General features: G+C 68.8%; 55 protein-coding genes (2 of these 55 only partly in view). 37 read left to right on the top strand and 18 right to left on the bottom strand.

Annotation, left to right across the window (positions count from 1 at the left end):
• Positions 1-780, bottom strand: partial view of a lipase family protein gene (locus GC106_RS10570; protein ID WP_217280294.1) — the beginning only. The gene continues 1,521 nt to the left of window position 1, outside the view; the window shows 780 of its 2,301 coding nt (coding positions 1-780); it begins with the start codon at positions 778-780; the stop codon falls past the left edge of the window.
• A gap of 86 nt (positions 781-866) precedes the next feature.
• On the opposite strand from GC106_RS10570, the gene ahcY reads away from it, so the two are divergent.
• Complete coding sequence (gene ahcY, locus GC106_RS10575) at positions 867-2,357, top strand: adenosylhomocysteinase (RefSeq protein ID WP_173127605.1); 1,491 nt, start codon at positions 867-869, stop codon at positions 2,355-2,357.
• Between the two features lie 53 nt (positions 2,358-2,410).
• Here ahcY and GC106_RS10580 read toward each other — a convergent pair whose 3' ends face one another.
• The gene (locus GC106_RS10580; RefSeq protein WP_312872585.1) at positions 2,411-3,349 is read right to left on the bottom strand and encodes a helix-turn-helix domain-containing protein; all 939 of its coding nucleotides are present in this window, start codon (positions 3,347-3,349) and stop codon (positions 2,411-2,413) included.
• Between the two features lie 239 nt (positions 3,350-3,588).
• Between GC106_RS10580 and GC106_RS10585 the strand changes: the two genes are divergently transcribed.
• From GC106_RS10585 to GC106_RS10625, 9 genes are all read left to right on the top strand, one after another.
• The gene (locus GC106_RS10585; protein ID WP_173127612.1) at positions 3,589-3,837 is read left to right on the top strand and encodes a hypothetical protein; all 249 of its coding nucleotides are present in this window, start codon (positions 3,589-3,591) and stop codon (positions 3,835-3,837) included.
• A 223-nt stretch (positions 3,838-4,060) separates the two neighbouring features.
• The gene (locus tag GC106_RS10590) at positions 4,061-4,693 is read left to right on the top strand and encodes a dTMP kinase (protein WP_312872586.1); all 633 of its coding nucleotides are present in this window, start codon (positions 4,061-4,063) and stop codon (positions 4,691-4,693) included.
• Between the two features lie 145 nt (positions 4,694-4,838).
• Entirely contained in the window at positions 4,839-5,516 is a 678-nt protein-coding gene (mtrA, locus tag GC106_RS10595; protein ID WP_033392556.1) for an MtrAB system response regulator MtrA, read from the top strand.
• Between the two features lie 10 nt (positions 5,517-5,526).
• Positions 5,527-7,176, top strand: a complete 1,650-nt coding sequence (mtrB, locus tag GC106_RS10600; RefSeq protein ID WP_173127618.1) for an MtrAB system histidine kinase MtrB — start codon at positions 5,527-5,529, stop codon at positions 7,174-7,176.
• Positions 7,173-8,912, top strand: coding sequence for an LpqB family beta-propeller domain-containing protein (locus tag GC106_RS10605; protein WP_173127621.1), 1,740 nt, complete (start codon positions 7,173-7,175; stop codon positions 8,910-8,912). The genes mtrB and GC106_RS10605 overlap by 4 nt, the downstream gene beginning before the upstream one ends.
• Before the next feature lie 204 nt (positions 8,913-9,116).
• Complete coding sequence (locus tag GC106_RS10610; protein WP_246365316.1) at positions 9,117-9,611, top strand: ComF family protein; 495 nt, start codon at positions 9,117-9,119, stop codon at positions 9,609-9,611.
• 483 nt (positions 9,612-10,094) lie between these two features.
• Positions 10,095-10,775 carry a ribosome hibernation-promoting factor, HPF/YfiA family gene (gene hpf, locus GC106_RS10615; protein ID WP_173127624.1) on the top strand — a complete coding sequence of 227 codons (681 nt, stop codon included), beginning with the start codon at positions 10,095-10,097 and terminating at the stop codon, positions 10,773-10,775.
• A 232-nt stretch (positions 10,776-11,007) separates the two neighbouring features.
• A complete protein-coding gene (secA, locus tag GC106_RS10620; RefSeq protein ID WP_173127627.1) occupies positions 11,008-14,358 on the top strand; it encodes a preprotein translocase subunit SecA in 3,351 nt (1,116 codons plus the stop codon).
• A gap of 732 nt (positions 14,359-15,090) precedes the next feature.
• Positions 15,091-15,534 (top strand): Rv3235 family protein, encoded by a 444-nt coding sequence (locus GC106_RS10625; RefSeq protein WP_173127630.1) that lies wholly within the window; start codon positions 15,091-15,093, stop codon positions 15,532-15,534.
• Here the strand turns inward: GC106_RS10625 and GC106_RS10630 are convergent, their stop codons facing one another.
• Positions 15,535-16,290, bottom strand: coding sequence for a TrmH family RNA methyltransferase (locus GC106_RS10630; RefSeq protein ID WP_173127633.1), 756 nt, complete (start codon positions 16,288-16,290; stop codon positions 15,535-15,537). It abuts the gene before it with no gap.
• Between the two features lie 93 nt (positions 16,291-16,383).
• Between GC106_RS10630 and GC106_RS10635 the strand changes: the two genes are divergently transcribed.
• Genes GC106_RS10635 through pruA form a run of 3 tightly spaced genes read left to right on the top strand, consistent with a single transcriptional unit; the run spans position 16,384 to position 19,929 of the window.
• On the top strand, positions 16,384-17,793 hold the full coding sequence (locus GC106_RS10635) for a WS/DGAT/MGAT family O-acyltransferase (protein WP_173127636.1): 1,410 nt from the start codon (positions 16,384-16,386) through the stop codon (positions 17,791-17,793).
• Positions 17,794-17,797: 4 nt separating this feature from the next.
• Entirely contained in the window at positions 17,798-18,289 is a 492-nt protein-coding gene (locus GC106_RS10640) for a DUF6912 family protein (RefSeq protein ID WP_173127639.1), read from the top strand.
• An 11-nt stretch (positions 18,290-18,300) separates the two neighbouring features.
• A complete protein-coding gene (pruA, locus tag GC106_RS10645) occupies positions 18,301-19,929 on the top strand; it encodes an L-glutamate gamma-semialdehyde dehydrogenase (protein ID WP_173127642.1) in 1,629 nt (542 codons plus the stop codon).
• Positions 19,930-19,991: 62 nt separating this feature from the next.
• Here pruA and GC106_RS10650 read toward each other — a convergent pair whose 3' ends face one another.
• From GC106_RS10650 to aroA, 3 genes are all read right to left on the bottom strand, one after another.
• Positions 19,992-20,834, bottom strand: coding sequence for an SCO4651 family lipoprotein (locus tag GC106_RS10650; protein ID WP_173127645.1), 843 nt, complete (start codon positions 20,832-20,834; stop codon positions 19,992-19,994).
• A gap of 102 nt (positions 20,835-20,936) precedes the next feature.
• Positions 20,937-21,977, bottom strand: a complete 1,041-nt coding sequence (gene rsgA, locus GC106_RS10655) for a ribosome small subunit-dependent GTPase A (protein ID WP_173127649.1) — start codon at positions 21,975-21,977, stop codon at positions 20,937-20,939.
• Between the two features lies 1 nt (position 21,978).
• Positions 21,979-23,244 (bottom strand): 3-phosphoshikimate 1-carboxyvinyltransferase, encoded by a 1,266-nt coding sequence (gene aroA / locus GC106_RS10660; protein ID WP_173127651.1) that lies wholly within the window; start codon positions 23,242-23,244, stop codon positions 21,979-21,981.
• A gap of 72 nt (positions 23,245-23,316) precedes the next feature.
• On the opposite strand from aroA, the gene GC106_RS10665 reads away from it, so the two are divergent.
• Together GC106_RS10665 and GC106_RS10670 are read left to right on the top strand one after the other, a co-directional pair.
• Positions 23,317-24,072 carry an SOS response-associated peptidase gene (locus tag GC106_RS10665; protein WP_173127654.1) on the top strand — a complete coding sequence of 252 codons (756 nt, stop codon included), beginning with the start codon at positions 23,317-23,319 and terminating at the stop codon, positions 24,070-24,072.
• On the top strand, positions 24,069-24,680 hold the full coding sequence (locus GC106_RS10670; RefSeq protein WP_173127657.1) for an alpha/beta hydrolase family protein: 612 nt from the start codon (positions 24,069-24,071) through the stop codon (positions 24,678-24,680). Before GC106_RS10665 ends, GC106_RS10670 begins: the two co-directional genes overlap by 4 nt.
• A 296-nt stretch (positions 24,681-24,976) precedes the next feature.
• Here GC106_RS10670 and ybaK read toward each other — a convergent pair whose 3' ends face one another.
• On the bottom strand, positions 24,977-25,456 hold the full coding sequence (gene ybaK / locus GC106_RS10675; protein ID WP_173127660.1) for a Cys-tRNA(Pro) deacylase: 480 nt from the start codon (positions 25,454-25,456) through the stop codon (positions 24,977-24,979).
• Between the two features lie 171 nt (positions 25,457-25,627).
• On the opposite strand from ybaK, the gene GC106_RS10680 reads away from it, so the two are divergent.
• Both GC106_RS10680 and rsrA read left to right on the top strand, forming a co-directional pair.
• Positions 25,628-26,245 (top strand): sigma-70 family RNA polymerase sigma factor, encoded by a 618-nt coding sequence (locus GC106_RS10680; protein ID WP_173127663.1) that lies wholly within the window; start codon positions 25,628-25,630, stop codon positions 26,243-26,245.
• Positions 26,242-26,553 carry a mycothiol system anti-sigma-R factor gene (gene rsrA / locus GC106_RS10685; RefSeq protein ID WP_173127666.1) on the top strand — a complete coding sequence of 104 codons (312 nt, stop codon included), beginning with the start codon at positions 26,242-26,244 and terminating at the stop codon, positions 26,551-26,553. Before GC106_RS10680 ends, rsrA begins: the two co-directional genes overlap by 4 nt.
• 44 nt (positions 26,554-26,597) lie before the next feature.
• Here rsrA and GC106_RS49695 read toward each other — a convergent pair whose 3' ends face one another.
• Positions 26,598-26,672: a 50S ribosomal protein bL37 gene (locus GC106_RS49695; RefSeq protein WP_370591786.1), complete on the bottom strand. Its 75-nt coding sequence runs from the start codon at positions 26,670-26,672 to the stop codon at positions 26,598-26,600.
• Positions 26,673-26,770: 98 nt separating this feature from the next.
• Between GC106_RS49695 and GC106_RS10690 the strand changes: the two genes are divergently transcribed.
• On the top strand, positions 26,771-28,282 hold the full coding sequence (locus GC106_RS10690; RefSeq protein WP_173127669.1) for a sensor histidine kinase: 1,512 nt from the start codon (positions 26,771-26,773) through the stop codon (positions 28,280-28,282).
• A 139-nt stretch (positions 28,283-28,421) separates the two neighbouring features.
• Here the strand turns inward: GC106_RS10690 and GC106_RS10695 are convergent, their stop codons facing one another.
• Positions 28,422-28,676 carry a WhiB family transcriptional regulator gene (locus GC106_RS10695; RefSeq protein ID WP_173127672.1) on the bottom strand — a complete coding sequence of 85 codons (255 nt, stop codon included), beginning with the start codon at positions 28,674-28,676 and terminating at the stop codon, positions 28,422-28,424.
• 212 nt (positions 28,677-28,888) lie between these two features.
• Complete coding sequence (locus tag GC106_RS10700) at positions 28,889-29,809, bottom strand: diacylglycerol/lipid kinase family protein (RefSeq protein ID WP_173127675.1); 921 nt, start codon at positions 29,807-29,809, stop codon at positions 28,889-28,891.
• 287 nt (positions 29,810-30,096) lie between these two features.
• On the opposite strand from GC106_RS10700, the gene GC106_RS10705 reads away from it, so the two are divergent.
• Entirely contained in the window at positions 30,097-30,501 is a 405-nt protein-coding gene (locus tag GC106_RS10705) for a hypothetical protein (protein ID WP_173127678.1), read from the top strand.
• Positions 30,502-30,625: 124 nt separating this feature from the next.
• Complete coding sequence (locus GC106_RS10710) at positions 30,626-31,351, top strand: S1 family peptidase (RefSeq protein WP_173127681.1); 726 nt, start codon at positions 30,626-30,628, stop codon at positions 31,349-31,351.
• A gap of 100 nt (positions 31,352-31,451) precedes the next feature.
• Here GC106_RS10710 and GC106_RS10715 read toward each other — a convergent pair whose 3' ends face one another.
• The gene (locus GC106_RS10715) at positions 31,452-31,865 is read right to left on the bottom strand and encodes a DUF4259 domain-containing protein (protein WP_173127684.1); all 414 of its coding nucleotides are present in this window, start codon (positions 31,863-31,865) and stop codon (positions 31,452-31,454) included.
• A 54-nt stretch (positions 31,866-31,919) separates the two neighbouring features.
• Entirely contained in the window at positions 31,920-32,528 is a 609-nt protein-coding gene (locus tag GC106_RS10720) for a histidine phosphatase family protein (RefSeq protein ID WP_173127687.1), read from the bottom strand.
• Positions 32,529-32,816: 288 nt separating this feature from the next.
• On the opposite strand from GC106_RS10720, the gene GC106_RS10725 reads away from it, so the two are divergent.
• Positions 32,817-33,866, top strand: coding sequence for a glycoside hydrolase family 19 protein (locus GC106_RS10725; protein ID WP_312872587.1), 1,050 nt, complete (start codon positions 32,817-32,819; stop codon positions 33,864-33,866).
• A 43-nt stretch (positions 33,867-33,909) separates the two neighbouring features.
• Here GC106_RS10725 and GC106_RS10730 read toward each other — a convergent pair whose 3' ends face one another.
• The gene (locus GC106_RS10730; RefSeq protein ID WP_173127690.1) at positions 33,910-34,140 is read right to left on the bottom strand and encodes a dof zinc finger protein; all 231 of its coding nucleotides are present in this window, start codon (positions 34,138-34,140) and stop codon (positions 33,910-33,912) included.
• 224 nt (positions 34,141-34,364) lie between these two features.
• Positions 34,365-34,778, bottom strand: coding sequence for a superoxide dismutase, Ni (gene sodN / locus GC106_RS10735; protein WP_173127693.1), 414 nt, complete (start codon positions 34,776-34,778; stop codon positions 34,365-34,367).
• Positions 34,779-34,888: 110 nt separating this feature from the next.
• Here sodN and GC106_RS10740 point away from each other — a divergent pair, with 110 nt between their 5' ends.
• A complete protein-coding gene (locus GC106_RS10740) occupies positions 34,889-35,176 on the top strand; it encodes a S26 family signal peptidase (protein WP_246365319.1) in 288 nt (95 codons plus the stop codon).
• Here GC106_RS10740 and rfbC read toward each other — a convergent pair.
• Entirely contained in the window at positions 35,161-35,754 is a 594-nt protein-coding gene (gene rfbC / locus GC106_RS10745) for a dTDP-4-dehydrorhamnose 3,5-epimerase (protein WP_173127696.1), read from the bottom strand. The two genes, GC106_RS10740 and rfbC, sit on opposite strands and share 16 nt — an antisense overlap.
• A 315-nt stretch (positions 35,755-36,069) precedes the next feature.
• Between rfbC and GC106_RS10750 the strand changes: the two genes are divergently transcribed.
• The 6 genes from GC106_RS10750 (at position 36,070) to GC106_RS10775 (ending at position 43,593) form a co-directional block, all read left to right on the top strand.
• Positions 36,070-37,242 (top strand): NAD(P)-dependent malic enzyme, encoded by a 1,173-nt coding sequence (locus tag GC106_RS10750; protein ID WP_173127866.1) that lies wholly within the window; start codon positions 36,070-36,072, stop codon positions 37,240-37,242.
• A gap of 117 nt (positions 37,243-37,359) precedes the next feature.
• On the top strand, positions 37,360-40,071 hold the full coding sequence (locus tag GC106_RS10755) for a bifunctional diguanylate cyclase/phosphodiesterase (RefSeq protein ID WP_173127699.1): 2,712 nt from the start codon (positions 37,360-37,362) through the stop codon (positions 40,069-40,071).
• A 124-nt stretch (positions 40,072-40,195) separates the two neighbouring features.
• Positions 40,196-41,290, top strand: coding sequence for an ABC transporter ATP-binding protein (locus tag GC106_RS10760; RefSeq protein WP_173127703.1), 1,095 nt, complete (start codon positions 40,196-40,198; stop codon positions 41,288-41,290).
• Positions 41,287-41,943, top strand: a complete 657-nt coding sequence (locus GC106_RS10765; protein WP_173127705.1) for an ABC transporter permease — start codon at positions 41,287-41,289, stop codon at positions 41,941-41,943. Before GC106_RS10760 ends, GC106_RS10765 begins: the two co-directional genes overlap by 4 nt.
• Positions 41,940-42,659 (top strand): ABC transporter permease, encoded by a 720-nt coding sequence (locus tag GC106_RS10770; protein ID WP_173127708.1) that lies wholly within the window; start codon positions 41,940-41,942, stop codon positions 42,657-42,659. Before GC106_RS10765 ends, GC106_RS10770 begins: the two co-directional genes overlap by 4 nt.
• Positions 42,660-42,675: 16 nt before the next feature.
• A complete protein-coding gene (locus tag GC106_RS10775; protein WP_173127711.1) occupies positions 42,676-43,593 on the top strand; it encodes an ABC transporter substrate-binding protein in 918 nt (305 codons plus the stop codon).
• A gap of 88 nt (positions 43,594-43,681) precedes the next feature.
• Here the strand turns inward: GC106_RS10775 and GC106_RS10780 are convergent, their stop codons facing one another.
• Both GC106_RS10780 and GC106_RS10785 read right to left on the bottom strand, forming a co-directional pair.
• The gene (locus tag GC106_RS10780; RefSeq protein ID WP_173127714.1) at positions 43,682-44,458 is read right to left on the bottom strand and encodes an NAD(P)H-binding protein; all 777 of its coding nucleotides are present in this window, start codon (positions 44,456-44,458) and stop codon (positions 43,682-43,684) included.
• A 33-nt stretch (positions 44,459-44,491) separates the two neighbouring features.
• Positions 44,492-45,268, bottom strand: a complete 777-nt coding sequence (locus GC106_RS10785) for an IclR family transcriptional regulator (protein ID WP_173127717.1) — start codon at positions 45,266-45,268, stop codon at positions 44,492-44,494.
• Between the two features lie 149 nt (positions 45,269-45,417).
• Between GC106_RS10785 and hutH the strand changes: the two genes are divergently transcribed.
• The 6 genes from hutH (at position 45,418) to GC106_RS10815 (ending at position 53,278) form a co-directional block, all read left to right on the top strand.
• Positions 45,418-46,923, top strand: coding sequence for a histidine ammonia-lyase (hutH, locus tag GC106_RS10790; protein ID WP_173127720.1), 1,506 nt, complete (start codon positions 45,418-45,420; stop codon positions 46,921-46,923).
• Positions 46,920-48,563, top strand: a complete 1,644-nt coding sequence (hutU, locus tag GC106_RS10795) for a urocanate hydratase (RefSeq protein WP_173127723.1) — start codon at positions 46,920-46,922, stop codon at positions 48,561-48,563. Before hutH ends, hutU begins: the two co-directional genes overlap by 4 nt.
• Positions 48,564-48,570: 7 nt before the next feature.
• Positions 48,571-49,788: an allantoate amidohydrolase gene (locus GC106_RS10800; protein WP_173127726.1), complete on the top strand. Its 1,218-nt coding sequence runs from the start codon at positions 48,571-48,573 to the stop codon at positions 49,786-49,788.
• Positions 49,785-51,065 (top strand): formimidoylglutamate deiminase, encoded by a 1,281-nt coding sequence (locus tag GC106_RS10805; protein WP_173127729.1) that lies wholly within the window; start codon positions 49,785-49,787, stop codon positions 51,063-51,065. Before GC106_RS10800 ends, GC106_RS10805 begins: the two co-directional genes overlap by 4 nt.
• Positions 51,062-52,210, top strand: a complete 1,149-nt coding sequence (hutI, locus tag GC106_RS10810) for an imidazolonepropionase (protein ID WP_173127732.1) — start codon at positions 51,062-51,064, stop codon at positions 52,208-52,210. Before GC106_RS10805 ends, hutI begins: the two co-directional genes overlap by 4 nt.
• Before the next feature lie 177 nt (positions 52,211-52,387).
• Positions 52,388-53,278: a DUF559 domain-containing protein gene (locus tag GC106_RS10815; RefSeq protein ID WP_173127734.1), complete on the top strand. Its 891-nt coding sequence runs from the start codon at positions 52,388-52,390 to the stop codon at positions 53,276-53,278.
• A 152-nt stretch (positions 53,279-53,430) separates the two neighbouring features.
• Here the strand turns inward: GC106_RS10815 and GC106_RS10820 are convergent, their stop codons facing one another.
• Positions 53,431-54,657, bottom strand: coding sequence for a chymotrypsin family serine protease (locus GC106_RS10820; protein ID WP_173127736.1), 1,227 nt, complete (start codon positions 54,655-54,657; stop codon positions 53,431-53,433).
• A 337-nt stretch (positions 54,658-54,994) separates the two neighbouring features.
• Between GC106_RS10820 and GC106_RS10825 the strand changes: the two genes are divergently transcribed.
• The 3 genes from GC106_RS10825 to GC106_RS10835 all read left to right on the top strand — a co-directional run.
• Positions 54,995-55,489 carry a hypothetical protein gene (locus GC106_RS10825; protein WP_173127739.1) on the top strand — a complete coding sequence of 165 codons (495 nt, stop codon included), beginning with the start codon at positions 54,995-54,997 and terminating at the stop codon, positions 55,487-55,489.
• A gap of 42 nt (positions 55,490-55,531) precedes the next feature.
• A complete protein-coding gene (locus tag GC106_RS10830) occupies positions 55,532-56,371 on the top strand; it encodes a DUF4097 family beta strand repeat-containing protein (RefSeq protein WP_173127741.1) in 840 nt (279 codons plus the stop codon).
• A gap of 181 nt (positions 56,372-56,552) precedes the next feature.
• On the top strand, positions 56,553-57,430 hold the 5' portion of the coding sequence (locus GC106_RS10835) for an ATP-binding cassette domain-containing protein (protein ID WP_173127743.1). 49 nt of this gene lie beyond the right edge of the window; the window shows 878 of its 927 coding nt (coding positions 1-878); its start codon is at positions 56,553-56,555; the stop codon falls past the right edge of the window.

Below are 57,430 nucleotides of genomic sequence, written 5' to 3' on the forward strand. Positions count from 1 at the left end.
CCATTGCGATGTCACGACGGGGGACGTGGTGAACGGGCCGCCAGACGGAAGCAACGCCAACACCGACAGCCCCGCCACGGTGTGCAGCGCGCGCAAGGTGGGGGTGTCCGGGTCGGCGACCAGGCTGGCCCCGGGCATCCGGCGCGGCCGGTTGCCCGGCACCGGACTCGGCAAGGGCGGCGCGTTCACCGTCCACGTCACCGTCGACACCCGGGCGAGCAACAGCACGACGAGCATCGCGGGCAGCAGCCCTACGATCGGACGGAATCCGCGCAGCTCACGCAGCCAGTCCGGGACGAGCCCGGCCATGCACGCGGCACCGGGAGCGAGGCATTGCGCCGCCACCAGGTCCAGGCTCACCACAGCTACCTGAGTGACGAAGAGCACAGTCAGCAGCAATGCCGCCAGACGCAGCAGTGACCGGCCGACCAGGCCCAACGCGGCCGCGACCGGGTTGTCGTGCGGGACCGGCGGCAGCATCCAGTGCGCCAGGTTGGTCAGCGTGAACGGGAACATCAGCGCCCAGGTGGACTTGCTCACGCCCCCGGACGTCATCCCACTCCAGAGGTAACCCTCGATGGTCCGCGGCACCGCACGGTCACTCGTTTGCAGCAACGGACCGGGACCTGGCCGGCGCAACCGGTCGGCCGGCCGCACGATCCGGCCGACGCCGTCGCCGGCCACGTCGACCGCCGCGACCGCTCCGACCAGGGATTCCGCCGTCGTGCCCATGATCCCGTGCACGCGCAGTTCGACGACGCGTGTGTCGGATCCAGGCATCAACAAGGTGACTCCGTTGAGTGTCGAGGCTCCGCCGAGGCCGCGGCGGTACTGTTCGGCTTGACGAGTTTGGAGGGAATAGGGCGATGACCGCTGAAGACACGCGGAACGTGACCGGAGCCCGGTACGCCGGAAAGATCGGCGACATCGACTTCGCGGTGGCCGATCTGTCGCTGGCCGAGTTCGGTCGTAAGGAGATCCGCCTGGCCGAGCACGAGATGCCGGGCCTGATGGCACTGCGTCGTGAGTACGCCGAGGTCTACCCGTTGCGCGGGGCCCGGATCTCCGGCTCGCTGCATATGACGGTGCAGACCGCTGTGCTGATCGAGACGCTGGTCGCGCTGGGTGCGGAGGTGCGGTGGGCGTCGTGCAACATCTTCTCCACCCAGGACCACGCCGCGGCGGCGGTGGTGGTCGGGCCGCACGGTACGCCGGAGGCGCCGAAGGGCGTGCCGGTGTACGCCTGGAAGGGCGAGACGCTGCCGGAGTACTGGTGGTGCACCGAGCAGATGCTGACCTGGCCCGAGGGCAAGTCGCCGAACATGCTGCTGGACGACGGCGGCGACGCGACGTTGCTGGTCCACAAGGGTAAGGCGTACGAGGCCGCGGGTGTGGTTCCCGCCGCCGAGGAGGACGACCCGGAGGAGTGGAAGGTCATCCTGGAGACGCTGCGCGCCTCCTTGTCGGCCGACCCGACCAAGTGGACCCAGATCGCGAACGAGATCAAGGGCGTGACCGAGGAGACCACCACCGGTGTGCTGCGGCTGTACCAGCTGGCGGCGGCGGGTGAGCTGTTGTTCCCGGCGATCAACGTCAACGACTCGGTGACCAAGTCGAAGTTCGACAACCGCTACGGCATCCGGCACTCGCTGATCGACGGGATCAACCGGGGCACGGACGTGCTGATCGGTGGCAAGGTCGCCGTGGTGTGCGGGTATGGCGACGTCGGTAAGGGCGCGGCGGAGTCGCTGCGGGGTCAGGGTGCGCGGGTGATCGTCACCGAGATCGACCCGATCTGCGCGTTGCAGGCCGCGATGGACGGGTACGCGGTGCGCCGGCTGGAGTCGGTGATCGGTGAGGCGGACATCGTGATCACCACCACGGGCAACAAGGACGTGGTGACCGCCGAGCACATGTCGCAGATGAAGCACCAGGCGATCCTGGGCAACATCGGGCACTTCGACAACGAGCTGGACATGGCGGGCCTGGCCAGGTACCCGGGTGTGCGGCGGATCACCATCAAGCCGCAGGTGGACGAGTGGGTGTTCCCGTCCGGCCGGTCGATCATCGTGCTGTCCGAGGGCCGGTTGCTCAACCTGGGCAACGCGACCGGGCACCCGTCGTTCGTGATGTCGAACTCGTTCTCCAACCAGGTGATCGCCCAGATCGAGCTGTTCACCAAGAACGAGGAGTACGACAAAGAGGTCTACCGGCTGCCCAAGAAGCTCGACGAGTACGTCGCGCGCATCCACGTCGAGGCCCTCGGTGGTGAGCTCACCAAGCTGACCAAGGAGCAGGCCGAGTACATCGACGTCGACGTCGAAGGCCCGTTCAAGCCCGATCACTACCGCTACTGACCTCGTCAGTGGTCCGTCCGGCGCCGGCCGGACGGACCACTCACGACGGTCGCTCAGGGCCACTCGATCAGGACTTCCGCGAGGCCGGCCGGGAGATTGGTGAAATAGCCGCTGGTCACCCTGCCGAGCCCGACCACGAGGCCCTCCGAGCCCACCGGTTCGGCGCCGACCCGAGCCCGGAACTGCCGGGTCACCCGTGCGGGCATCGCCTTGCGGTGGAAGGCGTGCTGTACGAGATACGTCCCGACGCCGCGGAGGAACGTGCGCTCAAGCCCGGGCGAGGGACCGCCCGAGCCGTCGGTGATCGTGAAGCAGAAGACGTGTGTCTCGCCTTCGGCCAGCCTGCGGTCGAACAGGAACTCCATCGCCATCACGCCGGACGCGGCCAGCCGGCGCACCCGGCCCAGCCGGCAGCCCTCCGCCGTGGTGATCTCGGCCCGTTCGATCAGACAGCCCTCGTCGCCGCCGTGCGTGGCGAAGTAGCGGTCCGGGCCGGAACGCGCGGCCGTCACCACGAACCGGGTCGTCTGGGAACGCTGCTCGCGGTGCGGTCCGAGTTGGACGTGGTCGTGCACCGCGTCGATCCGCAGGTCCGCATTGGTCCGTGTCTCCGGCGCCGCGTCGAACTCGGCCAGCAGCGCGGGCGCGTCCTGCCAGACCCGGCTCACCTCGGTGAACTTCGGGACGACCTCGTCGCCCTTGCCGGTGCGCTGGCGCGGTCCGATCAGGACGACCAACGAGTCCGACGGCAGCCGTAACACGGTTTCCAGCGCGCGGACCGTGTCGATGGATCTGGGCACCTCGGGGTGGCGCAGGCCGCGTTGCCAGTAGCTCAGCGTCGACTGGCCGATCTTCACGCCCAGCCGTTCCAGGTGGGCGGTGATCCGGGTCAGCGACAGCCCACGGCACTCGATCGCCTCCCGCAACGCACGGTGGAAAGGCCCGTAACGCAGTGCGTCACCGAGCCGCTCAGGCAATGGCCCGTTGTCCACCCTTTCTCCCATCCCCCCGTTCACGAGGTGTGAACGAACCGTGAACGTTCACAGTAGTTCCTCGTGGGAACGTGAGGTAGGTGCGAACGATCCCCTTGTGCGCCAGCAGGGGTTGCCCTCCGGGATCAGGTGATCGCACTGTGTTGGCACAACGCCGTGCCACCGTTCGTCCCGGCCTCCTCTGCGACCGGGCCGGGCACCGGCCCGGCACCTTGCGGGCGAGAAGGGAACCCAAGCCCATGCCGGCACTCAGGCTCACGCGGCGTCTGCCCGCGACCGCGATCCTCGGTGTCGGTCTCGCCCTGGGCACGGCCGAACCGGCCGTGGCCGAACCGGCGCCGGTGGCCAAGGTGATCGCCAGGGGTGAACGCGAGGCGAGCGCCGAGCCCACGCCTGCCGCGCGGGAACTGCTGCTGCTTCTGGTGGCAATGGGCGGGCTGGTCATCGGCGCCGGTGGCGTGCTGCTGGCACGCCGCCAGCCAGGCTGAGGCGTCGATTGCCGACAGGGCAACGGAAAGCGTGACAGCTCCGGCGTACACGAGCGCATGTCAGTGTGTCCGATTCGGACAACGCGCCTTCCTTCGGCTTCGCCTCTGACCCCAGGGGAACCAGCTGTCCTCAAAGGACTGGCCGGGGCAGGCGCGGCCGTATGCCGTAGACGCGCAACGCCCAGGTGCCGTGCCGTGTGCTGCCCGCGGCTAGGGTTACTCCGTGGGTCGACTTGTGGTCATCGAAGGTCTGGACGGGTCAGGGAAGCGCACCCTGGGCGCCGCGCTCACCGAGGCGTTCCAACGCCGTGGCGCCAAAGTCGCGCAGCACGCGTTCCCGCGCTACGGCGAGAGCGTGCACGCGGACCTCGTCAGCGACGCCTTGCACGGTCGTCTCGGCGACGTCGCCGACTCCGTCCACGGCATGGCCGTTCTCTTCGCACTGGACCGTCACGGCGCACGTGACGCGCTGCTGCGTGACCTCGACGACTTCGACGTCGTGCTGGTCGACCGCTACATCGCCTCGAACGCGGCCTACCAGGCGGCACGGCTGCACCAGGACGAGCACGGCGAGATCGTCGAGTGGATCCGCCAGCTGGAGGTGGAGCGCTTCAGACTGCCCGTCCCGGACCGTCAGCTGCTGCTGCGCGTCCCCGTCGACCTCGCGGCGACCCGTGCCGAGACCCGTGACCGCGCGCGGGACACGTACGAAAAGGACGGCGGGCTACAGGCTCGGTGCGCCGCCGTCTACGACGGACTGGCCCGAATCGGCTGGCTGGCGCCGTGGCAGGTGCTCGACGGCAGCACCGACCAGGATTTCGACCGGCTGACCAGCACCCTGCTGGCTGACGCGTAACGCACACGCCGGCTGATACGGATAGGACTCCATCGACCAGGCCCGCGAGCGCAGCGAAGCGATCGAATGGAGTGAACGGGTGATACAGCGGCAAGATCAGCGGGTTGCGCACGCCTCCGCCGGCGATAGTGCGACGATGGGGGGCATGAAGGCACGCGTGCTGGTTGTGGACGACGACCCGGCCCTCGCCGAGATGCTGACGATCGTGCTCCGCGGTGAAGGGTTCGACACCGCGGTCGTGGCCGACGGCTCCCGCGCGCTCCCCGCGCTGCGCGAGCTCAAGCCCGACCTGGTGCTGCTCGACCTGATGCTGCCCGGCATGAACGGCATCGACGTCTGCAAGGCGATCAGAGCCGAGTCGGGTGTCCCGATCGTCATGCTGACCGCCAAGAGCGACACCGTCGACATCGTGCTCGGCCTCGAGTCGGGCGCGGACGACTACGTGGTCAAGCCGTTCAAGCCCAAGGAGCTGGTGGCCAGGGTCCGGGCGCGGATGCGCCGCACGGAGTCCGAGCCCGCCGAGGTCCTGGCGATCGGCGACCTGACCATCGACGTACCCGGCCACGAGGTCACCCGCGAGGGCAAGGCGATCCAGCTGACCCCGCTGGAGTTCGACCTGCTGGTGGCGCTGGCCCGCAAGCCGCGCCAGGTGTTCACCCGCGAGGTGCTGCTCGAGCAGGTGTGGGGCTACCGGCACGCCGCGGACACCAGGCTGGTGAACGTGCACGTCCAGCGGTTGCGCTCGAAGGTCGAGAAGGACCCGGAGCACCCCGAGGTCGTGCTGACGGTCAGGGGTGTGGGATACAAGGCCGGGCCTCCGTGATACTGGGCCCATGAGGCGTTTCTTCGCGCGGTCCAGCCGGTTGGTGATCCGGCAGCTGGGCCGCGCGGTGGCGTTCGGCCGCGAGCGGGCTCGCGCGTTCGGTGAGCTGTGGCGGCGTTCGCTGCAGGTCCGGGTCGTGGTGAGCACGCTCGCGCTGTCGTCGGCTGTGGTGTTCGTGCTGGGCATGGTGCTGCAGAACCAGATCACCGACCGGTTGCTGACCAGCAAGCAGGAAGCCGCGATCGCCGAGACGCACAGCGCCGTCGTCATCGCCAACCGCGAGCTGGTCGGCGTGAACGTGCTGTCCGACGGCTTCCGGGAACGGCTCAGCGGCGCGGTGAACAAGCTGTCCAGCTCGTCGGCCGACGAAGAAGGCGCCGACACGGTGGCAGGCGCGTTCGACCCGATCATCGCCTACGACGGCCGCGACGTGCCGGACAGCATCCAGGCAGGCAGCAACTACTCCGACGTGCCGGAGTCACTGCGCGCGTACGTGCAGAACGGGCAGGTCGCCCGCCAGATCGCCACGGTCGAGCGGGCCGGCGCGCGCACCACGTTCCTGTTCGTCGGCGCCCCGGTGACCAGCGCGAACCGGCCGTTGCAGCTGTACCTGCTGTTCCCGCTGACCAGCGAGCAGAACACGATCGGCGTCGTGCAGAGCACGCTGATCGTCGGCGGTCTCGTGCTGCTCATCCTGCTCGCGGGCATCGCCAACCTGGTGACCAGGCAGGTCGTCCGGCCGGTGCGGCGCGCGGCCGAGGCCGCGGAACGGTTCGCCGCCGGTGAGCTGGACGAACGCATGGCCGTTGTCGGTGAGGACGACGTGGCCAAGCTGGCCGAGTCGTACAACCAGATGGCCGAGAGCATCAAGTACCAGATCCGGCAGCTGGAGGAGTTCGGCCAGTTGCAGCGCCGGTTCACCTCCGACGTCTCGCACGAGCTGCGCACCCCGTTGACGACCGTCCGGATGGCCGCGGACGTGCTGCACGCCTCCCGTGCGCAGTTCCCGGCCGGCCTGGCGCGTTCGACCGAGCTGCTGGTGGACGAGCTGGACCGGTTCGAGTCCCTGCTCGGCGACCTGCTGGAGATCTCCCGGCTGGACGCGGGCGTGGAGGAACTGGTCGCCGAGATCACCGACGTGCGCGCGATCGCCCAGCGTGCCCTGGACTCGGTGCGGGTGGTCGCGGAGAACGCGGGCAGCCGGATCGAGCTCGAACTGCCCGCCGCGCCCGCGACCGCCGAGGTCGACGCCCGCCGGATCGAACGAATCCTGCGGAACCTGCTGGCCAACGCCGTGGACCACGGCGAAGGCCACCCCGTGCGGCTCCGGCTGGCGTTCGACGACACCACGCTCGCGGTGACCGTGCGGGACTACGGCGTCGGACTGCGGCCCGGTGAGGCCGACCTCGTGTTCAACCGGTTCTGGCGTGCTGACCCGTCGCGTAACCGGCACACCGGCGGCACCGGTCTCGGCCTGGCGATCAGCGTCGAGGACGCACGGCTGCACGGCGGCCGGCTGGAAGCGTGGGGTGAACCGGGGCTCGGTGCGAACTTCCGGTTGTTGCTGCCCCGTCAGCAGGACGTCGAACTGGGCGAGAGCCCGCTGCCGTTGCGGCCGGAGGACGACGTGCCCGCCGCGCCACTCGAGGAGGTCCGGTGATCCGCCGACTGACCGCGGCGCTGGGCTGCCTGTTGCTGGTGGCGTCCTGCGCCAACATCCCTGAGCAGACCAACGCGCAGGTGATCCAGGACTCCGTGGCACGGCCGCAGCAGAAGGTCGAGCTGCCCGCCAAGGACGCCGACGCGATCACCGTGGTCCGCCGGTTCATCGAGGCCAGCGGGGACACCGCGGTGGCCGAGGCGTACCTGACCGAAGAGGCCAAACGGTTGTGGCGGCCGGACAACCAGCCGACCATCATCGAGGACAACTTCAGCACCGTGCCCCTGCCGCTGGAGGCAGGCGAGGATCCGAACGTCGTCCAGCGCGTGGAGGTCAAGAGCACCCCGAAGGGCAGGCTGGACCCGCACAAGTCGTTCCGTGCGGACGTCTCGCAGCAGAACAGCAACAGCACGGTGAAACTGGTCAGGCAGCCCGACGGCCAGTGGCGGATCAGCGAGACGCCGAACAACGGCGTGCTGATCCCCATCTCGGAGTTCACCAACCACTACCGCCCGGTGAAGCTGTACTTCTACGACAACACCTCCCGCGAGATCCCGATCCCGGACCTGCGCTACCTGCCCGGCACACCGCTGGCCTCGGCCAGCGAGATCATCGGTCTGCTCCTGCAAGGCCCAGCGACAGGACTGCAGGGCGCGGTGCGCAGCGCGCTTCCCCCGACGGCCGTGCAGCGAACGAACGTGACGCCGTCCCGTGACGGCGCGACAGTCGTGAACCTGGGGCAGCTCGGCAACCTGACCGCGGAGGAGAAACGCGCGATCGCGACCCAGATCGTGCTGTCCCTCCAGGACGTGTCCGCGACGACGGTGCGCCTGCAGGTCGAGGGCCTGCCGCTGGTACCGGACCAACCGGACTGGAAGATCCGGGACATCCAGTCCGACAGCGATCAGACGACGCCGAAGGCCCAGCTGAACGGGCTGATGGTGGTCGGCGGCCAGGTGAAGGACCTGCGCGACGGCAAACCGATCAACAATCCGGCGGGCGACGGCACGTACAAAGTGGAAAGCGCGGCCCAGTCCGTCGACGGCTCGCAACTGGCGGTGGTCGAGCGTCTAGCCAACAACGATCTGGCATTGCGCATCGGCGGCATGGGCGAGGGCCTGCGCCAGACCCCGGTGGTGGGCAAGGAGATGACCCGTCCGACCTGGCAGTACGCGGCGGCCTCGAACGAGGTCGGCAACGAGGTCTGGGTGGTGGCCGACGGCACGATCAACCGCGTGGTGCGCAGCCGTGAAGGCCCGTGGCTGACCCTCCCTGTGAACCAGTCGGAGATCGATCCCTACGGCAAGATCACCGATCTGCGCCTGTCCCGTGACGGTGTGCGAGTGGCCATCGTCGCCGGCGGCAAGCTCTACGTCGGCGCCGTGGTGCGTTCGCAGGGCAACACCAGTGTCGTCATCGCCGAACCGAAGCCGCTGCTGCCGTCGATCTCCAACGTGGTCGGCGTGGACTGGCTGGACTCCAGCCGTGTCGTCGTGGCGACGAACACGCCGACCGGCCCGGTGTGGCAGGTCCCGATCGACGGCATCGAGGCACAGCGCTACAACCAGGCCAACCTGACGTTGCCGCTGACGTCCATCACGGCCGCTCCAAGCCGTCAGAACGTGGTGACGGACGCCGTGGGCATGTGGACGGCGACCGACATCGGCCAGGTGTGGCTGCCACATCCCCTGAGCCAGAGCCAGGGACCGAACGCCCGCCCCTTCTACCCAGGCTGACAGCCCCCACCAACCCCTCGTGAGTGTTTATCCGTGTTCTAACCCTGATAAACACTCACGAGGTCTTTCAGGGCGCGTCGGACTGTCGGTGGGGCGTGTCATTGTCCTGGTGTGCTTCGGGCGTTGATGGAATTGCTGGTGCCGTCCTGCTGTGCGGGTTGCGGTGTACCTGGCGATGCCCTCTGCCGGAAATGCCGGGCGGACATGTCCGGTTTCACACCGGTCCACCGCGCCGGACACGGGCCGCCGATGTATGCGCTCACCGAATACGCCGGCTCGGCCCGGAAAGCCGTGATCGCCTACAAGGAGCGCGGCCGCCGTGAGCTCGCGCCTTGCTTCGGGCGGCTGCTCACCGAAGCCCTGCCCAGGCTGCCCGAAGCCGATCTGGTTCCGGTGCCGTCCCGGCGCAGAGCCGTCCGCAAGCGCGGCTATGACCACATGGCTCTGATAGCGGGGTATGCCGACGCGACCGTCCGCCCGATCCTCAGGCTCGATCGCGGGGCCAGGGACTCCGTCGGGCTCGATGCCGATGCCCGCGCCGAGAACCTCAGCGGCAGGGTGAGCTGCGAGCCGACCGGGGCCAGCGTGATCCTCGTCGATGACGTGATCACCACCGGGGCCACCGCCGCCGCTTGCTGTTCCGCGTTGTCGCAGGCAGGCGCCCGGGTGGTGGCCGTGTTGGCGTTGACGGCAACCTAGATCGTCTGCATACCCCCACACGGGTGAATGTTCGCCGGGAACCAAGATCCGTTTTCGTCCGTTGAAACGGTATGGAAAGCCGGGATGAACGGCCGGTGGGCCCGTCGGTGGGACGACGGGACCTGTCCGAGCCGACCCGGACAGCGACTGTGCTGGGCCGATCCTTCCTCCACAAGGGTGAAAACCGCCCGCGTCGTGTGGACTCGCCGCCGTCACTCGGGTATCGAGGCGGACCTTTTCCTGTGCTCAGCGTCACTCTCCGTCGCAGGGCGAGTTCGCCCGCCGTGGGGACTGTTGCTGAACCGCAACCCGGGCTAACGTGCAGCGCTATCAGCCCCGGCATGAGGGAGGAGGCGATCAGCCCATGACCCTGGCGCCGGCGGGGAGCTGAGCCTCACAGAGGCAACGGTTCAGCTCGGCAGGACCCCGGACGCCATGTTTTCGCCGATCAGATGGCTCGCAGAAACAGCGAGGAGGTCGTGTATGGACATCGTCGTTAAGGGGCGCAACGTCGAAGTGCCCGATCATTACCGGGTGCACGTGACGGACAAGCTCGCCCGGCTGGAGCGGTACGACAAGAAGGTCATCCGCTTCGATGTTGAGTTGTTCCACGAGCCCAACCGCAGGCAGCTGAAGAACTGCCAGCGGGTGGAGATCACCGCCAAGGTCCGCGGGCCGGTGGTCCGTTCCGAGGCCTGCGCCGGCGACTTCTACGCGGCGCTCGACTCCGCGGTGAACAAGCTCGAGAACCGGCTGCGCAGACTGCATGACCGCAGGCGTGTGCACCACGGGCGACGTAGCCCGGCCTCAGTGGCGGAGGCGACTGCCTCGCCAGCGATCGGCTCCGTTGACGCTGCGCCGGAACTGCGCGCGCGCAACATGACCAACAGCCAGCGTGCCGCGCAGACCGCGCTGCTGGAAGCGCCGGAGTACGAAGGTGTCGTACCCGAGCAGCGTTGGGACGACGGCCTGGAGGAACCCAGGCCAGGGCGCATCGTGCGGGAGAAGGAGCACCCCGCCACACCGATGAGCGTCGACCAGGCTCTCTACCAGATGGAGCTGGTCGGACACGACTTCTACCTCTTCTTCGACGTCGACGCGGGCCGGCCGAGCGTGGTCTACCGCCGCAAGGGCTTCGACTACGGCGTCATCAGAATGTCCTAGAGCCTCGCCAGAAAGGAGGACGCCCCGGGACGCCATCGCGCTCCCGGGGCGTTCTTGCTACCGGGAGATCGCGCCGTCCGGGAACCTTGAGGCTTCTGGAGCGTTCTTTCATGAGGAGCACGGTCGAGAGCGACGCACGGCCGTGCACCGTGTTATGCCCGTTCCCTACGATGGGGGTGAGGTGCCCTCGTCGGCGGGCGCACAGTCGATCAGGTTATGAGGTCAGGGCAACATGGTGCTGGCTCGGATACTCCGTGCGGGCGAAGGTAAGACGCTCAAGCGCTTGCGCAACATCAAGGACCACATCAACGCCCTCGAAGAGGACGTCGTCCATCTGACCGATGACGAGCTGCGTGCCAAAACCGCCGAGTTCAAGAGCCGCCACCAGGAGGGCGAGGACCTCGACGACCTGCTGCCCGAGGCGTTCGCCGTGGCCAGGGAGGCCGCGAAGCGGGTGCTCAACCAGCGGCACTACGACGTCCAGATCATGGGTGGCGCCGCCCTGCACCTGGGCATGGTCGCCGAGATGAAGACCGGTGAGGGCAAGACCCTGACCTGTGTGCTGCCCGCGTACCTCAACGCGATCGCCGGCCGGGGCGTGCACGTCGTCACCGTGAACGACTACCTGGTCGAACGTGACGCGGAGTGGATGGGCCGGGTGCACCGGTTCCTCGGTCTGACCGTGGGCACCATCCTGTCGGAGAAGACCCCCGAGCAGCGCCGTGAGGCCTACCAGGCCGACATCACGTACGGCACGAACAACGAGTTCGGCTTCGACTACCTGCGTGACAACATGGCGTGGTCGCTCGACGAGTGCGTCCAGCGCGAGCACTTCTACGCCATCGTCGACGAGGTCGACTCGATCCTGATCGACGAGGCCCGCACGCCGCTGATCATCTCCGGCCCGGCCGACCAGTCGTCCCGCTGGTACCAGGAGTTCGCCCGGATGGCGCCGCTCATGCGCCGCGACATCCACTACGAGGTCGACGAGCGCAAGCGCACGGTCGGCGTGACCGAGGCGGGCGTCGCGCTGGTCGAGGACCAGCTGGGCATCGAGAACCTGTACGAGTCGGCGAACACGCCGCTGGTCGGGTACCTCAACAACGCGCTGAAGGCCAAGGAGCTGTTCAAGCGCGACAAGGACTACATCGTCCGCAACGGCGAGGTCCTCATCGTCGACGAGTTCACCGGCCGTGTGCTGGCCGGCCGTCGCTACAACGAGGGCATGCACCAGGCCATCGAGGCCAAGGAGCGGGTGGAGATCAAGGCCGAGAACCAGACGCTGGCCACGATCACCCTGCAGAACTACTTCCGGCTCTACGAGAAGCTCGCCGGCATGACCGGTACCGCCCAGACCGAGGCGGCCGAGCTGCACCAGACGTACAAGCTGCCGGTGGTGCCGATCCCGCCGAACAAGCCGAACGTCCGCAAGGACCACCCGGACCTGATCTACAAGACCGAGCAGGCCAAGTTCGAGGCGGTCGCCGAGGACATCGCCGAGCGGCACGAGAAGGGCCAGCCGGTGCTGGTCGGTACCACGAGCGTGGAGCGCTCGGAGTACCTGTCCAAGCTGCTGCTCAAGATGGGCATCCCGCACGAGGTCCTGAACGCCAAGAACCACCGGCGTGAGGCCGCGATCATCGCCCAGGCCGGTCAGAAGGGCGCGGTCACGATCGCGACCAACATGGCCGGTCGTGGTACCGACATCGTGCTCGGTGGCGGCGAGATCCACGTCGAGCACGACGAGGACGTGCCGGAGGAGGAGCGCGAAGGCGACCTCGCCGGTGACCCGGCGCACGTGCAGGCGCACCGCATCGCGACCGAGCGCGCCGAGGAGAAGGCCCGCTCGGCGGCTGAGCGTGACACCAAGCCCATCGCGACCGCCGCGCAGGAGGAGGCGCTGGGCAACCTCGGCAAGGTGCTGCGTGAGGTGCTGAACGCGACCGACCAGGTGGCCGAGCAGAAGGCGCTGGCCGCCAGGGTCGGCGGCGGTGGCAAGGTCGAGGAGATCTACTTCAAGCGCCGCGACACCGCGTTCGACCAGCTGACCGAGAAGGTCCGCGGCGGCGTGGAGCGGGTGCTGCGCCAGCACCGCGACCTGCCGACCGACGGCCTGGCCGACAAGGCCGCCGACGAGGCGCTGGACGTGGTGAAGAAGCAGACGGAGCGTTCGTCGAAGCGCGACCGTGGCGTCGACGAGGCGAAGCGTGAGGCCAAGCTGGAAGAGGCCGTCAGCGCCGCGGTGTACGACGTCGTGCACAGCTCGATCTACGAGAAGCAGTTCGAGGCCGTCCGCGGGTCGATGTTCGACCAGAAGGTGTACGACGCCACGTACGCCGAGGCGTACGAGACCGCCAGCGCGTCCCGCAAGGAGATCGCGGAACTCGGCGGCCTGTACGTGCTCGGTACGGAACGGCACGAGTCACGGCGTATCGACAACCAGCTGCGCGGTCGTTCCGGCCGTCAGGGCGACCCGGGTGAGTCGCGGTTCTACCTGTCGCTCGGCGACGAGCTGATGCGGCGGTTCAACGCCGCGATGGTCGAGCGCGTGATGACGACGCTGCGCGTGCCCGACGACCTGCCGATCGAGGCCAAGATGGTGACCCGCGCGATCAAGAGCGCGCAGACCCAGGTCGAGCAGCAGAACTTCGAGATCCGCAAGAACGTCCTGAAGTACGACGACGTGATGAACGAGCAGCGCAAGGTGATCTACGCCGAGCGCCGCAAGATCCTCGAGGGCGACGACGTCCGCCCGGAGGTCGAGCGGATGATGCACGACGTCATCTCGGACTACATCGACCAGGAGACCGCCGACGGCTACGCGGAAGACTGGGACCACAAGCGCCTGTGGGCCGCGTTCAAGCAGCTCTACCCGGTCAAGGTGACCTGGGAGGAGATCGCCGAGGACGACGATGCGGACCTCGACGCCGAGCACCTGAAGCAGGTGGTGGGCGAGGACATCATGCGCGCTTACCACGCGCGTGAGGCGGAGATCGACGGCCAGTTCGGCGAGGGCACCATGCGGGACCTCGAACGGCGGATCCTGCTGTCCGTGCTCGACCGCAAGTGGCGTGAGCACCTCTACGAGATGGACTACCTGAAGGAAGGCATCGGCCTGCGCGCGATGGCGCAGCGCGACCCGCTGATCGAGTACCAGCGGGAGGGCTACGACATGTTCCAGTCGATGCTCGACGGCCTGAAGGAAGAGACGGTCCAGCACCTGTTCACCGTCCGCATCGAGGCGGAGGCGCCGCCGCAGCAGCCCCAGCAGCCCGCCGAGGTGCCCGCCGCGTTCGCCCGGGCCGCCGAGGCCGCGCAGCAGGCACAGCGGCAGCCCGGCAACGGCAACGGCCAGCAGGGCAGGCACCGCCTGCAGGACCCGGCGCCCGAGCAGTCCCAGATCCCGCCCGCCCTGCGCGGCGGACAGCAGCGCCTGAGCTACAGCGGCCCGTCCGAGGACGGCGGCGTGGAATCCCACACCGAAGCCGCCGACGACGGCACCGGCCAGTCCGGCACCCGCCGCGAACGCCGCGCAGCCGCCCGCGCCAACGCCAAGAAGGGCCGCAAGGGCCCCCGCCGCTGAGGCACACTGTTCGACCCCGCTGGGGGCGGCCGTTCGGGCCGCCCCCAGCGGCATGTCCGACCCGGTCCGAGCCGCTTGAGCCAAGCTGCCGGTCGCGCGAAGTCCCTGCCAAGCCCGCGGCCAGCGGGGTTGACCGCGACCGTCCGGTTGTCGTAGCGGGAGCCGTCGGCAGATGCGGTCGGTGTCATGAGGGACGGTCGGCGGATGCAATTGCCGTAGTGGGGACGGTGGGTAGGCCCGGTTGCCGTAGTGGGGACGGTGGGTAGGCCCGGTTGCCGTAGTGGGGACGGTGGGTAGGTCCGGTTGCCGTAGTGGGGACGGTGGGTAGGCCCGGTTGCCGTAGTGGGGACGGTGGGTAGGTCCGGTTGCCGTAGTGGGGACGGTCGGCAGATCCGGTCGCTGTAACCGGGGACCGTCGGCAAAATCCGGTCGCCGTAACGAGGGAACCGTCGGCGAAACTGGTTGTCCACAACCGCCCAGTAACCCTTTGACCAGGCCTTATCCCGAGTAGAATGGAAGCGGGGCCGGCCCCCGGGATGGGCGGGGGCATGTCTGTACCCGGGAAATGAAGGCGAAGTCTTAGTCGGGTGGGCCCTGCCCTGAATGTCATGGCGTGTAGTGGTTGCTGCGCTGGTCGGCGCGCCCCCGATGTCACCCGGTTGGGCGAACCTTGTCCGGATTGGACGGTCTCAGGCCTCTGTTGGCCGACCGATCCGACGGGGGAGAACAACCTTGACGACACCGACCCTTCGACCGCTGCGCACCTACGAGCCGATCCGTGGCCAGGTCCTGGTCCCGGTACGCAGGCCCGCGCCCGCCCCACCTGTGGTGCAACCGCTGGTCACACCCGACAACGGCCAGTTCATGCTGATCGCCACGAAGATCCTCGAAGTCCTCGACGGCCGCCGCCCGCTCGGGCACCTGCGGGCTCTCGTGGCCGACCCGGTGTACCAGGCGGCCATCACCCGCCTGCGCACCACGCCACCGGTAGGAGTCCGTTACCAGCTGTCCTCGATCCACAGCTGCCAACCGGCACCTGAGGTGGTCGAGGCCTGCGGCCTGGTGGAGACGGCCCGCCACGGAGTCCGGGAGCGTCGAGCCCACGCCATGGCCTGCCGGTTCGAGCTGCACGAGGAGAGGTGGCGCTGCGTGTACTTCCGCATCATGTTCCGGTAGTCAATGCGACGACGGGTCGCGGCGGAGGTGTTCGAAACACAACACAGCCGCCGCGCTCGCCACGTTCAGGGATTCGACGCCACCACGCATCGGGATCGACAGCCACGACGTCACGTGTTCGCGCACCTCGGGCGTCACGCCTGCGGTCTCGCTGCCGAGCACGAACGCCGCCTTCGGGGGAAGCGAAGCCGAGAACAACGAGGTCGGCGCGCCCGCGTCCAGTGCGAACAGCGGGTACCCGGACGAGCGCAGCAACTCGGCGGCTTCGGCGGCCGTCGCGCAGCGCAGTACGGGAGCGTGGAAAGCCACGCCGGCGGAGGCCTTCACGACAAGGGGGTCGATCGATGCGACTCCACGCCGTGGCACCACGATCCCGCCCATCCCGGCGGCGGTCGCGGTACGCAGGATCATGCCCACGTTCGCGGGCGTCGTGATGCCGTCCAGCACCAGCACGCCCCGAGGAGGCCGGGGACCGGACAACGCGTCCGACAGCAGCTTCATCCGCGGCGCGACCACGTCGGCCAGCACGCCCTGGTCCTGCTTGCCGTTTCCGGCGAGGACCTTCACGCGGTGGGCCGACGCGCGCTGCACCTCGACGCCGCGCGCGGAGGCGGCGTCGAGAATCTCCCGCGCGGCGGGGCCGCGTGCTGTGTCGGCAAGGACGACCTTGTCCACCTGTAGCGTCGCGTCGCCGAGCGCCTCCAGCACCGGCTTACGGCCGTACACAGTGACGAATCTGTCCTTGGGTGAAGCCATGCGGGCAGAATCCCATGGCGTACACACGTGCGACGACATGGGGGTTCGGCGACCAAACCCGCCGAGCCGGGCGAGGCAATTAAGCTCAGGGCTATGTCTGATCGCCTGTCCGCGGTGGACGCGTCGTTCATCTACCTGGAGGACCAGGCGACGCCGATGCACGTCGGCGGTGTCGCCGTGTTCCGGCGCCCGCGCGGCGGCTTCGACTACGACGAGCTGGTCAGGATGATCGAGCAGCGGCTCGACCTCATCCCGCGTTACCGCCAGAAGGTCCAGTCCGTGCCGGGTCACCTGGCCAGGCCGGTCTGGGTCGACGACGCCGGCTTCGACCTGACCTACCACGTGCGGCGCTCCGCCCTGCCCAGGCCGGGCAACGACGACCAGCTGCACGACCTGGTCGCGCGGCTGATGTCCCGGCCGCTGGACCCGACCAGGCCGTTGTGGGAGACGTACCTGGTCGAAGGCCTGGCGCAGAGCCGGTTCGCGATCGTCACCAAGACCCACCTGGCGCTCGTCGACGGGGTCGGCACGATCGACATCGGCCAGCTCATCCTGGACACGTCTCCGCAGGTCGGGCACCACAGCGACGGCGCGTGGATCCCGCAGCGCCCGCCGACGTCCACAAAACTCCTGCTCGACGCGATCACGGACGCCGTCCAGCGGCCACGGGAGCTGGTCGAGAACGCCCGCGCGGCCGCGGGCGACCTCTTCTCCAGCACCCTCGTGAAGCGGATCGCGGACACGGCAGGCGGCCTGGTCACGGCGATCGGCACGGCGAGCACCGCGCCAAGCGGGCCCTTGAACGTCCGGATTTCGCCGCAGCGCCGGTTCACGGTCGCGAGGACCAGCCTGGACGACTTCAAGGCCATCCGTAGCGAGCACAACTGCACGGTCAACGACGCCGTCCTGGCCACGCTCGCGGGTGCGTTGCGTACGTGGCTGTTGTCGCGCGGCCGGAACGTCACCTCGTCGACGACGCTCCGTGCGCTGGTTCCCTTGGCCGTGCGGGAAGACGAGGACGACGAGACCGTGCCGGGCATGCTCGGCAACATGGTCACGGCGAAACTGGTCGATCTGCCTGTCGGCGAGCCGAACGCGGTCGTGCGGCTGCATCACGTGAGTCACGCGATGCGCGTGCACAATGCCTCGGCGAGCAAGGTCGCGGCCGGCGCTTTGCGCAGGATGAGCGGGTTCGCGCCGCCGACGCTGCACTCGCTGGGCGCCCGTGCCGCGGGGTCGTTCTCCCGCAGGATCTTCAACGTGGTGATCACCAACGTGCCCGGCCCGCAGGAGCCGCTGTACGCGGGCAACGCCAAGATGATGGAGATGTTCCCGGTCGTTCCGCTGGTGCGCAACCAGGCACTGGCGATCGGGGTCACCTCGTACGACGGTGGCGTCTACTTCGGACTCAACGGGGACCGGGGCGCCATGTCCGATGTGGACAACCTGGCCAGGATGGTCGAGGAGTCCTTGGAAGAACTGCTTTCGACGGTAAGGGTGTGAGGGCGTGCGGGTCTATCTTCCTGCCACGATCACGATGCTGCACGAGCTCAACACGGCTGGCGAGTTCAAGCCGTTGAACGGCACCGCCTTCGCGGTGACGCCGGCGTTGCGCGAGTCGTACACCGAGGGGTCGGCCGAGGATCTCGAGTACGTGGCGATGGCCGACGCGGCCAGGGCCTCGTTGCGGCTCCTCAGTGCCGACCCGGAGGCGATGCGCCGCCGCGTGGTCGTCGCGGCCGACGTGGAGGGTGTGACGCCGCGGCCGGACCTGGACAACTCGGTCGTCCGGCTGTCCGGCGTGGTCGTGCTCAAGGACGTCGCGTCGATCCACGTCGACGCCTCCGACGCGGAGGACGCCGTGGCCAAGGCCGTCACGGTGATTGACGCTGCGGACATGGGCGACGAGGACGCAGAATTCGTGGTGGGTGACGCCGAGGACCACGAACTGGCCTGGTACGCCACCCAGGAGCTGCCGTTCTTGCTGGAGCTGATGTAGAGGAGCGCTCGATGGACGCCGTCCCGGCCGTGCCACAAGCCCGCAACGAGCCGATCAGGTCGTACGCCCCGGGAACACCGGAACGCGAGTCACTCCAGGCCGCCGTCGCGGCCATGGAGGGCGATCAGACCGAGTTCACCATGACGATCGGTGGCGAGCAGCGGATGGCGGGTGGCGACCGGGTGGACGTCGTCCAGCCCCACGACCGTGCGCACGTCCTCGGCCAGATCGCGCAGGCCACGCACGCGGACGTGCGCGCCGCCGTCGCGGCCGCCAAGGCCGCCGCGCCCGCCTGGCGTGACCTGCCGTTCGAGCAGCGCGCGGCGATCCTGCTGCGGGCCGCGGACCTGCTTGCCGGGCCGTGGCGCGACACCCTGAACGCGGCGACCATTCTCGGCCAGTCGAAGTCCGTGCAGCAGGCCGAGATCGACAGCGCCTGCGAGCTGATCGACTTCTGGCGGTTCAACGTCTCGTTCGCCCGCCGGATCCTGGCCGAACAGCCCGAGTCGAGCGCGGGCATGTGGAACCGGTTCGACCACCGGCCGCTGGACGGGTTCGTCGTGGCGATCACACCGTTCAACTTCACCGCGATCGCAGGCAACCTGCCGACCGCGCCCGCGCTGATGGGCAACACGGTGGTCTGGAAGCCGTCGCCGACGCAGTCCCTGGCCGCACACCACACCATGCGCCTGCTCGAAGCCGCGGGCCTGCCGCCCGGCGTGATCAACCTGGTGACCGGCGACGGGCCCGCGGTCAGCGAGGTCGCGTTGTCCGACCCGGACTTCGCCGGGCTGCACTTCACCGGCTCCACCAGGACGTTCAAGTACCTGTGGCGGACCATCGCGGAGAACCTGGACACCTACCGCGCGTACCCGCGGATCGTCGGCGAGACCGGCGGCAAGGACTTCGTCGTGGCGCACAGTTCCGCGGACCCGCGGGTGCTCACGACCGGGCTGGTCCGCGGTGCGTTCGAGTACCAGGGCCAGAAGTGTTCGGCGGCGTCCCGTGCGTACGTCGCCCGTTCGCTGTGGGAGGGCGGTGTCCGGGACGAGCTCGTGGACGTGACGAAGTCCTTGTCCTACGGCGATGTCACGGACTTCTCGCACTTCGGCGGCGCGGTGATCGACTCGCGGGCGTACGCCAAGCACGCGGCGTTGTTCGAGCAGGTGCGCGGCGAGGGCAAGCTGGACGTGCTGACCGGCGCGGTGGCCGACGACAGCGTGGGTTTCTTTGTCCAGCCGACGATTCTGACCGGCGACGACCCGACACACGACGTGTTCCGGACCGAGTACTTCGGGCCGATCCTGGCGGTGCACGTCTACGACGACGCCGACTACTCGAAGGTCCTCGAATCGGTCGACTCAGCCTCGCCGTACGGCCTGACAGGCGCGGTGTTCGCGACCGACCGGCACGCCGTGGCGGAGGCGCAGCGCGCTTTGCGGTTCACAGCGGGGAACTTCTACATCAACGACAAGCCGACCGGCGCGGTCGTCGGGCAGCAGCCGTTCGGCGGCGGCCGCGCGTCGGGCACGAACGACAAGGCAGGCTCGATCTTCAACCTGCAACGCTGGATCAGCCCACGGTCGATCAAGGAGACGTTCGTCCCGCCGACCGACCACACCTACCCCCACATGGCCTGAAAACCCTCGTGAGTGTTTGTCAGGGTTAGAACCCTGACAAACACTCACGAGGGGCTACCTGGTCAGTTGTTGGCGATCTGGTCGGCGGACGGTGCCTTGATGTCCACCGGCTGGCCCCAGTCCTTGTAGGTGGCTTCCATGTCCACCTTCATGTTGTTCGGGCCGGGGATCTCGCTGGTGATCTTGACCGGCAGGTCGTCGGAGTTGACCCACCAGTCCATGTCGAACGACTTGATGCCGAGCTGGCTCAGCTGCTTGGCCGACTCCTTGGCCTCGGGCGTCGGAGCGCTCTCGGCCATCTTGGCGGTGTCGATGGTGATGTCGTAGTGCGTCACCTGCTCGCCGTCCAGCGTTTCCTTGCTGGTCTTGTTGATCGTGCCGGCGGCCTTGATCTGCTCGACCTGCTTCTCGATGTCGAAGCTGTCGTCGATGCTGTCCAGCATCGGGGTCATCTGCTTGGACAGCGGGTCGTCGCCGCCCGGCGTGACCTTGTTCCACGGCTTGGCCGCGGAGCCGCCGCCCGCGCCCGCCGGCATCTTGATGTAGAGGATCTTGTCGACCAGGATCATCTCCATCTGCATGCTGCCGACGTTCATCTTCATCTGCATGGAGGAGTTTTCGCCGTCGGCGTTGATCGCGCCGTCGCCCTTGAACGACTGACCCGCGGCGCCGACCTCGAACGCGATCTTGGCGCTCTTCTTGGCGTCGCTCTTGCTGTTGATCGCGTTGGCCAGGTCGTTCGCGCTGCCGAAGTCCTTCTTACCGCCGTTACCGCCGGCCGTCGGTTCCGACGACGTCGAGCCGGAGCCACCCGAAGCGACCGGCGTGCCCGTCTCCTTGCTGGCACAGCCGACCACGGTCAGCGCGAGCACCACACCCGCGGCCAGTATCCCGGTCTTGCGCATACTTCTTTCCTAACCCCAGCTGGTACGTGAGAACTAATTCGGTTCGCACGGTAGCAGTGCACGCGCGCCGAGACGGCGGAAGCGGCATATTTCCTGGTCACACTACTCGTCGGCCTGTTCGCGCTGTGATTCGTCGAGTCCAGCGCGTGACGAGAGCAGCCGCCGCAGCGATTCCAGCCTGCCCTGGGTGGCGCTGCCGTCGGCGACCACGGTGTCCAGCATGCAGTCCGGGTCTTCCGGCGGGCCCAGATGCCCGCAGCCGGACGGGCATTCCTCTGCGGCTTCGACGAATTCCGGGAACGCGGCGACGATGTCGTCGGGTTCGATGTGGGCCAGGCCGAACGACCGGATCCCCGGTGTGTCGATCACCCAGCCGCCGTCCGGCAACGGCAGCGCGACCGCGGTCACCGACGTGTGCCTGCCCTTGCCGACCGCACTGACCACGCCGGTCTCCCGGCCGGCGTCCGGCACGAGTTTGTTCACCAGCGTCGACTTGCCGACGCCGGAGTGCCCGACCAGCGCGGTGACCTGGTCGCGCAGTTGCTGCCTGACCTTGTCGGGTTCCTCGTCCTGCCTGGTCACCAGCACCGGCATGGCGAGGTCGGCGTACACGGCGATGATGTCGTCCGGGCCGGCCAGGTCCGACTTGGTCAGGCACAGCACCGGCTCCAGGCCACCCGCGTAGGCCGCGACCAGCGCGCGGTCGATGAAACCCGTCCTGGGCGGGGGATCGGCCAACGCGACCACGATCAGCAGTTGCGACGCGTTCGCGACCACAACCCGCTCGAACGGATCCGTGTCGTCCGCGGTGCGCCGCAGCACGCTCGTCCGGTCCGCGACGCGCACGATCCGCGCGAGCGTGTCCGGCTTGCCGCTGGTGTCGCCGACCAGGTCGACGTTGTCGCCGATGACGACCGGCGTACGCCCCAGTTCACGCGCGCGCATCGCGACGACGATGCGCTCCGGGGCGCCCTCCAGCGCGCACGTCCACCGGCCGCGGTCCTTGCCGACGACCATCGCGGTCACCGCGTCGGCGTGCTCCGGGCGTCTTTTCGTCCGGGGCCTGGTGCCGCGACCTGGGCGGACGCGCACGTCCGACTCGTCGAGCCTGCTCCAGTCGCGGCGCCGGTCCCGCGGGCTCACGTCACTGGCCTCCGCCGAGCATCCGCGCCCACATCCCGGGGAAGTCCGGCAGCGTCTTGCTGGTCGTGGCGATGTCGTCGACCTCGACACCGTCGACGACCAGGCCGAGGATCGCGCCCGCGGTGGCCATCCGGTGGTCGGCGTACGCCTTCCACGGCCCGCCGTGCAGCGGCTTCGGGCGGATCACCAGGCCGTCCTCGGTCTCTTCGACGTCTCCGCCGAGCCCGTTCAGATCCTCGGCCAACGCGGCCAAGCGGTCCGTCTCGTGGCCGCGCAGATGCGCGATCCCACGCAGTACGGACTGGCCCCGCGCCAGCGCGGCCAGCGCGGCGATCGTCGGCGTCAGCTCGCCGACGTCGTGCAGGTCGACGTCCACACCGGACAGTTCGGCCGGCGCGGTCACCGTCAGCCCCTCGGCGCCCAGTTCGACCGTGCAGCCCATCTGCTCGAGGATGCCGCGGATGTCGTCGCCCGGCTGGGTCGTCTCCGACGGCCAGCCGGTGACCGTCACCCGTCCGCCGGTGACCGCGGCGGCGGCCAAAAACGGCGTCGCGTTGGACAGATCCGGCTCGACAACCCATTCCCTGCCCTGGATCGCGCCGGGCCGCACCTGCCAGATGTCCGGCTCGGAGTCGTTCACCTCGACGCCGGCCGCGCGCAGCATCTGGACTGTCATCTCGATGTGCGGCATCGACGGGACCGGCTTGCCGTCGTGCCGGACGGTCAAACCCTTGTCGTAGCGCGGACCGGACAGCAACAGGCCGGACACGAACTGCGACGACGCCGACGCGTCGATGGTCACCTCACCGCCGGGCAGCGAGCCCTTTCCGTGCAGCGTGAAGGGAAGCCGGTCGCCGGTGATGTCCGCGCCGAGGCCGCGCAGCGCGTCCAGGATCGTCCCCATCGGACGCTCGCGGGCGTACTCGTCGCCGTCGAACCGGATCTCGCCCTGTCCGATGGCTGCGGCCGGGGGCAGGAACCGCATGACGGTGCCGGCCAGCCCGCAGTCGACGTCCGCGGGGCCGTGCAGTGCGGCCGGGGTGACCAGCCAGTCTTCGCCTTCGTCGGTGATCTGGGCGCCGAGTGACCGCAAAGCGGCGACCATGAGGTTGGTGTCACGGCTGCGCAACGGGGTACGGACAGCGGAGGGGCTGTCCGCCAGCGCGGCGAGGATCAGGGCACGGTTGGTGATCGACTTCGACCCGGGAATGGACACGGTGGCACGGACAGGGCTGGCGGAGACCGGGGCGACCCAAGGCTGCGTCATGGGTCGATGATCCCCCATGCACTCGCCAGTCCGGCGCGCACGTGCCACGATTCGGATGGAGGTGTTGTCGAATTGTGCGGTAGGTACGCGTCCACCAAGAACCCCGCGACGCTCGCGGCCGAGTTCGACGCCGTGGACGCGACAGAGGACGCGATCAAGGGCCCGGACTACAACGTGGCGCCGACCCGCAACGTCGTCGCGGTGGTGCAACGGCATCCGCGCACCGAGGACGGCGAGCCGGACATGTCCACCACGGAACGCACGCTGCGCGTGATGAAGTGGGGGCTGGTCCCGGCGTGGGCGAAGGACCCGAAAGGCGGCGCGAAGATGATCAACGCGCGGTCCGAGAGCGCGGCCGAGAAACCGGCGTTCCGCACGTCGTGGACCAAACGACGGTGCCTGATGCCCGCCGACGGCTGGTACGAGTGGCAGCGCGACGGCAAGGTGAAGCAGCCGTACTTCACCACCAGGAAGGACGGCGCTTCACTGGCCATGGCCGGCCTGTGGACGGTCTGGCGGGACAAGCAACAGCCGGACAGCCCGCCGCTGGTGACGTGCTCGGTGCTGACCATGCCCGCGGTGGACCAGCTGGCCGAGATCCACGACCGGATGCCGGTCCTGATGCCGCCGGACCGCTGGGCGGCCTGGCTGGACCCGGACAACACCGACCCGTCCGGCCTGATCGCCCCGCCGTCGGAGGACTTCCTGGCCGCGCTGGAGCTGCGCCCGGTGTCGCCCGCGGTGAACAGCATCAAGAACAACGGGCCGGAACTGATGGCCCCCGCCGTGGAACAGGACGAGCCCGCCCTGTTCGACCTGGGCCGATGACCACAGCCGAGATCATGACCCCGCGCGGGCCGGCTCGCGCGGAGCTGCACTGCGCCGTCGAAGGCCGAGCGGCCCTGCTGCTCGGCCACGGCGCGGGCGGCGGCATCGGCGCCCCCGACCTCGTCGCCGCGACCCGCGGCGCGACCGCGGCAGGCGTGCACGTGGCGCTGGTCGAGCAGCCCTACCGGGTCGCCGGTCGCCGGGTTCCGGCACCGGCCGCACAGCTCGACGAGGCCTGGCTGGCGGTCGTCGACGACTTGGCCGTGCGCTGGTTCACCGACTTGCCGCTGGTCTTCGGCGGGCGGTCGTCAGGCGCCCGTGTCGCGTGCCGGACGGCTTCGGAGGGCGAGGCGGTGGCCGTGCTGTGCCTGGCGTTCCCCCTGCACCCGCCTGGAAAGCCCGAGAAGACCCGCCAGCCCGAGCTGGACGGGGTCGAGGTGCCCGTCCTGGTGGTCCAGGGCGAGAAGGACACCTTCGGCCGTCCTGAGCCCGCACACCACCGCGAGGTCGTGCTCCTGGCGGGCGACCACAGCCTCAAGGCCGACGTGAAGGGCGTGTCGCGGACCGTGCAGGACTGGCTCTCCCGAGTCCTCCGTCCACTGGACTGAACCCGGCGCACCACGCCGGGCGCTGTCCGTGGCCACACGTGCGCGGCCGCACATCCCCTGAGCGTCGGCAGGCGCCAACGAACCCCCGCCAGGACGTGCCCTTGCCCCAACACGCCCCGCCGGGCATGCCCTGCCCCAAAAACATGCCTTCGCCCCCAAGACATGCCCCCACCCGATCCCGGGGGGCGACCCCGAGCCCAGTCTACCGGTGGGTAATGCCTGGTAGAAGGGTTACCGGCGGGTTGTGGACAACCAGATTCGACGACGGTGCCATCGGTACGCCCCGCCGCGAACGATCAGTAAGCCGCGATCTGCGCGACAACCGCCCCGGTAAGCCGAACCAGGTCGTCCGGAGCCAGTTCGACCTCCAGGCCGCGCCGCCCGGCGGAGCAGAACACCGTGGCGAACCCGGCCGCCGAACTGTCCAGCACGGTGGGCAAGCGCTTGCGCTGGCCCAGTGGTGAGATCCCGCCGGCCACGTACCCGGTGGCGCGCTCGGCAACCGCCACGTCAGCCATCCGGGCCTTCTTCCCGCCCACGGCCGCCGCCAGCGCCTTCAGGTCCAACTGGGCCGTCACGGGCACGATCCCGACCGTCAAAGCCCCGTCCACCTCGGCCAGCAACGTCTTGAAGACCCGGGCGGGCGCCAGCCCCAGCGCCTCGGCCGCCTCAAGCCCGTACGAGGCCGCTCGCGGGTCGTGCGAGTACGCGTGCAGCGTGTGCGGAACCTTCTGCTTCGCCAAAAGAGCTGTTCCGGGAGTCCCCTTGCCGGCCATGTGGGGGAGCTTACGGGCGGGAATGACACGGCCCCCGGGCGTGTTGACCACGACGTGCTGACCGAGATCGCCCCGCAGAAGGCGCCAAGCCGGCTGATCACACGCCGCGTATCCTCGTTGAAGTCGCGAGCGTCGACCGGGATCCGTACCGGTCGGTGGGAAGGGAGCGCGGTGCCGGGCACCGAAACCCAGGTGAACAAGGAGCCGGAGAGCGCGCAGGAGCGTGCTGCCCGGTTCGAGCGTGACGCCATGCCGTTGCTGGACCAGCTGTACTCGGCGGCGCTGCGGATGACCCGCAACCCGTCCGACGCCGAGGACCTGGTGCAGGAGACCTACTTGAAGGCCTTCGCCGCCTTCGAGTCGTTCTCGGCTGGGACCAACCTCAAGGCTTGGCTGTACCGCATCCTCACCAACACGTACATCAACGGCTACCGCAAGCGGCAGCGGCAGCCCATCCAGCAGCCGACGGACGAGATCACCGACTGGCAGCTGGCCCAGGCCGAGAGCCACACGTCGAGCGGTCTGCGCTCGGCCGAGGTCGAGGCCATGGACAACCTGCCGGATGACGACGTCAAGCAGGCCTTGCAGCGGCTGCCGGAGGAGTTCAGGCTGGCCGTGTACCTCGCGGACGTCGAGGGATTCGCTTACAAGGAGATCGCCGAGATCATGGGGACCCCGATCGGGACCGTGATGTCGCGCCTGCACCGCGGACGCCGTCAGCTCCGCGACATGCTGGCCGGCGTGGCCAAGGAGCGGGGCTTCGTGCGGGCGGAGGTGTCGGGATCGTGAGTTGCGGCGACCACCACGAGACGGACTGCTCCGAGGTACTGGCCGAAGTGTGGCTGTTCCTCGACAACGAGTGCGACAAGAGCCGTAAGGAGCTGCTGAGGCAGCACCTCGACGAGTGCAGCCCGTGCCTCGCCGAGTACGGCATCGACGAGCACCTCAAGGAGCTGCTGGCGAAGAAGTGCGGCGGGGATCACGCGCCGGAGGCCCTGAAGGAACGCCTTCGGGCGACGATCCGCAAGACCGTGGTCGAACAGGGCGGTGTCTCGGTGGAGATCACCAAGACCCAGGTGGAGATTCGCGAGATCTGAGTGGTGAACGGCCCCGGAGGACGTCCTCCGGGGCCGTTTCGCGCTCAGCTGTTCGGGCGCTTGCCGTGGTTGGCGCCACCCTTTTTGCGGTCGCGACGCTTGCGTGCGCGCTTCGACATGCGAATCTCCTACTGCATGGTTGCCTTGTCAGCCCATTGTGACAGGTCCGCGACAGCCGTTCGGACCGTGGTTGGATCGGCCGGGGAGAGGAGCGCCGTTGTCGACACTCGCTGATCTGCTGGCCGAGCACACCGGACTGCCCGGGGGTGCCGTCGACCACCTGCAGAAGGTGGTCGCCGAGTGGCAGTTGCTGTCCGATCTGTCCTTCGCGGACTTCCTGCTGTGGGTCCCGTACGTCGAGGAGCACGAGAACGACACGGGCGACCGGCTCGGCGGCGAGTTCCTCTGCGTCGCGCACGCCCGTCCGACGACCGCGCCGACCGCGCACCCCGAGGACATCGTCGGCACGTTCATCAAGGTGTCCGACCACCCGCAGCTACGCAGGGCCGTGGTCGAACGGCGCGTCTGCCGCGAAGAGGACCCGCACTGGTACCTGGGCGTGCCGGTACGCCGCGAAACGATCCCGGTGGTCTACGACGGCGAAGTCGTCGGCGTGCTGTCCCGTGAGACGAACCTGGCCGTGCCGCGGGTGCCGTCACCGTTGGAGATCGCGTATCTCGGCAGCGCGGGCGATTTGTGCCAGATGGTCGCGGACGGGACGTTCCCGAGCGTCGAGCCGACCGCGGACGTGCACACCAGCCCACGTGTCGGCGACGGCCTGATCCGGTTGGACGCCAACGGAACCGTGATCTTCGCGAGCCCGAACGCGTTGTCGGCGTACCACCGGATGGGGCACGCCGCCGATCTGGTCGGTGTCCGGCTGGCTCCGTTGACCCGGTCGCTGATCGCGGATCCCTTCGACGCCACCGAGATCGCGCAGCGCATGCTCGCCGCGATCGACGGCCAGCCGAGCATGCGCACCGAAGTGGAGTCACGACGTGGCGCGGTGGTGCTGTTCCGTGCGCTTCCGTTGCGGCCCATGGACACCCCGGCGGGCGCGCTCGTGCTCGTGCGTGACGTGACCGAGGTGAAACGGCGTGATCGGGCGCTGTTGTCCAAGGACGCCACGATCCGCGAGATCCACCACCGGGTGAAGAACAACCTGCAGACCGTGGCCGCGTTGCTGCGCCTGCAATCCCGCCGCACCAACAGCCCGGAGGCCAAGGCCGCGCTCGCCGAGTCCGTGCGCCGGGTCGCCGCGATCGCGATGGTGCACGAAACGCTGTCCATGTCCGTGGACGAACGGGTCGACCTGGACACGTTGCTGGACAAGGTGATCCCCGTGGTCGGCGATGTCGCCGTCGCCGAGTCGCACGTGAAGGTCCGGCGCGGCGGGCAGTTCGGTGTCGTCTCGGCGGAACTCGCCACGCCGCTCGTGATGGTCGTCGCCGAACTGGCCCAGAACGCGGTGGAGCACGCGTATCCGAGCGGCCAGGGCGGCGAGGTGACCATCTCGGCCAACCGCTCGGCGCGCTGGCTCGACGTGGTCATCTCGGACGACGGCAAGGGACTGCCGCGGGGATTCTCGTTGGAGCGCACCGACGGACTCGGTCTGCAGATCGTCCGCACACTCGTGGAGTCCGAACTGCGCGGCTCGTTGTCGCTTCGGCGCAGGGAACCTCGCGGCACGGAAGCCGTCCTGCGCGTCCCCCTGTCCCATCGCCGCTGATCACCCCTCGTGAGTGGTTGTCAGGGTTAGAACACGGATAAACACTCACGAGGGGTGAGCTGGGGAAACTTAAAGGCCCGGTACCGAGGTTGTCGGTACCGGGCCCATAAGCGCTTTGGATTGCGCGGGTTGCAGAGCCTCAGGCGTTGCTGCGCGCCCGGGTGCGAGCGTTGCGCCGCTTGAGAGCGCGTCGCTCGTCCTCACTCATCCCGCCCCATACGCCAGCATCCTGGCCGCTTTCGAGGGCCCAGGACAGGCACGAGGAGGTCACGGGGCAGCGGGTGCAAACGGCCTTCGCCTCGGCGATCTGCAGGAGCGCAGGACCGCTGTTCCCCACGGGGAAGAACAGCTCGGGGTCCTCGTCACGGCAGGCCGCGCGGTGGCGCCAGTCCATTTTCCTAGCTCCTTGCCAGGCGCGCTTCGGCGCGCCAGTCGTCGTCATTCGGTCGTTCGGGGTGCTTGTGAATGCTTTCACGAACCAGCCGGATGTCAAGAGGTGTTCTGTGGCCGGTGAGTGAACTCACCCAAAAGATCGACGGCAGCACGTATTCACCGGACCTAGTGTGACCTTGCATCACACGCCCGATATCTCAAGTACCCAATCGGTCAGACGGCAACCACAAGTGCCCTCGGAACCGACGTGAACTCGACGTTCGTCCGCTCGCCGACGAGGTCACCGTCCACCTGGAGGCGTACTGGCTCCTCGGCGGTGACCCTGATCGACTCAACGTCGTCGCGCCGCAGAACCTTCCCGCCGTGCTGGTTTCCTCGTTTGGACACGGCTTGGCGAAGTGCACGAAGTACGGTCGGCAAGCGGAGGGTGTTCAGCGAATAGAGCCCGAGACCGCCGTCGAAGGTGCAGCCCGCGTTCAGGTGCACGGGCCGGTTGCCCAGGTAGGTCCACGGGTCGGTGTTCGAGACGAACGCCAGCCGGCCGCCCTGGTGTGGCTGTTCGCCGGGGATCTCGATCTGCAGCTGAGGCTGGCCGTGTGCGGGCTTCAGGTAGCACGCCATCGCCGCCCTGGCGTACAGGTACGGGCTGGTTTGCTTGCCGCGCTTGCGATCCACCCACTCGACGACGTCGGCGTCCCAGCCGACTCCGGCGTTGAATGTGAAAAATCTGCTGCCGTCGTGCCACGAGACACGGCCCAGCCCGACCGTGCGGGTGCGGTTCCGCTCGATCGCGGTCAGCAGGACACCGGTCGCCTCGACCGGGTCACGCGGCAACCCGAGGGCGCGCGCGAACACGTTCGCCGATCCGCCTGGCACCACACCCAGCATCGGGGCCGGTGAGCCCGCCGTGAGCAGGCCGTTGACGACCTCGTTGACTGTGCCGTCCCCGCCGTGGGCGACGACCAGGTCCACGCCCTCCTCAGCGGCCTTGGCGGCGGCCTTCATCGCATGACCGCGGTAGTCGGTCTCGATGACGTCCAGCTTCACCTCGCTGGCCAGGGCGTGCGCCAGCACGTCCCGTCCGGCGGGCGTTGTCGCCGTCGCCTGGGGATTGACTACCAGCACTGCACGCATGACCGCAGCGTAAAACAGTGCGTCGGTATCTCCGCCCGGCGCGTGGTCCGAACGAGTGGCGTGGCATAACCCATATGAGTCACCTGGTTGCTGCCAGTGATCGTGCTCCCTTCGTCCCGCCATCGGTTCGCTGTCGTGACGAGTGCACCCGGACGACCAATCCGCTCGACGACGACCTGGTAAGGATCATCGCCCGATTCCGAGCCAGATGGGACCGTCCGTCCGGGTGGCATACGATCGGTTACCACGCACCGAACGTCACAATCCCGCAGCCACCAGGAAGTTTCGTGACCAGTGACACAGCCGTGCCCGGCACGGTGAAAGCGGCCGGCCTGCTGGTCGGCATCGAAGGGCTCGCCGGGATCGCGTTCGCGGTCGTCCTGCTGATCGGCGGTAGTTCCCAGCCAGGACTGAACGTCTACGGCCAGGCCGGCTACTTCGTGGTGATCTTCGGCGGCGTGCTCGCCTGCGGGATCGGCCTGCTGCTCGGCAAGCGGTGGGCCCGCGGCCCGGCGACCGCGGTCCAGATCCTGCTGCTGGGTGTCTCGTGGTACGCGATCGGCCCGTCCGGTCAGCCCGGCTACGGCATCCCGGCCGCGGTGTTCTGCGTCGTGGTGCTCGTGCTGCTGTTCCGGACGTCCTCCCGGGCGTGGGCGGACGGGCACGGCACTTCCGGCGAAGACGCGAACTGACTCCGAAACACCGCGAACCCGACTTTTGACGGGTACATGGACTCACTCGATCGGGTGACCCTAGGTAGGTCCCTGATTCCACCCTGCAAGCGGCGGTGCTCCGCCGCGGAATCGAGTGATCTCCATGAAGTTCGCGCGTCTTGGTATGGCCCTGGCGGGAGTGACCCTCGCCGTCATGGGCATCGCCGCTCCGGCGGCCTCCGCGGCACCCGTCGCGGAGCCCACCGACGTCACGCCGATGATCATCGGCGGCGGCAACGCCTCCAACGCCCCGTGGGCGGCCCGGCTGTTCCGCAACGGCCAGCAGAACTGCACCGCCACGGTCATCGCCCCGAACTACGTGCTGACCGCGCAGCACTGCGTGGCGGGCAGCGGCACCTACACGTTCCGGATCGGCAGTCTCGACCAGACCTCCGGCGGCCAGATGCGCACGGCCGCCCAGATCACCACCCACCCCACCGCCGACCTGGCCATCGCCCGGCTGTCCCAGCCGTACCAGGGCACCTACTCGCCGCTGGGCACCACGTCGAACGTGGCGGTCAACCAGACCGTGCAGGTCTACGGCTGGGGTGCGACGTGCACCGGCCAGCCGGAGATCAACTGCCAGTCGCGGTACCTGAAGGTCGCCAACGTGCGGGTCACCTCGGTGTCCTGCAGTGACTACCGCGGCGGCATCGCCGTGTGCGCCAGCCGGATCGACGGCATCACCGCCGGTGGCGACTCCGGTGGCCCGATGTTCGCGTCCGGCCGCCAGGTCGGCGTCGCGTCCACGAGTGACCGCGCCACCCGCACCGCGTACACCAACATCACGCGGTACCGGTCCTGGATCCAGTCCATCGCGGGCGTGTAAGCGCCGCGATCACGAAGCGGGCCCGGTATCCCTGCGGCCGGGCCCGCTTTCCCGGTTTCCGAGTCCACAGCGGAGTGTCAGCGGGTTCCCGCTGCCGCCGCTAGCGGTTGAGCGCGGCCCTGATCGGCTCGAGGGCGCCGATCGCCTCGTCCAGCGATTCGGCCTCCTCCCACTGCTCACGCCACTCGGACTCCTCGGACAGGATCCGCGCGATCGCGCGCAGGGACAGTTCGACGAAGTCGTCCGGCAGCTCGATGCCCTGCCCGTCGGTGAGGAACTCGGGGCCGTACACCGAGTCGACCTCCGGGCCGCCCGGCTGCTGCGACGCGACGATCGCGGCGGCGGCGATCGCCGCGTTCGCCTCGGTCACTTCGAGGTAGTCCTCGTTGTCGGCGGCGGCTTCCAGCGCTTCACGAATCAGGCCGGCCCGGTCGGCGGGGTCCGCGTCGTTCAGATCCCCGGCGAAGTCCGCCGCGTCGTCGTTGTCGAAAGCACCCGTGTCCCAGGCACCCATCGGCTTGCTCCTCGCGTGATGCAGATTGTGCGCGGCAAACCGTACTCCGGGATGTCAGACGTCCAGCGGCGGTACGTTCAACCGGCCGATGCGGGGTTCGCCGCGCTCGTGGTCGAGCACCGCGATGCCGGCCGGGTCAAGTCCGAAGTGGACGCCGTGGGTGGCGGGCAGGTCGAGCCAGCGCGCGATCAGCACGCGGCTGAAATGCCCATGCCCCACAAGGATCACGTCGCCGCACGGCAGCAGCTCCTTGACCCGCGCGAGGACCGCGTCGGCACGGTCGCTGACCTGTTTGGCCTCCTCGCCGCCGGGCGACGGGTGCGACCAGACGGTCCAGCCAGGTACCTGTTCGCGGATCTGGGGAGTGGTCAGGCCTTCGTAGTCGCCGTAGTCCCATTCGGCGAGCTCTTCGAGCTTCTCGTCGACGGTCAGGCCCGCGAGTTCCGCGGTGCGGACCGAGCGTTGCCGTGGGCTGGTCAGCACGCGGTAGGGCGGGACCGCGCTGCCGCGCAGCGTGCTCATCACCAGACCGGCGCGGCGCGCCTGCTGCTCACCGTTCTCGGTCAGCGGGATGTCGGAGACGCCGGTGTGCTTGCCGCTGGCCGACCATTCGGTCTGGCCATGGCGGAGGATGTACACAGCGGAGGCTTTTTCGTCTGCCACTCGGCGATCCTAAGAGCGTGGCCGCTCAGCCGCTGGGAGTTGGCGGTGTGAGCTGCGTCGTACTGCTTACAAAACGCTTGTCCGGTAGGACCTTGCGCATGGTTCGGCGACGCCGGCGGCTCATCGCCGACAGAAGCGTCCATACCAGGTGCAACACCATGGTTCAGGGTTCCCCGTGCGGGCCGGCTTGAACCTCGCGCATGAGGCTTGACTGGTATAGACCAATTGCGGTTTAGTGGGCTGAGTCACGTGACGACGACATTCCTTACCCTGCCTAAGGAGTTAGCCGTGTTGTTACGCCGCCTTTCGGCGGCCTTGGCCGCATGCGCGGCCATTGGCGCCATGGTTGTTGTCTCGCCCCTGGCCACGGCCGCACCCGCCTGCGCTTCGGCGTGGAGTGCGTCCCAGGTCTACACCGGAGGCATGACGGCCTCCCACAACGGCCGCAACTGGTCCGCGAAGTGGTGGACCCAGAACGAAACCCCGGGAACCGTCGACGTATGGGCTGACCAGGGGGCGTGCGGCGGCACGACCACGCCGCCGGGGTGCGACCACCCGAACTGGGTGGCCGGAAAGAACTACGTGGCCGGCGACATCGTCAAGTACACGGACGGCAAGTACTACATCGCCGAGCACGACAACCCGGGCTACGACCCGGTGATCAGCACCTGGTTCTGGGAGCCGTACACCTGCGGCGGCACGACGCCGCCGGACCCGTCAGGCTTCGTGGTCTCCGAGGCGCAGTTCAACCAGATGTTCCCGAGCCGGAACCCGTTCTACACCTACAGCGGCCTGGTGACGGCGATGAGCGCGTACCCGGGCTTCGCCAAGACCGGCAGCGACGTCGTACGCAAGCAGGAGGCGGCCGCGTTCCTGGCCAACGTGCACCACGAGACCGGCGGCCTCGTGCACATCGTCGAGCAGAACCAGGCCAACTACCCGCACTACTGCGACGCCTCACAGCCCTACGGTTGCCCGGCAGGTCAGGCGGCGTACTACGGCCGCGGCCCGATCCAACTGAGCTGGAACTTCAACTACAAGGCCGCGGGCGACGCCCTCGGCCTGCCCCTGCTGACCAACCCGTGGCTCGTGCAGAACGACGCGGCCGTCGCGTGGAAGACCGGCCTCTGGTACTGGAACACCCAGAACGGCCCCGGAACCATGACCCCGCACAACGCGATGGTCAACGGTGCGGGCTTCGGCGAGACCATCCGCAGCATCAACGGTTCGCTGGAATGCAACGGCCGTAACCCCGCACAGGTCCAGAACCGCGTGAACAACTACACCCGCTTCGTCGGCATCCTCGGCGTACCGGCGGGCAACAACCTCTACTGCTGAGTTCCGCTCCGTGACCGGCGCCCGCCTTCCCCGCGGGCGCCGCTCACATCTGACCTGTGCACCGACGACAGCCCTTGCAGGCGCTCCGCGGCTGAGAACGGTGGAGCAGTCGAAGGACGGCCAACGCCCGGTCGCCCCGACCGGATTGCTTGGTCAGCGCCGCCACAACACCGGCCAGCAGCGTCACCAGTGCGAAAGGCCCGTACCGCAAGGCCAGGAGCACTGTCGCGATGGACACGGGCACAGCCGCGATCAGCTCGACGGACGTCGACATGAGCGATCCCCTTCGCACGGCGAAGCAGGAGCGCCTGCACCCCCACGGCCAACCAGGAGGTGGCGCATTGCCAACCTCTGCCGATCACCGAGACAGGAACAGACGACCCTAGTGGTCCGGGCCAGTGTCGCAGCCGCGCGGACACCCGAATACCGCCGAAACGGTCCGTTCGACAAAACGGCGCCCACCGGAGAAGGTGGACGCCGTCTTCAGGTCAACTGACCTCAGCCCTGCTTGGTCTCCCAGAAGATCTTGTCGATCTCCGCGATCAGGTCGAGCAGTTCCTGGCCCTTGGCCGGGTCCATGCTGCCCTTGGCGCCCGAGGCGCCCGCGGCCTTCGTGGCGCGGTTGAACAGGTCGTGCAACTGCGGGTACTTCTCGAAGTGCGGGGCCTTGAAGTAGTCGGTCCACAGCACCCACAGGTGGTGCTTGACCAGCTCGGCGCGCTGCTCCTTGATCTGGATCGCCCGAGTGCGGAACTCGGGGTCCTCGTTGGCCTGGTACTTCTCCTGGATCGCCTTGACCGATTCGGCCTCGATCCGGGCCTGGGCTGGGTCGTACACGCCGCACGGCAGGTCGCAGTGAGCGGTTGCTTCCAGCCGAGGGCGCACGAGCGCCCTGAGCGACGGCAGTCGCATGGGTGCCTCCCTGGCAGTATGCGCCTACATAGGCGCACTATTCACTTACGGATGCTCCGACAATGGGGACCTTACTCGCGCGTGCCGGGCCTGGCAGTCGGAGGTGATCGTTGGCTCATCCGCTGGGCTGGTGGCCGATACGTTTCGTCACCGTCCGGGGCCCGTCGATGGCCCCGACGCTCAAGGACGGCGATGTCGTGCTCGTTCGCCGGACGAGCAAGGCCAGGCCGGGTGACGTCGTGCTCGTCCGGTGGGCGAGCAGGCCAGGGCAGCTGTCCATCAAGCGGGTCAGGGAGCCGGGCTACTTCGTGGTCGGTGACAACCCGTTCGCGTCCACCGACTCGCGGGAGCTCGGGCCGGCCGAGGTGCTCGGGGTGATGATCTACAAACTCCGGTAGTGCGCCACGCAGGCGTCGTACGTCGGCAGCAGGCCGGCCGCCTGTGCCTCGGCCAGGGTCGGGGCCTTCGTGTCCTTCTCCGAGAGGATCGGCTCGATGTCCATCGGCCACGGCAGGCGCAGTGACTCGTCCAACGGGGTGATGCCGTGTTCGCGTCCCGGGTTGTAGCCGGTGGAGCAGAGGTAGCTCATCGCGGTGTCGTCCTCCAACGCCACGAACGCGTGCCCGATGCCTTCCGGTACATACAGTGCGCGGTACTCGCGCGCGTCGAGCAGCACTGAGTCCCATTGCCCGAACGTCGGGGAGCCGACCCGGATGTCCACCACGACGTCCAGCATCGAGCCGCGCGGGCAGTAGACGTACTTCGCCTGTCCCGGCGGGGTCTCGGCGAAGTGCACGCCGCGGATCACGCCACGGCTGGACACACTGTGGTTCGTCTGCGCCAGCCGCAACGGGTGGCCGACCGCTTCCTCGAAGACGTCGCCCTGGAACGGCGCGGCGAACAGGCCCCTGCTGTCCTCGAAGGTCCGCGGGGTGAACTCGAAGACCCCGGCGATCGACAACTCGCGTACGTGCATACCCGAGAGTCTAAGGAGCCGACTTGACCGATCGTGAGGCGCTCCGCCTGCGCGTTGTGAGTACAAACCGGACGGACGTCTTGCGAAAATGGGCCCTGACATGCGGAAATCGTCGGGAAAACTGTGATCCCCGCCGCAGACACTCCTCCGGACAGGTGCCACACTGGTCGAACCGCAGCGTCCGCGGTCGCACCGTCCAACCAGCGGATGGGTGCGGCCGGGCGGCCGACGCCGCTCGACATCCGGTGCCACCGCGCCGTTTCCAGCGTCGTTCCACGCACAGCTGACTTTTTGAGGACGCCTCCTGTGACTGCTATGGATGAAGAACTGGCCAAGCCGGTGACCGACGACGAGATCTTCCGCGCGCACGAGGGCGGGAAACTCGATATCGGGGTCCCGCGGCCGATCTCCGATCCGCGCACGCTGGCCATCGCCTACACCCCGGGGGTGGCGAAGGTCAGCCGCGCGATCGCCGAGGACCCGAAGGTCGCCCGCACGCACACCTGGACGCACCGCCTGGTCGCGGTGGTCAGCGACGGCACCGCCGTGCTCGGGCTCGGCGACATCGGCGCGGCGGCGTCCCTTCCCGTGATGGAGGGCAAGTCCGCGCTGTTCAAGACGTTCGGCGGACTGAACTCGATCCCGCTGGTGCTCAACACGACCGACGTCGACGAGATCGTCGAGACGCTGGTGCGGCTGCGGCCGTCGTTCGGCGCGGTCAACCTCGAGGACGTCTCGGCCCCGCGGTGCTTCGAACTCGAGGCCAAACTGATCGAAGCCCTTGACTGCCCGGTGATGCACGACGACCAGCACGGCACCGCCGTGGTCGTGCTCGCCGCCTTGCGAGGCGCCGCAACGGTCACCGACCGCGCGTTGCAGGACCTGCGGGTGGTCATCGCGGGTGCGGGCTCGTCCGGCATCGCGTGCGCGAAGATCCTGATCGCGGCGGGCGTCGGCGAGGTCACGCTGCTCGACTCGCGCGGCATCATCCACCCCGGCCGCGACGGCCTGAACCGCTACAAGGCCGAGCTGGCCGAGGTGACCAACGCGAGCGGGCTGCGCGGCGGGATCGCCGAGGCCCTGCGCGGCGCGGACGTGTTCATCGGGCTGTCGTCCTCCCAGGTCCCGGCGGAGCTGATCGCCACGATGGCGCCTCGCGCCAGCGTTTTCGCGCTGTCCAACCCGGACCCGGAGATCCACCCGGACATCGCCCGCAGGCACGCGGCCGTCGTGGCGACCGGTCGCAGCGACTTCCCGAACCAGATCAACAACGTCTCGGCGTTCCCCGGCATCTTCCGTGGCGCGCTGGACGCCGGTGCCACCCGGATCACCGAGAACATGAAGCTGGCGGCGGCCGAGGCGATCCACGCGGTCGCGCTCGACGAGCTGGACGCCGACCACATCATGCCCAGCGCGCTCGACCCCCGCGTCGCGCCTGAGGTGGCGCAGGCCGTGGCCGCTGCGGCGGTGCGCGACGGAGTCGCCTGATCACAGGCAGGGATTGATTGTTCACAGCAGGACGGTAGCCTGATCGGCGCGGCGGGAGGTACGTATCCAGGATGGCGCTCGGCCCGCCCGGGTTAAAGGCGCGGGAAGGGTGGCACCGTGGCCGAACTGGTCGAGCCTGCGGGGTCGGCGCGGGGATCGGCACTGTCCGATTCGTCGCCGGCCGAGGCGGGCTGGGTCCGTTGTTCGGACGGTTTGGTGGTGCAGGCGAACCTGGGTGCGGCCGTGCTCGCCGGCGTGCATGCCCCGGACGAGCTGGTCGGCCAGTCGCTGGCCGGTCTGCTCGCCGAGGACGAGTCCGGCCAGCGGGTGCTCCGTCCGGACGGGACGTCCGTCGAGGTCACGGCGTTGCGGCTGGAGCAGGACGCCGGTCAGGTCACCGTCGTGTTCGGGCCGCCGGTCAACGGCGGCCGGTTCGGCGCCGAAGAACTGATCGAGGTGCAGCGGATCTCCGGCCTCGGCAGCTTCGTGCACGTCGTCGCCGAGCGCCGCACGTACTACAGCGAACCACTCCACGAGCTGCTCGACGTCAATCTCGGCGCTGACGACACCGAGGCGGAATTGCTGTTCCGGACCCACCCGGAGGACCTGCCCGCGGTCATCGAGTTCCGGGAACGGCTGCTGGAGTGCACGGACAGCGAGCCGATCGAGCTGGAGCTGCGGGAACGCGACACCGACCGGGTCTTCCTGGTCCGCGCCCAGCCGGTGTTCGACGACGCGGGCGAGGTCTGCCGGGTCCGCGGCATCGTGCAGGAGATCTCGAAGCTGCGGGCGCCGGACCGCCAGCGCGGCCTGGACCGCAGGCTCTTCGAGGACGCCCAGCGGGTGGCCCTGCTGGGCACCTGGGCGTGGAACACCGCGACCGGTGACTGCGTCTGGTCGACGATGCTCTACGAGCTGTTCGGCGTCGAGCCCCGGTCGGCCATGACCTACGACGACTACCTGGAGTTCGTCCACCCGGACGACCGGTCCTGGGTGGATCGCACGTGGCGCCGGCTGGCCGACAGCGGCGAGGCCGTGGTGTGCGAGTACCGGGTGGTCCGGCCGGACAGCCAAGTCAGGGTGTTGCGCTGCCGTGGCGCCTCGTTCGCGGGCCGCAAGGACGGCCCGGTGATGGTCGGCACCGCGCAGGACGTGACCGAGCAGCGGTCGACCGAGAGCCGGATGCAGCGGTCCAGCCAGCGGTTTACCGACCTGGTGGCGATCACCCCGGTCGGGATCGGGCTGTTCGACGCGGGCGAGCGGCTGGTGGACGCCAACGACGCGCTGTGCAAGCTGCTGGGGATGGGCCTGGAGCGGCTGCGCGGGCTGACCGTGGAGAAGCTGACGCATCCCGACCACGACCCACGGGCACGATTGGCCGCGGGACAACGTGTCATGGTCACGGCCGCCGGCGATCCCGTCTACTGCGAACTCAACGTGGTGTCGTCGGTCGCCGACGACGGGCGCCGGTTCTGGCTGGTGGTCTTCCAGGACGTGACCGAACGGCGGCGGGCCGCGGAGTTGCTCCGTCATCAGGCCACGCACGACGACCTCACGGGCCTGCCCGGCCGCGCCGCTGTGAACGAGCTGCTGGCCGGACTGCTGAGCGGGCCGGGGGCGAAGGACGTCGCTCTGCTGTTCTGCGACGTGGACAACTTCAAGCGAGTAAACGATTCCCTCGGCCACGACGCCGGTGACGAGCTGCTCGTCGCGCTGGCCCGGCGGCTGGAGGATGGCCTGCCCGAGGGCTGCACGGCGGCGCGGATGTCGGGCGACGAGTACGTGGTGATCTGCCGGGACCAGAACAAGGCAGGCGGCGTGGACGAGCTGGCGACCAAGGTCGCGCACCTCTTCCGGACCGCGGTTCCGGTGCGCGGCCAGCTGTTGCGGGTGTCGGCATCGGTCGGTGCGGCCGTCCCGAGCGGACCGGACACCACCGGTGCCGATCTGCTCAGGTTCGCCGACGCGGCCATGTTCGAGGCGAAAAGACGGGGCGCGGGAAGGGTTTCGCTCGCCAACGCCGCGCTGATGGCGTCCGCGGACAGCCAGATGTATCTGGAAGGCCAGCTGCGGGAGGCATTAGGGAACGACGGCCTTGTCCTGTACTACCAACCTGTCGTCGGCGTCGACGGCACGATCCTGACTGCCGAGGCACTGGTCCGGTGGCCGCACCCGGATCGCGGACTGCTCACCCCAGGCCAGTTCCTCCCGGTGGCCGAACAGGGCGACCTGCTGCGTGACCTGGACCGGTGGGTGCTGCGGACCGCGTTGCGGGAGGCGAAGACCTGGCCGGAGACGGCGGGCAGACAGGTCTCGGTAGCGATCAACCTGGCCGGGCTGGTACCCGGCGACCCCGAGTTCGTCGACGTCGTGGCCACCGCGATCGCCGGTTCCGGGGTGGAGTGGGAACGAGTCGTGCTCGAACTGGTCGAGACCAGCTTCGTGGACCTGCCGTCACGCAGCCGGTCCGCCATGGCCGACCTGGTCTCCCGGGGCGTGCGGTTCGCCGTGGACGACTTCGGCACCGGCTATTCCTCGTTGGCGCGGCTCAAGGAGCTGCCCGCGCAGATCATCAAGGTCGACCGCCGGTTCGTCGCCGGGATCGGCACCGATCCGTCCGACTTCGCGGTCGCCCGTGCGGTGGTGGACCTGGCCAGGGCGATGGGCCGGACCTGTGTCGCCGAAGGCGTGGAGACCGCACCGCAGTTCAGCATGTTGCGTGACATCGGCGTCGAGGCCTACCAGGGCTGGTTGCTGTCCCGTGCGGTGCCCGCGGACGAGTTCCGTGCGCTGCTGGAACTCGGACCGCTGCACGTCCCGCCGACCTGATCTGGCGTCGACACCGTCCGGCCTGGTCATATCCTGGAATTCCGTGCCGTTGTCGGTACCTCGGGATAGGGTCGATCAGACCTGAGGCGGCCGGCAGGAGGCCGCCGCGACGAACGGGGCCCCGGTGATCGAGTTCCGGGACGTGACGAAGCAGTATCCCGACGGCACTGTCGCCGTCGACAAGCTGAACCTGACGGTGGAGGCAGGCACCATAACGGTGTTCGTGGGGCCGTCGGGGTGTGGCAAGACCACCTCGCTGCGGATGGTCAACCGTATGATCGAGGCCACCTCGGGCACGATCCTGATCGACGGCAAGGACATCAGGGACTCCGAGCCGGCGTTGTTGCGCCGTGGCATGGGGTACGTCATCCAGCAGGCCGGGCTCTTTCCGCACCGGACAGTGCTGGACAACGTCGCGACCGTGCCGCTGCTGTCCGGCTGGGACAAGCGCAAGGCCAGGGCGAGGGCGGCCGAGTTACTGGAGACCGTCGGCCTGCCCGCGGAGATGGGCAGGCGGTACCCGGTGCAGCTGTCCGGCGGGCAGCAGCAGCGGGTCGGCGTGGCTCGGGCGCTGGCCGCGGATCCGCCGATCCTGCTGATGGACGAGCCGTTCAGCGCGGTTGACCCGGTCGTGCGCGAGGACCTGCAGAACGAGTTGCTGCGCCTGCAGGGTGAGCTGGACAAGACGATCGTGTTCGTCACGCACGACATCGACGAGGCCGTGCGGATCGGCGAGAAGGTGGCCGTGTTCCGCAAAGGCGGTGTGCTGGCGCAGTACGGCACCCCGGCGGACGTGTTGCGGTACCCGGCGGACGAGTTCGTCGCGGGTTTTGTCGGCCGTGACCGCGGCTACCGTGGACTGTCCTTTTTGGAGTCGTCCGGGATCTCGGTCGACCGGGTCGAGACCGCGAAGCTGGGGAAGCCGCGCGCGGAGACCGTCGCCGACTGGGTACTCGTGCTCGACTCGGACGGGCATCCGTGTGGCTGGTTGCCACCCGGGACCTCAGTGGACGGTTCGCTGACCCGGGAACCGTTGGTGGCAGGCGGTTCCCTCTACACGACGGGAACGTCCTTGCGTGGCGCGCTGGACGCGGCACTGTCCTCTCCGGCCAGTCGCGGCGTGGTCGTCGACGAGGACGGCAAGTACGTCGGCGTGATCACCGCCCGCCAGGTGCTCGACCTGATCGAGGGCCACCCGCAAGCCGTGAGCAAGACATGAACTGGTTGTCCCGCAACATCGACGCGGTCCTCGAACTCACCGGGTACCACCTGGTGATCGCGCTGCTGCCGGTGCTGTTCGGCCTGGTGATCTCGATCCCGCTCGGCTGGGTGGCCAACCGGTGGCCGGTGGCCCGCGCGATCCTGGTGCCGGTCGCGGGCATCATGTACACGATCCCGTCGCTCGTGCTGTTCCTGATCCTGCCGCCGTTGCTGGGCACCAGGGTGCTCGACGAGATCAACGTGATCATCGCGTTGACGATCTACACCGTCGCCCTGCTCGTGCGGTCGGTCGCCGACGCGCTCGCCGCCGTCCCGCCGCACGTGATCGCCGCGGCCGACGCGATGGGGTACCGGCCGGTCCGCCGGTTCTTCGGCGTCGAGCTGCCGCTCGCGGTGCCCGTGCTGGTCGCGGGCCTGCGTGTGGCGACCGTGTCGAACATCAGCCTGACCAGCGTGGCCGCCATCCTTGGCGTGCCGCAGCTCGGCTCGTTGTTCACCGACGGGTTCGCGGTCGAGAACTACGACGAGATCGTCGTGGCGATCATCCTGATCTTCCTGCTGGCGATGGTCTTCGACGGCCTGTTGCTGCTGGCCGGGCGGCTGCTCACGCCGTGGGCCAGGGCCGGGCGAGCGGTGGGGGCGGCGAAGTGAACAGTTTCGGCAACGCGTTCGCGTGGCTCTTCGCGCCAGAACAGTGGTCAGGACCGAGCGGGATTCCCGCGCGCGTCCTGGAACACCTCGGCTACACGGCGTTGGCCGTGCTGCTCGGTCTGGTGATCGCCTTGCCGATCGGCATGGTCATCGGGCACAGCGGCAAAGGCGGGTTCCTGGTCGGCGCGGTCAACGCGCTGCGCGCGATCCCCGAGCTCGGCCTGCTGATCCTGCTGGTCCTTTTGATGGGCATCGGCCTGCTGCCGGTCACGCTGGCGCTGGTGGTCCTGGCCATCCCGCCGCTGCTGGCCGGAACGTACTCCGGCATCAGGAACGTCGACCGGTCCGTTGTGGACGCGGCACGCGGGATGGGCATGAAGGAAGGCCGCATCCTCATGCGCGTGGAGCTGCCCAACGCGCTGCCGCTGATCCTCGGCGGCCTGCGTGCGGCGACTCTCCAGGTGCTCGCCACGGCGACGATCGCGGCCTACGTCTCGCTCGGTGGCCTCGGCCGGTTCGTGATCGACGGCCTGTACTTGCGTGACTTCGCCCAGACCCTCGGCGGCACGATCGTGATCGCCGTCGTCGCCTTGGCTCTGGAAGGGCTGCTGATCCTGCTACAGCGGCTCGTTGTGTCCCGCGGCCTGCGCCGCAACCCGACCCGCCGCCGTGACCGCACCGTGCGGCCGGTGGAAATCGCAGTGGAAACCGCATGAGGAGAGAGAACCAACGATGAAGCGCACACTCGCCGGGCTGGCGACCGCCGTGGCGGCGGCGCTCATGCTCACTGCATGCGGCGGCTCATCAGACCCGCTGGCAGGCAACAACGCGACCGGCAACCCCGCGCCGACCGACACGATCATCGTCGGCTCGGCCAACTTCGCCGAGAGCAGGTTGCTGGCGGAGATCTACGCCCAGGCCCTGTCGGCCAAGGGCGTCAAGGTCGACAAGAAGCTGGGCATCGGCAGCCGTGAGACGTACTTCCCCGGCATCCAGGACGGCTCGATCGACCTGGTGCCCGAGTACACCGGCGTGCTGCTGCAGTACCTGGACAAGAAGGCGACCGCGACGAGCTCGGACGAGGTCTACGCCGAGCTGAAGAAGGTCCTGCCGCAGTCGCTGCAGGTGCTGGACAAGGCCGCGGCGGAGGACAAGGACGCCGTGGTGATCACGAAGGAGACGGCGGCGAAGTACAACGCGAAGTCGATCGCCGACCTCGTGCCGCACGCCGGGGAGATCACCTTCGGTGGCCCGCCGGAGTTCCAGCAGCGGCCGGACGGCATCCCCGGGCTGAAGGAGCGCTACGGCCTGACCTTCAAGGACTACAAGTCCCTCGAACCCGGCCCGATCACCACCAAGGCCCTGCTCGACGGGGACATCCAGGCGGCGGACATCTTCACCACCGACGCCGCGATCGAGGCCAACGGCTTTGTCGTGCTGGAGGACCCGAAGAACAACTTCGCGGCGCAGAACGTCATCCCGGTGATCAACGCCAAGAAGGCGTCCGACGTGGTGAAGGACACCCTGAACAAGATCTCGGCGAAACTCGACACCAAGACCCTGCTCGACCTCAACGCGAAACTGGCCGCCCCGGACAAGCCGGACGCGTCCAAGGTCGCCCAGGACTGGCTCGCCTCAGCCGGAATCTGACGCGTCACAACAACAAGGGCCTGCCGGGCTGGTGCCCGGCAGGCCCTTGTTGTGCGTTTGGTGAGGCCAGGGACAGGCCAGCACAGGTTCAAACCTTGAAGTCCGCCACATGATCCGCCACCCAGGCCCGGAAGGACCTGGCCGGAGAACCAGTCACCTCGGCCACAGTGGACGTGACGGGCTCCGGATCAGCGACCATCCCGGCCCAAGCCGCCAAAGCCCCGTTGGCCACAGCCTCCGGCCACCCGGCGGCGATCATCTTTGCCCGCGCCTCCTCCGCAGGCTGCTCGTCGAACCGCAGATCCCGGCCGATGACGTCACCGATGATCCGAACCTGCTCGACCTGCGAAACCAGTTCCGGCCCGCTCAACAGGTACTTCGCCCCAACGTGATCGTCGGAAAGCAGCGCCCGCACGCCGACGGCGGCCATGTCGTACTCGTGGATCAGCGGCCGGGCCAGCTGACCGTACGGCGCCCGGACCACGCCGGACGCCTTGATCTCGTCAGCCCACAGCAACGTGTTCCCGGCGAACCCGGTGGGCCGCAGGAAAGTCCACTCCACACCGGACTTCTCGATCAGGGCCTCGGCCGCCAGCGCCCACTCCGGATCCCCCGCCGAGGACAGGTACACCACACGCCGGACCGACGAGGACGCGATCACGTCCACCACTGGTTCGAGGCCCTCGACGTGGAAGAACGGCCAGACCAGGAAGACCGAGGTGACACCGTCAAGGGCCGCCCGCACGCTGTCCACATCGGTCACGTCACCGCCGGTGGAGCGGGAGAAGGCCCGGGCGGGCACCGGAAGCTGGGCCATGACCTGGCCGCCGACCTTTCCGGTCGCCCCTGTCACAAGAATCGTCATGCCCTGAGCGTGCAACGTCAACCCAGGTTCAGGTCAACCGCGGCCGCCGACGCGGGTTGTCATCTCGAGTGCGACCTTCCGCACCTCGGCGGCCAGGTCCGGCCATGTCTCCCCGCACTCGGGATCACACGTGTGCCGGAAGGTCGCGCTGATCGCGGCGATCGGCCGTCCGCCGTGGTCGAAGATCGGCGCGGCGACCGACGCGAATCCGGCCGTGACGTAGCCGTCCTCGACCGCCCAGCCACGTCGGCGTTCCGCGGTGAGCAACCGGCGCAGTGCAGGCAGGTCACGCGGCCCGCGGTCGGTCCGGGACACAAAGCTGTCCTTGCCCGGGAACAACGCCCTGACCTGCGCGGCAGGCAGGAACGCCAACATCGCCCGGCCGGACGCGGGCAACTGCGCGGGCAGCCGCACGCCAACCGACGTCACCAGCGACTGCGGGTGCGACGGCTGCTCGCGGACCACGTACAGCGTCTCGGCGCCGTGCAGGACGCCCAGGTGCCCGGTGTGCCCGACCCGGTCGGCGAACCGGCGCAACAACGGCCGTGCGAGCCGTTCGAGTGGGTCCTGCCGTAGGTACGCCGAGCCGACCTCGAAAGCGGTCACGCCGAGCCCGTACCGCCGTTCCTCGGGCAGGTGGGTCACGAACCCGGCCTCGGCGAGCTCGGCCAGCAGGTGGTACGTGGTCGACCGCGGTAGGCCCAGCTCACGGGCCACGGTCGCGGCCGAGACCGGGCCCGGCCGCCCGGCGATCAGCCGCAGCACGGCCAGGCCACGACGCAACGCGGGCACGTCCGAACTCGTCACCACGCGTGCCACGCTAACCCCCAGCTCCCCCCTCGTGAGTGTTTATCGGGGTTAGAACACGGATAAACACTCACGAGGGAATGTCTGGGATTTCAGACAGCATCGGGCTGTGCCGGGTCGTGCGGAGGTGATCGACGGGGTGTGATGGCTCCATGGCAGAACCGGTAGCCCTGGGTCTCACCCCGATCAGCCGCGCCGACGTGGTCGCGGTCGCTCGTGATGGCGTGGGCGTTCGTCTGACCGACGAGGCCCTACGCGCCGTGGCGCAGTCGCGTGAGCACATCGAACGACTCGCGTCACGGCCTGAACCGACCTACGGCGTCTCCACCGGCTTCGGCGCGCTCGCGGTCCGCCACATCCCACCGGCTCGGCGGACCGCGTTGCAGCACGCGGTGGTCCGTTCGCACGCGGCGGGCGCGGGGCCGGAAGTGGAGGCCGAGGTCGTCCGTGGGCTGATGCTGTTGCGCCTGCGCACGCTCGCGATGGGCCACAGTGGCGTGAAGCCGTCCACTGTGGAGGCTTTGGCCGGCATGATCAACGCCGGGATCGTCCCTGTCGTGCGAGAGTACGGTTCGCTGGGGTGTTCCGGCGACCTCGCGCCCCTGTCGTCGATCGCGCTGGCGTTGACCGGCGAAGGCGACGTCCGCGTGGACGGTGTGCTGCGGCCCGCCGCCGAGGCGTTGCGGCAGGCCGGGATCACCCCGGTCGAGCTGGCCGAGAAAGAAGGCCTCGCGCTGATCAACGGCACCGACGGCATGCTCGGCATGCTGATCATGGCCGTCGCCGACCTGCGCGGGCTGATCCGGGTCGCCGACCTGACCGCGGCGATGAGCGTCGAGGCGCTGCTCGGTACCGACCGCGTCTTCCAGGCCGAACTGCACGCGCTCAGGCCGCACCCGGGCCAGGGCGAGTCCGCGCGGAGGATGGCCGAGATCCTGGCCGACTCCGAGATCGTCGCCAGCCATCGAGGACCGGACTGCACGCGCGTGCAGGACGCGTACTCGCTGCGCTGTTCGCCGCAGGTGCACGGTGCCGCGCTGGACACCATCGCGCACGCGGAGCTCGTCGCCGACCGGGAGCTGGCGTCCGCGGTGGACAACCCGGTCGTGCTGGCGGACGGCCGCGTGGAGTCCAACGGCAACTTCCACGGCGCGCCGATCGCCTACGTGCTGGACTTCCTGGCGATTCCGGTGGCCGACGTGGCCAGCATGGCCGAGCGCCGTACCGACCGGATGCTCGACGTCGCCCGCTCCCACGGCCTGCCCGCGTTCCTCGCCGACGACCCGGGCGTGGACTCCGGGCACATGATCGCGCACTACACCCAGGCCGCCGTGGTCGCGGAACTCAAGCGACTCGCCGTACCCGCGTCGGTCGACTCGATCCCCACCAGCGCCATGCAGGAAGACCACGTCTCGATGGGCTGGGCGGCCGCGCGCAAGCTGCGCAAGGCGGTCGACGGCCTGACCACGGTCCTCGCGATCGAGCTGCTCACCGCGGCACGCGCGCTGGACCTGCGTGCCCCGCTCAAACCGGCCACGGCGACCGCCGCGGCCGTCGCGGCGTTGCGCACCCGCGTGCCCGGGCCAGGGCCGGACCGGCACCTCGCGCCCGAAATCGCCGCCGCCGAAGAACTGATCCGCTCTGGAGGCATCAAGTGACCGTTCGGGCCGCCACCGGCACCACCCTGACCGCGAAGAGCTGGGCGACCGAGGCCCCGCTTCGCATGCTGCACAACAACCTGGACCCGGACGTGGCCGAGCGGCCGGAGGACCTGGTGGTCTACGGCGGCACCGGCAAGGCCGCCCGCGACTGGCCGAGCTTCCACGCGATCACCCGCGAGCTGACCGAGCTCAACCAGGACGAGACGCTGCTCGTGCAGTCCGGCCGTCCGGTGGGCGTGCTGCGCACCCACGAGTGGGCGCCGCGCGTGCTGATCGCCAACTCCAACCTGGTGCCCGACTGGGCGAGCTGGCCGGAGTTCCGCAGGCTCGAAGCCGCGGGACTGACCATGTACGGGCAGATGACCGCGGGTTCGTGGATCTACATCGGAACCCAGGGCATCCTGCAGGGCACCTACGAGACTTTCGCGGCCATCGCCGCCAAGAAGTTCGGCGGCTCGCTGCGCGGTACCCTGACCGTCACCGCAGGCCTTGGCGGCATGGGCGGCGCCCAGCCGTTGGCCGTGACCATGAACGACGGTGTCGCGCTGGTCGTCGAGGTCGACCCGCAGCGCGCCCAGCGCAGGCTGGAGACCCGCTACCTGGACGAACTGGCGTCCGATTTGGACAGCGCGATCGCACGGGCGGAGACCGCGAAGCGCGAGGGACGGCCACTCTCGGTCGGTGTCGTGGGAAACGCCGCCGAGGTGCTGCCCGAACTGCTGCGCCGGGGCGTCGAGGCCGACATCGTCACCGACCAGACGTCCGCCCACGACCCGTTGATGTACCTGCCCAAAGGCGTGGCGCTGGAGGACTGGCCGGACTACGCGGCCAAGAAGCCGGACGAGTTCACCGACCGCGCCCGTGACTCGATGGCCGAGCACGTCGACGCGATGCTGGGCTTCCTCGACAAGGGCGCCGAGGTCTTCGACTACGGCAACTCGCTGCGCGGCGAGGCCAAACTCGGTGGCTGCGAACGGGCCTTCGACTTCCCCGGCTTCGTCCCGGCGTACATCCGGCCGCTGTTCTGCGAGGGCAAGGGCCCGTTCCGGTGGGCCGCGCTGTCCGGCGACCCGAAGGACATCGCCGCCACCGACCGGGCGATCCTTGAGCTCTTCCCGGAGAACGAGTCGCTGGCCCGGTGGATCACGATGGCCGGGGAACGTGTTGCCTTCCAAGGTCTTCCGGCCCGGATCTGCTGGCTGGGCTACGGCGAGCGGCACCTGGCCGGCCTGCGGTTCAACGAGATGGTGGCCAGCGGCGAGCTGTCCGCGCCGGTCGTGATCGGCCGCGACCACCTCGACTGCGGTTCGGTGGCCTCGCCCTACCGGGAGACCGAGGGGATGGCCGACGGCTCGGACGCGATCGCCGACTGGCCGCTGCTCAACGCCATGGTCAACACCGCGTCCGGGGCGACGTGGGTGTCCGTCCACCACGGCGGTGGCGTGGGCATCGGCCGGTCCATCCACGCCGGACAGGTCACTGTCGCAGATGGAACGGACCTGTCCGCGCAGAAGATCGAACGGGTGCTGACCAACGATCCGGGGATGGGCGTACTACGCCATGTGGACGCCGGATACGACCGTGCGGCGGAAATCGCGCAATCACGGGGTGTGCATATCCCGATGACCCGGGCATGATCTTGCTATGACCACGGCGACCGAGCTGTTGACCGCCATCCGGGACGTGGGTACGGACCCCCGGCGCGGCGGATACTCCCGGCACGGCTTCGACCCCTCGGAACTGGAACTGCGCGAGTGGTTCACGGCCGAGGCGGGCAAGCGCGGCCTGGACGTCGAGGTCGACCGGAACGGCAACATCTGGGCCTGGTGGGGTGCGCCAGGCCCGGACGCGCTGGTCACCGGCAGCCACCTGGACTCGGTGCCGGGCGGCGGCGCGTTCGACGGGCCGCTCGGCGTGGTCTCCGGCCTCGCGGCGGTGGACGTGTTGCGGGCCAAGGGCTTCCAGCCCGGCAGGCCGCTGGCGCTGATGGTGTTCGCCGAGGAGGAGGGCGGCCGGTTCGGCGTGCCGTGCCTCGGTTCCCGGCTGCTCACCGGCGCCACCCCCGCGGCGGCGGCGCTGAACCTGAAGGACCAGTCCGGCGACACCTTCGCCGACGCGGTGAAGGCCGCCGGGCTCGATCCGGCCAGGATCGGCAGGGACGAGCAGGCACTGTCCCGGATCGGCCAGTTCGTCGAACTGCACGTCGAACAGGGCCGTGGGCTGATCGACCTGGACGCGCCGGTCGGCGTGGCCACGTCGATCCTGGCGCACGGCCGCTGGCGGTTCCGGTTCTCCGGCCAGGGCAACCACGCCGGTGCCACGCCGATGGGCTCGCGGCACGATCCGATGCTCCCGGCCTCCCAGCTGGTGCTTTCCGCCAGGTGGGCGGCGTCCAGTGTGGACGGATCACGGGCGACGGTCGGCCGGATCGAGCCCACGCCCGGTGGCACGAACGTGATCGCCTCGACCGTGGACGTCTGGCTCGACGCGCGGGCGCCCAACGACGGCCGGACCCGATCGGTGGTGGAGCGGATCACCGCGGCGGCCAAGCAGGCAGCCAGGGACGAGGGCTGCGAGCTGACCGTCACCGAGGAGTCCTATGGGGACGCTGTGCACTTCGACTCCGCCTTGCGTGACGAGCTCGTGACGGCTCTGGGCAACGTGCCGGCCCTGCCGACCGGCGCCGGGCATGACGCGGGAATCCTCGCCGCTCACGTGCCGACCGCGATGCTGTTCGTGCGGAACCCGACCGGCGTCAGCCACGCGCCTGCCGAGCACGCCGAGCCCGCGGACTGCGAGGCCGGTGTCGAAGCGCTGGCCAAGGTGCTCGAGAAACTGGCCCACAAAGTCGATCCGGCATGAGGTTCTGGTGTGAGCACGCCTGGCTGGACCTGTCAGGCGTGCGATCCGGTGTTCTCGTCGACGTGGCCGACGGCAGGATCACGGCTGTGACGCCGGATTCGCCGTGCCCGCCGGACGCGCGCCGGCTGACCGGCTTGGTCCTGCCGGGTTTCGCCAACGCGCATTCGCACGCTTTCCACCGGGCCTTGCGCGGCCGGACGCACGCGGACGGCGGCACGTTCTGGACGTGGCGCACCGGCATGTACGCGCTGGCCGGAAAGCTGGACCCGGACTCGTATCGGAAGCTGGCGACCGCGGTGTACGCCGAGATGGCGCTGGCCGGAGTGACGTGCGTCGGTGAGTTCCACTACGTGCACCATGCCCCGGGCGGCGTTCCTTACGCGGACCCCAACGCCATGGCCGAGGCGTTGCGCCAGGCCGCTCACGACGCGGGTATCCGGGTGACCTTGCTGGATACTTGCTACTTGGCCGGAGGAATCGACCAGCCGTTGGCACCGGGACAACTCCGGTTCTCCGACGGCTCGGTGGACGCCTGGGCCTCCCGGGTCTCCGCCCTGCGGTCGGACTCGACGCTGCTCGCCGGGGCCGCGATCCACTCCGTCCGCGCGGTGCCTCGGCCCGCGTTGCGTGAGGTCGTTTCGGCGTGGCCGGCCGGTCCGCTGCACGTCCACCTGTCCGAGCAACCCGCCGAGAACGAGGCCTGCTTCGCCGCGTATGGTCTGAGTCCCACGGAGCTGCTGGCTTCCGTGGGCGCGCTTTCGGCTCGTACCACGGCCGTTCACGCGACCCATCTGTCTACTGAGGACATCATGCTGCTTGGTTCGACGCGGACCGGCGCTTGTTTCTGTCCGACCACGGAGGCCGACCTGGCCGACGGGATCGGGCCCGCACGTGAGCTCGCCGACGCGGGCAGCGTGCTTTCGCTTGGCAGCGACCAACACGCGGTGATCGATCCACTGCTGGAGGCGCGTGCGCTGGAACACGGTGAACGGCTGCGCACAGGACAGCGCGGCCGGTTCGCACCGTCAGAGCTGTTCTCGGCACTGACGGCCCACGCCAGCCTCGGCTGGCCGTCGGATTTCGCCGATCTCGTCGCGATCTCGCTCGACACACCACGTACCGCCGGATGCCTGCCGGAGCAGGTGATGATGGTGGCCACTGCGGCTGATGTGCACACGGTCATCGCCGGTGGAAAGGTGATCGTCGAGGACGGGCACCATCGCGTCGGCGACGTCGGACGGCTGCTGGCCGAGGCGACAGAGGAGTTGTGGCGATGAGTTTGCTGCTCACCGGAATCGGCGAGCTGACCACGAACGACGACGAACTGGGAACTCTGCGGGACGCGGCCCTGGTGATCGACGGGCCGTCAGTGGTGTGGGCGGGCCCGGCCGCGTCGGCGCCTGCCGCGGACTCCGCCGTGGATCTGGCCGGCAGAGCAGTGCTGCCCGGCTGGGTCGACAGCCACACCCACCTGGTCTTCGCCGGTGACCGGACAACCGAGTTCGCCGCCCGGATGGCCGGCGAGCCGTACCGCGCGGGCGGGATCGCCGTGACGGTCGGGGCCACTCGTGCCGCCTCGGACGCTGAACTGACCGCTGTCGTGCGCAAGCACGTCGCCGAGGCGGTATCCCAAGGCACGACGTACATCGAGACCAAGACCGGCTACGGCCTCGACGTGCCCAACGAACTGCGGTCAGCGGTCCTGGCCTCTTCGGAGGTCGACGAAGTGACCTTTCTCGGCGCGCACCTCGTGCCCGGCGACTGGGACGCGGATTCCTATGTGGACTTGGTCCGCGGTGAGATGCTCGACGCGGTCGCGCCGCATGTCCGCTGGATAGACGTCTTCTGCGAAACCGGCGCCTTCGACGGCCCGCAGTCCCGCGCGGTGCTGGCGGCAGGCGCGAAGCACGGCCTCGGCCTGCGCGTCCACGGCAACCAACTGGACTACGGCCCAGGCGTGCGGATCGCGGTCGAGATGAACGCGGCATCCGTCGACCACTGCACGTACCTGACGAAGTCCGACATCGACGACCTCGCCAGTTCGGAGACCGTGGCGACACTCCTGCCCGCCTGCGACCTGTCGACCCGCCAACCCCTGCCGGACGCCCAGTCCCTCCTGAACGCCGGTGCGACAGTGGCCTTGGCCTCGAACTGCAACCCCGGTTCGTCGTACACCACATCGATGGCGTTCTGCGTTGCCACGGCTGTCCTTCAGATGCGCATGAGTGTGGCCGAGGCCGTCCGCGCCGCAACGTGGGGCGGTGCCCGAGCCCTGCGCCGCGAGAACGAGATCGGCATCCTGCGCCCCGGCAGCCGCGCGGACATCCACGTCCTGGACGCCCCCTCGATCACACACCTGGCCTACCGCCCAGGCGTGCCCCTGACGTACGCCGTCTGGCGCAAAGGAGAACGCGCCCGCTAGCTCACCCGCGTGTCCACCATTCCAACACCCCGTGTCCACCATTCCGGCACACTGAAATGCACTTTCCGGCACCCCGAAATACCCGAAGCAGTTATCCACAGCGACGACTTGTCCACAGGCGCCGGTCAGCCGCACTGGCCACCGTGACATCCGCACCGTCACGGTGGCGGTATGCACATGAACAGCGGCCTGCACGGCGCTCACATCAAACGTGTCCTCGTCGAGAAAACCGGCCGATGTGAAGTCAGGTCGAAACTCAACGAGGGATACCTGGTCCACTTCACCAAGCAAGTGCTGGTCGAACGTCGGCGGGCGGCCGATCTGCTGACACGTGCCGCCGCGACGATCCTGCTGGCAGGGCCAGACGCAGTCCTCACCAGCCATACCGCCGTGCGCCTGTACGGCTGCGATGCGGCTGATGACGCGCCCATTCACGTATTGCTCCCGTACAGACGTCGTCTACGCTCCCGCCCCGGCATCGTGGTTCACCACAGCGGATGGGAACCCGAACAGGTGGAGGAACTGCACGGACTGCCAGTTCTCTCGTTGGGGCATTCGCTGGCTGACATGCTCTGCCGCGCGCGGTCGGCCACGGCCTTCGCATGCCTGGAGCAGGCGCTTGCCATGCAACCGGAAGACGTTCGTCCGCGGTTCAGAGGTCTTGTGGCCGAATGCGTCCTCGCGCGAGCCGACAAGCGCGGCCTGCGACGCGCGACGACGCTTCTGGAACTCGCGACAGGCCTGACCGAGTCGCCGGCTGAGAGTTGGATGATGGTGAGGCTGATCGACGCGGGCATACCTGAGCCCGTACCTCAGTTCGCCATCGTCGGGATGGACGGGCGTGAGCGGTACCGGCTTGACTTCGCGTGGCCGGACGTACGGATTGCCTTGGAGTACGACGGCTATGCGGCACATGAAGGCCGGGAATGCCACGACTTGGCGCGTGAGGAAGACCTTGTCCGGCGCGGCTGGATCGTCGTCCGCGCCACAGCGGCGGACCTGAAGGATCCCACCAGGCTGACTGCCGAGCTCCGGCAGGCGTTTCTCCGCCGGCACATCGCCGTTTAGGCGCACCCTGACGGAGTGTGCAACTCGGGGTGCCGGAACGTGTATTTCATGGTGCTGGAATGGTGGACACGGGGTGCCGGAATGGTGGACACGACGTGGGGCGCGCCCGTCCGAGTGAGGGGCTCGGGCGGGCGCGCGTTGGGGCTACGAGGTCAGCTGACCTCGTAGACCAGGTCGGAGTAGAAGGCGCTCAACGGGCTTGCCCACGAGGTGCCGTTGGCGACGTTGCAGCCGCTGTTGCTGCGGCTGTGCAGGGCGACCGCGTAACGGTTGCCGCTCGGGGCCAGCCAGTACCAGCCGCCGCCGCTGTCGCCGCCGCAGGCGTCGTAGCCGTCGATGCGGACCATGCCGCGGGTGCCGGCGTCACTGGTGTTCGTGACGGTGGCGCAAGGGTTTCCGCTCCGTGCCGGGTTGGTGAAGCTCGCCGACAGGCAGGCGACGTCGTTGACCAGGAAGAAGGACTCACCCTTCACCGGCGAGGTGTTCGAGCCCGCGCCGATGTAGATCCGTCCACTGTTGACGTTGTCGTAGAAGGAGTTCGTCGACACGATCCTGGTCACGTCGGACACCCCGGAGTCGATCCGGCCGCTCACCGAACCGACGGTCCGCACGGTCGCGGTGCCGTTCGACCAGACCTCGCCGATGCCGGTGCTGCAGTGGCCCGCGGTCAGGGTGATCCGCTGGTTGGCGGAGTTGCGTGCCGTGAAGCCGATCGAGCACCAGTGCTGGCCCGCGCCGTTGCGCAGCATCAGGCCCGCTGCCTGGAAGTCGTCACAGTTCGCCCGGTCGGTGCACGCGTCGGCCTGCACCGACGTGTTCTGGCCGTTGACGACGGACACGCCCGCCTGGCCTAGCTCCGCGCGACGGGCGGACTCGGGCACCGCGGCCACGACCTGGTTGGTGCGCACGTCGATGCCGACGTTGCCGCCGGCCGCCTTGGCCAGCGCCGACGTTCCGTTGCGGAGGGCTTCGGCCTCGGCGTTGAGCTGGTCGAAGTTACGCGCCACGAGCGGCGTGTTGACCTTCACGCCCTTGGTGGCGCCGACCGCCGCCAGGGTCCTGCCGGTCGTGGCCGAGGTGACGGCCACGTTGTAGGTGGCCGTGTACGGGTCGAACCAGCCACCACCGAACGTCTTCCACTCCTTGGCGATCTCCGCCTTGAGCTGCTCACCCGCGGACTGGGCCTGTGCGGCGGCGCGAGCCGCCGCGGGTGTCAGGTCAGGGTGCGAGACCAGGTACGCCTGCGCGATCGTCGCCACGGCATCGGTGCCCGCGTCGTACGCGCCCGTCACCTTGGCGGGCGCCGCGGTGGCCGGTGCCGCTAACACGCCGAGCACGGAAATTCCGGCCGCCGCGAGAACAGCGTTTCTTCGGAACATAAATCCTCCCCTGGGAAAAAGGCATACGACAACGCCGACATGGATTCGGATTCGTTGCTTTTCGAACTGGCCTTCACCTGCGTCATCGACGCGGAACGGAACGGTACGTGGATTCCTCGGCGAGTGTCAACGCGATGGAGTCCACACTGCAGTCCACTGCAATTCGCGAAATCGAATGTATTTACCGCCCGCCCTTTTGGGCGTCCCCTGCGGGCAAGGATGGCGCCAGGTGGTGCCACGTCTGACGCCACGCTCGAAACCTCGTTGACCTGCGGAAACGTGAAGTGGTGTCAAGCTGGGGTTGCGATGGTGTCGCTGTGGTGCCATAGTTGGCGCCATGGACCTCACCCCATACGTCGAGAACCTCCGTGCCGAACTGGCGGTCGCCGCCGAGGCGGGGGGCGACGAAGCCAGGGGGTTGGCCGAACGGCTCACCGCGGCACTCGAGTCGGCGACCAGGCTGACCCTGTTGGACGCCCTTTCGGCCGCTGCGGAGGAGATCACCCGTGATCTGCTGCCCGGCTCGGTGGAAGTCCGGCTGCGCGGCCGGGACCCCAACTTCGTGGTGGTGCCACCCGCGGTGCCGGATTCCGCCGAACCGGAACCCGCGCCCACCGTGTCGCCGCTCACCGACGAAGCGGCCACCGCACGGATCAACTTCCGGCTGCCGGACCAGCTCAAGCAGCTTGTCGAGCAGGCCGCCAACCGGGACGGGGTGTCGATCAACACGTGGCTCGTGCGTGCCGTCGCCACCATGGTCGACGCCGATGGTGTCACCCGGAAACACCGCGGAACGTGGGAAGGCCAGCGATTCTCCGGCTGGGTCCGCTGACTCTGATCCCGACTTTCCGACCCCTGTGAAAGGAATGCCGAAATGCCTGTTTTCCAGACTCCGGAACCGATCGCCGTCACGCTCGAGGTCGCCGTCGGTGAGGCGCGCTTCTTCGCCGGTGACCGGGCCGACACCGTGGTGGACGTCCGGCCCCGGCGGGAATCCGACGGCAACGACCGGAAGGCGGTCGAGAAGACCAGGGTGGAGTATTCGAACGGCCGACTGCTCGTCAAAACACCGAAATGGCCACTGGTCGGCAGGGGCGGCACGGTCGACGTCACGATCGAACTGCCCGCGGGCAGCCGGGTCACCGGTGACGGCCAGATCGTCGACCTGCACTGTGAAGGCAGGCTCGGCGAGGTGCGCTACAAGATGGCGTACGGCGGTGCCCGGTTCGAGCAGACCGGCCCGTTGACGGTGGACAGCGGGCATGGCGCGCTGGTGGTCGGTCAGGTGGCCGGGCACGCCGAGCTGCGGACCGGATCGGGCGAGGTCAGTGTCGGCCGCATCGACGGCACCGCGAACGTGAAGAACGGCAACGGCCGCACGAGGATCGGCGACGTCTCGGGCGATCTCAAGGTCACCGCGGGCAACGGCGAGGTCGAGGTCGAGTCGGCGTCCGCCGGAGTCACGGTGAAGGTCTCGCATGGCGACATCCGGATCGGCGAGGTCGCACGCGGCGAAGTGACGCTGACGACCACCCACGGCGCCGTCGATTTCGGTATCCGGCAGGGCACCGCGGCATGGCTGGACCTGAAGTCGGTGCACGGCTCCGTCCGCAACAACCTCGACACGACCGAGGGCCCTGAGAAGAACGAGGAGACCGTCGAAGTCCGCGCGCACACCGGATTCGGCAACATCACCGTGCACCGCGCCGCCTGATCCCCCAGCTCGGTCCGGGTCCGTTGGGTCCGGGAGCGTCCTTTTTCGTCAGCCGTGGCCCGTACCGATTTCTCTGACGTGGCGACTGGGGCGGCTGATCCCGATACCGACTTCCTGCCGGGGCGGAAGTGTGCCCTGCGCAGACAACCAAGCATTTGCTTGCCTGACTATGTGAGGAACCATGAAGCTCGCGATCGAAGCGACCGGGCTGCGCAAGTCCTATGCGGACAAGGTCGTCCTGGACGGAATCGACCTGCGGGTCGCCGAAGGGACGATCTTCTCCCTGCTCGGCCCGAACGGTGCCGGCAAGACCACCACCGTGCAGATCCTGTCCACGCTCCTGGCCGCCGACGACGGCAAAGCCGTTGTGGCAGGCCACGATCTGACGGTCAATCCCGGCGGTGTGCGCGGTTCGATCGGCGTCACCGGTCAGTTCTCCGCGGTGGACGCCATGCTCACCGGGGAGGAGAACCTGCGGCTGATGGCGGATCTGCACCGGCTGCCCAAGGCCGAGGGCCGCAGGCGCACAGCGGAGTTGCTGGAGCAGTTCGACCTCGTCGAGGCGGCACGCAGGACGCCGATGACCTACTCCGGTGGCATGCGCCGCCGGCTCGACCTCGCGATGACGCTGGTGGGCAGCCCGCGGATCATCTTCCTCGACGAGCCCACCACCGGACTGGACCCGCGCAGCCGCCGCACGATGTGGGAGATCATCCGCAAGCTCGTCAAGGACGGCGTGACGATTTTCCTGACCACGCAGTACCTTGAGGAAGCCGACCAGCTCGCCGACCGGATCGCCGTGCTCAACGGCGGCCGACTGGTCGCCGAAGGCACTCCGGACCAGCTCAAGCGCCTGATCCCCGGCGGTCACGTCCGGTTGCAGTTCGCCGACGTGCCCCGGCTGGACCACGCCGTCCGGATTCTCGGCGGCACGCGCGACGACGACTCGCTCGCGCTCGACATCCCGTCCGACGGCGGCGTGCAGTCGCTGCGTTCGCTGCTGGATCGCCTGGACGGCAACCACATCGAGGCCGACAGCCTGTCCGTGCACCTGCCCGA

Source organism: Kibdelosporangium persicum (genome assembly GCF_013280595.1).
In the GTDB taxonomy this organism is placed as follows: domain Bacteria; phylum Actinomycetota; class Actinomycetes; order Mycobacteriales; family Pseudonocardiaceae; genus Kibdelosporangium; species Kibdelosporangium persicum.

Coding starts and splice junctions, on each gene's coding strand:
- GC106_RS10830 (WP_173127741.1), top strand. CDS start 55,532: ATGCCTGTTTTCCAGACTCCGGAACCGATCGCCGTCACGCTCGAGGTC.
- GC106_RS10610 (WP_246365316.1), top strand. CDS start 9,117: ATGTCCGGTTTCACACCGGTCCACCGCGCCGGACACGGGCCGCCGATG.
- hutI (WP_173127732.1), top strand. CDS start 51,062: ATGAGTTTGCTGCTCACCGGAATCGGCGAGCTGACCACGAACGACGAC.
- GC106_RS10635 (WP_173127636.1), top strand. CDS start 16,384: ATGTCTGATCGCCTGTCCGCGGTGGACGCGTCGTTCATCTACCTGGAG.
- GC106_RS10805 (WP_173127729.1), top strand. CDS start 49,785: ATGAGGTTCTGGTGTGAGCACGCCTGGCTGGACCTGTCAGGCGTGCGA.
- GC106_RS10765 (WP_173127705.1), top strand. CDS start 41,287: ATGAACTGGTTGTCCCGCAACATCGACGCGGTCCTCGAACTCACCGGG.
- GC106_RS10800 (WP_173127726.1), top strand. CDS start 48,571: ATGACCACGGCGACCGAGCTGTTGACCGCCATCCGGGACGTGGGTACG.
- GC106_RS10650 (WP_173127645.1), bottom strand. CDS start 20,834: ATGCGCAAGACCGGGATACTGGCCGCGGGTGTGGTGCTCGCGCTGACC.
- GC106_RS10815 (WP_173127734.1), top strand. CDS start 52,388: ATGAACAGCGGCCTGCACGGCGCTCACATCAAACGTGTCCTCGTCGAG.
- mtrB (WP_173127618.1), top strand. CDS start 5,527: ATGAGGCGTTTCTTCGCGCGGTCCAGCCGGTTGGTGATCCGGCAGCTG.
- GC106_RS10820 (WP_173127736.1), bottom strand. CDS start 54,657: ATGTTCCGAAGAAACGCTGTTCTCGCGGCGGCCGGAATTTCCGTGCTC.
- GC106_RS10775 (WP_173127711.1), top strand. CDS start 42,676: ATGAAGCGCACACTCGCCGGGCTGGCGACCGCCGTGGCGGCGGCGCTC.
- GC106_RS10730 (WP_173127690.1), bottom strand. CDS start 34,140: ATGTCGACGTCCGTCGAGCTGATCGCGGCTGTGCCCGTGTCCATCGCG.
- GC106_RS10710 (WP_173127681.1), top strand. CDS start 30,626: ATGAAGTTCGCGCGTCTTGGTATGGCCCTGGCGGGAGTGACCCTCGCC.
- GC106_RS10670 (WP_173127657.1), top strand. CDS start 24,069: ATGACCACAGCCGAGATCATGACCCCGCGCGGGCCGGCTCGCGCGGAG.
- ybaK (WP_173127660.1), bottom strand. CDS start 25,456: ATGGCCGGCAAGGGGACTCCCGGAACAGCTCTTTTGGCGAAGCAGAAG.
- GC106_RS10695 (WP_173127672.1), bottom strand. CDS start 28,676: ATGGACTGGCGCCACCGCGCGGCCTGCCGTGACGAGGACCCCGAGCTG.
- GC106_RS10825 (WP_173127739.1), top strand. CDS start 54,995: ATGGACCTCACCCCATACGTCGAGAACCTCCGTGCCGAACTGGCGGTC.
- GC106_RS10780 (WP_173127714.1), bottom strand. CDS start 44,458: ATGACGATTCTTGTGACAGGGGCGACCGGAAAGGTCGGCGGCCAGGTC.
- ahcY (WP_173127605.1), top strand. CDS start 867: ATGACCGCTGAAGACACGCGGAACGTGACCGGAGCCCGGTACGCCGGA.
- aroA (WP_173127651.1), bottom strand. CDS start 23,244: ATGACGCAGCCTTGGGTCGCCCCGGTCTCCGCCAGCCCTGTCCGTGCC.
- rfbC (WP_173127696.1), bottom strand. CDS start 35,754: ATGCACGTACGCGAGTTGTCGATCGCCGGGGTCTTCGAGTTCACCCCG.
- GC106_RS10715 (WP_173127684.1), bottom strand. CDS start 31,865: ATGGGTGCCTGGGACACGGGTGCTTTCGACAACGACGACGCGGCGGAC.
- hpf (WP_173127624.1), top strand. CDS start 10,095: ATGGACATCGTCGTTAAGGGGCGCAACGTCGAAGTGCCCGATCATTAC.
- GC106_RS10750 (WP_173127866.1), top strand. CDS start 36,070: ATGGATGAAGAACTGGCCAAGCCGGTGACCGACGACGAGATCTTCCGC.
- GC106_RS10630 (WP_173127633.1), bottom strand. CDS start 16,290: ATGGCTTCACCCAAGGACAGATTCGTCACTGTGTACGGCCGTAAGCCG.
- GC106_RS10585 (WP_173127612.1), top strand. CDS start 3,589: ATGCCGGCACTCAGGCTCACGCGGCGTCTGCCCGCGACCGCGATCCTC.
- GC106_RS10700 (WP_173127675.1), bottom strand. CDS start 29,809: ATGCGTGCAGTGCTGGTAGTCAATCCCCAGGCGACGGCGACAACGCCC.
- pruA (WP_173127642.1), top strand. CDS start 18,301: ATGGACGCCGTCCCGGCCGTGCCACAAGCCCGCAACGAGCCGATCAGG.
- secA (WP_173127627.1), top strand. CDS start 11,008: ATGGTGCTGGCTCGGATACTCCGTGCGGGCGAAGGTAAGACGCTCAAG.
- hutH (WP_173127720.1), top strand. CDS start 45,418: ATGGCAGAACCGGTAGCCCTGGGTCTCACCCCGATCAGCCGCGCCGAC.
- mtrA (WP_033392556.1), top strand. CDS start 4,839: ATGAAGGCACGCGTGCTGGTTGTGGACGACGACCCGGCCCTCGCCGAG.
- sodN (WP_173127693.1), bottom strand. CDS start 34,778: ATGCGACTGCCGTCGCTCAGGGCGCTCGTGCGCCCTCGGCTGGAAGCA.